At 64.0% G+C, this 57,671-nt stretch carries 59 protein-coding genes and 1 pseudogene (2 of these 60 cut by a window edge); 31 read left to right on the plus strand and 29 right to left on the minus strand.

What is annotated here, in order from left to right:
- Both RY1_RS16755 and RY1_RS16760 read right to left on the minus strand, forming a co-directional pair.
- Positions 1–85 carry the 5' portion of a hypothetical protein gene (locus RY1_RS16755; RefSeq protein ID WP_072805010.1) on the minus strand. Its footprint begins 455 nt before the window's first position, so the window shows 85 of its 540 coding nt (coding positions 1–85); it begins with the start codon at positions 83–85; its stop codon lies off the left edge, out of view.
- A 157-nt stretch (positions 86–242) separates the two neighbouring features.
- Positions 243–1,619 (minus strand): malate:quinone oxidoreductase, encoded by a 1,377-nt coding sequence (locus RY1_RS16760; RefSeq protein ID WP_245819707.1) that lies wholly within the window; start codon positions 1,617–1,619, stop codon positions 243–245.
- Positions 1,620–1,684: 65 nt separating this feature from the next.
- On the opposite strand from RY1_RS16760, the gene RY1_RS16765 reads away from it, so the two are divergent.
- Positions 1,685–2,575, plus strand: coding sequence for a LysR family transcriptional regulator (locus RY1_RS16765; RefSeq protein WP_072805014.1), 891 nt, complete (start codon positions 1,685–1,687; stop codon positions 2,573–2,575).
- A 77-nt stretch (positions 2,576–2,652) separates the two neighbouring features.
- The gene (locus RY1_RS16770) at positions 2,653–3,507 is read left to right on the plus strand and encodes an alpha/beta fold hydrolase (RefSeq protein WP_072805015.1); all 855 of its coding nucleotides are present in this window, start codon (positions 2,653–2,655) and stop codon (positions 3,505–3,507) included.
- Here RY1_RS16770 and RY1_RS16775 read toward each other — a convergent pair.
- The 5 genes from RY1_RS16775 to RY1_RS16795 all read right to left on the minus strand — a co-directional run bounded on the left by RY1_RS16775 (position 3,500) and on the right by RY1_RS16795 (position 7,253).
- A complete protein-coding gene (locus RY1_RS16775; protein ID WP_072805225.1) occupies positions 3,500–4,081 on the minus strand; it encodes a DUF6188 family protein in 582 nt (193 codons plus the stop codon). The genes RY1_RS16770 and RY1_RS16775 overlap by 8 nt on opposite strands.
- Positions 4,082–4,158: 77 nt before the next feature.
- A complete protein-coding gene (locus tag RY1_RS16780) occupies positions 4,159–4,908 on the minus strand; it encodes an ABC transporter permease (protein ID WP_072805227.1) in 750 nt (249 codons plus the stop codon).
- Between the two features lie 89 nt (positions 4,909–4,997).
- Positions 4,998–5,951, minus strand: a complete 954-nt coding sequence (locus RY1_RS16785) for an ABC transporter ATP-binding protein (protein ID WP_072805229.1) — start codon at positions 5,949–5,951, stop codon at positions 4,998–5,000.
- 111 nt (positions 5,952–6,062) lie between these two features.
- Positions 6,063–6,581: an EXLDI protein gene (locus RY1_RS16790; protein ID WP_072805017.1), complete on the minus strand. Its 519-nt coding sequence runs from the start codon at positions 6,579–6,581 to the stop codon at positions 6,063–6,065.
- Between the two features lie 96 nt (positions 6,582–6,677).
- Positions 6,678–7,253 carry a TetR/AcrR family transcriptional regulator gene (locus RY1_RS16795; RefSeq protein ID WP_072805019.1) on the minus strand — a complete coding sequence of 192 codons (576 nt, stop codon included), beginning with the start codon at positions 7,251–7,253 and terminating at the stop codon, positions 6,678–6,680.
- Positions 7,254–7,330: 77 nt separating this feature from the next.
- On the opposite strand from RY1_RS16795, the gene RY1_RS16800 reads away from it, so the two are divergent.
- Positions 7,331–7,963, plus strand: coding sequence for an NAD(P)H-dependent oxidoreductase (locus RY1_RS16800; protein ID WP_072805021.1), 633 nt, complete (start codon positions 7,331–7,333; stop codon positions 7,961–7,963).
- Here the strand turns inward: RY1_RS16800 and RY1_RS16805 are convergent.
- Positions 7,952–8,944, minus strand: a complete 993-nt coding sequence (locus tag RY1_RS16805) for a saccharopine dehydrogenase family protein (RefSeq protein WP_072805022.1) — start codon at positions 8,942–8,944, stop codon at positions 7,952–7,954. The genes RY1_RS16800 and RY1_RS16805 overlap by 12 nt on opposite strands.
- A gap of 37 nt (positions 8,945–8,981) precedes the next feature.
- Complete coding sequence (locus RY1_RS16810) at positions 8,982–9,725, minus strand: SDR family NAD(P)-dependent oxidoreductase (RefSeq protein ID WP_072805231.1); 744 nt, start codon at positions 9,723–9,725, stop codon at positions 8,982–8,984.
- A gap of 200 nt (positions 9,726–9,925) precedes the next feature.
- Between RY1_RS16810 and RY1_RS16815 the strand changes: the two genes are divergently transcribed.
- Positions 9,926–10,294: a nucleoside triphosphate pyrophosphohydrolase family protein gene (locus RY1_RS16815; protein WP_072805023.1), complete on the plus strand. Its 369-nt coding sequence runs from the start codon at positions 9,926–9,928 to the stop codon at positions 10,292–10,294.
- Between the two features lie 25 nt (positions 10,295–10,319).
- Positions 10,320–10,916 (plus strand): GyrI-like domain-containing protein, encoded by a 597-nt coding sequence (locus RY1_RS16820; protein ID WP_072805025.1) that lies wholly within the window; start codon positions 10,320–10,322, stop codon positions 10,914–10,916.
- Positions 10,917–10,961: 45 nt separating this feature from the next.
- On the opposite strand, the gene dnaB is transcribed toward RY1_RS16820, so the two are convergent.
- From dnaB to rpsF, 6 genes are all read right to left on the minus strand, one after another.
- The gene (gene dnaB, locus RY1_RS16825) at positions 10,962–13,331 is read right to left on the minus strand and encodes a replicative DNA helicase (RefSeq protein WP_072805027.1); all 2,370 of its coding nucleotides are present in this window, start codon (positions 13,329–13,331) and stop codon (positions 10,962–10,964) included.
- A 462-nt stretch (positions 13,332–13,793) separates the two neighbouring features.
- Positions 13,794–16,115 (minus strand): SulP family inorganic anion transporter, encoded by a 2,322-nt coding sequence (locus RY1_RS16830; protein WP_084727483.1) that lies wholly within the window; start codon positions 16,113–16,115, stop codon positions 13,794–13,796.
- Between the two features lie 243 nt (positions 16,116–16,358).
- Positions 16,359–16,814, minus strand: coding sequence for a 50S ribosomal protein L9 (gene rplI / locus RY1_RS16835; protein WP_072805028.1), 456 nt, complete (start codon positions 16,812–16,814; stop codon positions 16,359–16,361).
- Between the two features lie 15 nt (positions 16,815–16,829).
- Positions 16,830–17,072, minus strand: coding sequence for a 30S ribosomal protein S18 (gene rpsR / locus RY1_RS16840; RefSeq protein WP_072805029.1), 243 nt, complete (start codon positions 17,070–17,072; stop codon positions 16,830–16,832).
- 40 nt (positions 17,073–17,112) lie between these two features.
- Positions 17,113–17,658, minus strand: coding sequence for a single-stranded DNA-binding protein (locus tag RY1_RS16845; RefSeq protein WP_072805031.1), 546 nt, complete (start codon positions 17,656–17,658; stop codon positions 17,113–17,115).
- Positions 17,659–17,716: 58 nt separating this feature from the next.
- Complete coding sequence (gene rpsF / locus RY1_RS16850) at positions 17,717–18,004, minus strand: 30S ribosomal protein S6 (RefSeq protein WP_072805032.1); 288 nt, start codon at positions 18,002–18,004, stop codon at positions 17,717–17,719.
- A 162-nt stretch (positions 18,005–18,166) separates the two neighbouring features.
- On the opposite strand from rpsF, the gene RY1_RS16855 reads away from it, so the two are divergent.
- From RY1_RS16855 to RY1_RS16865, 3 genes are all read left to right on the plus strand, one after another.
- Positions 18,167–19,531 carry a glycosyltransferase family protein gene (locus RY1_RS16855; protein ID WP_072805034.1) on the plus strand — a complete coding sequence of 455 codons (1,365 nt, stop codon included), beginning with the start codon at positions 18,167–18,169 and terminating at the stop codon, positions 19,529–19,531.
- Positions 19,532–19,625: 94 nt separating this feature from the next.
- On the plus strand, positions 19,626–20,318 hold the full coding sequence (locus tag RY1_RS16860; RefSeq protein WP_072805036.1) for a response regulator transcription factor: 693 nt from the start codon (positions 19,626–19,628) through the stop codon (positions 20,316–20,318).
- Positions 20,319–20,490: 172 nt separating this feature from the next.
- On the plus strand, positions 20,491–20,862 hold the full coding sequence (locus RY1_RS16865) for a response regulator transcription factor (RefSeq protein WP_084727484.1): 372 nt from the start codon (positions 20,491–20,493) through the stop codon (positions 20,860–20,862).
- Positions 20,863–21,048: 186 nt separating this feature from the next.
- On the opposite strand, the gene RY1_RS16870 is transcribed toward RY1_RS16865, so the two are convergent.
- Both RY1_RS16870 and RY1_RS16875 read right to left on the minus strand, forming a co-directional pair.
- Positions 21,049–22,146 (minus strand): DUF475 domain-containing protein, encoded by a 1,098-nt coding sequence (locus RY1_RS16870; RefSeq protein WP_072805039.1) that lies wholly within the window; start codon positions 22,144–22,146, stop codon positions 21,049–21,051.
- Positions 22,147–22,267: 121 nt separating this feature from the next.
- Positions 22,268–22,843, minus strand: coding sequence for a TerD family protein (locus RY1_RS16875; RefSeq protein ID WP_072805040.1), 576 nt, complete (start codon positions 22,841–22,843; stop codon positions 22,268–22,270).
- A 237-nt stretch (positions 22,844–23,080) separates the two neighbouring features.
- On the opposite strand from RY1_RS16875, the gene RY1_RS16880 reads away from it, so the two are divergent.
- From RY1_RS16880 to RY1_RS16910, 7 genes are all read left to right on the plus strand, one after another.
- Positions 23,081–24,184 (plus strand): hypothetical protein, encoded by a 1,104-nt coding sequence (locus tag RY1_RS16880; protein WP_072805042.1) that lies wholly within the window; start codon positions 23,081–23,083, stop codon positions 24,182–24,184.
- 44 nt (positions 24,185–24,228) lie between these two features.
- Complete coding sequence (locus RY1_RS16885; protein ID WP_072805043.1) at positions 24,229–25,386, plus strand: HpcH/HpaI aldolase/citrate lyase family protein; 1,158 nt, start codon at positions 24,229–24,231, stop codon at positions 25,384–25,386.
- Complete coding sequence (locus RY1_RS16890) at positions 25,383–27,728, plus strand: phosphoribosyltransferase (RefSeq protein WP_072805045.1); 2,346 nt, start codon at positions 25,383–25,385, stop codon at positions 27,726–27,728. Before RY1_RS16885 ends, RY1_RS16890 begins: the two co-directional genes overlap by 4 nt.
- On the plus strand, positions 27,725–28,537 hold the full coding sequence (locus RY1_RS16895) for an HAD family hydrolase (protein ID WP_072805047.1): 813 nt from the start codon (positions 27,725–27,727) through the stop codon (positions 28,535–28,537). Before RY1_RS16890 ends, RY1_RS16895 begins: the two co-directional genes overlap by 4 nt.
- A 112-nt stretch (positions 28,538–28,649) precedes the next feature.
- Positions 28,650–30,101, plus strand: coding sequence for a PPE domain-containing protein (locus RY1_RS16900; RefSeq protein WP_072805048.1), 1,452 nt, complete (start codon positions 28,650–28,652; stop codon positions 30,099–30,101).
- Positions 30,098–30,844, plus strand: coding sequence for an ESX secretion-associated protein EspG (locus tag RY1_RS16905; protein ID WP_072805050.1), 747 nt, complete (start codon positions 30,098–30,100; stop codon positions 30,842–30,844). The genes RY1_RS16900 and RY1_RS16905 overlap by 4 nt, the downstream gene beginning before the upstream one ends.
- 129 nt (positions 30,845–30,973) lie before the next feature.
- Complete coding sequence (locus tag RY1_RS16910; protein ID WP_072805051.1) at positions 30,974–32,176, plus strand: TerD family protein; 1,203 nt, start codon at positions 30,974–30,976, stop codon at positions 32,174–32,176.
- Positions 32,177–32,242: 66 nt separating this feature from the next.
- Here the strand turns inward: RY1_RS16910 and RY1_RS16915 are convergent, their stop codons facing one another.
- Together RY1_RS16915 and RY1_RS16920 are read right to left on the minus strand one after the other, a co-directional pair.
- Positions 32,243–33,820, minus strand: coding sequence for a glycosyltransferase family 87 protein (locus RY1_RS16915; protein ID WP_245819708.1), 1,578 nt, complete (start codon positions 33,818–33,820; stop codon positions 32,243–32,245).
- A gap of 11 nt (positions 33,821–33,831) precedes the next feature.
- Positions 33,832–35,931, minus strand: a complete 2,100-nt coding sequence (locus RY1_RS16920) for a transglycosylase domain-containing protein (protein ID WP_072805234.1) — start codon at positions 35,929–35,931, stop codon at positions 33,832–33,834.
- Here RY1_RS16920 and RY1_RS31110 point away from each other — a divergent pair.
- The gene (locus RY1_RS31110; protein WP_139279883.1) at positions 35,888–36,511 is read left to right on the plus strand and encodes a hypothetical protein; all 624 of its coding nucleotides are present in this window, start codon (positions 35,888–35,890) and stop codon (positions 36,509–36,511) included. The genes RY1_RS16920 and RY1_RS31110 overlap by 44 nt on opposite strands.
- A gap of 81 nt (positions 36,512–36,592) precedes the next feature.
- Here the strand turns inward: RY1_RS31110 and RY1_RS16930 are convergent, their stop codons facing one another.
- A complete protein-coding gene (locus RY1_RS16930) occupies positions 36,593–37,054 on the minus strand; it encodes a DUF5318 domain-containing protein (protein WP_072805054.1) in 462 nt (153 codons plus the stop codon).
- Between the two features lie 57 nt (positions 37,055–37,111).
- Here RY1_RS16930 and RY1_RS16935 point away from each other — a divergent pair, with 57 nt between their 5' ends.
- From RY1_RS16935 to RY1_RS16950, 4 genes are all read left to right on the plus strand, one after another.
- Positions 37,112–37,927, plus strand: coding sequence for a DUF1707 SHOCT-like domain-containing protein (locus tag RY1_RS16935; protein ID WP_072805056.1), 816 nt, complete (start codon positions 37,112–37,114; stop codon positions 37,925–37,927).
- Positions 37,924–38,781, plus strand: a complete 858-nt coding sequence (locus RY1_RS16940) for a DUF1707 SHOCT-like domain-containing protein (protein ID WP_245819709.1) — start codon at positions 37,924–37,926, stop codon at positions 38,779–38,781. Before RY1_RS16935 ends, RY1_RS16940 begins: the two co-directional genes overlap by 4 nt.
- Positions 38,782–38,901: 120 nt before the next feature.
- Positions 38,902–39,483, plus strand: coding sequence for a PadR family transcriptional regulator (locus tag RY1_RS16945; RefSeq protein WP_072805057.1), 582 nt, complete (start codon positions 38,902–38,904; stop codon positions 39,481–39,483).
- Complete coding sequence (locus RY1_RS16950; protein WP_072805059.1) at positions 39,476–40,552, plus strand: inositol-3-phosphate synthase; 1,077 nt, start codon at positions 39,476–39,478, stop codon at positions 40,550–40,552. Before RY1_RS16945 ends, RY1_RS16950 begins: the two co-directional genes overlap by 8 nt.
- A gap of 81 nt (positions 40,553–40,633) precedes the next feature.
- On the opposite strand, the gene RY1_RS16955 is transcribed toward RY1_RS16950, so the two are convergent.
- The 3 genes from RY1_RS16955 to RY1_RS16965 are packed head-to-tail and all read right to left on the minus strand — an operon-like array spanning position 40,634 to position 43,456.
- Complete coding sequence (locus RY1_RS16955; protein ID WP_072805061.1) at positions 40,634–41,689, minus strand: PDR/VanB family oxidoreductase; 1,056 nt, start codon at positions 41,687–41,689, stop codon at positions 40,634–40,636.
- Positions 41,686–42,564: a metal-dependent hydrolase gene (locus RY1_RS16960; protein WP_072805063.1), complete on the minus strand. Its 879-nt coding sequence runs from the start codon at positions 42,562–42,564 to the stop codon at positions 41,686–41,688. Before RY1_RS16960 ends, RY1_RS16955 begins: the two co-directional genes overlap by 4 nt.
- Complete coding sequence (locus RY1_RS16965; protein WP_072805065.1) at positions 42,551–43,456, minus strand: alpha/beta fold hydrolase; 906 nt, start codon at positions 43,454–43,456, stop codon at positions 42,551–42,553. The genes RY1_RS16960 and RY1_RS16965 overlap by 14 nt, the downstream gene beginning before the upstream one ends.
- 134 nt (positions 43,457–43,590) lie before the next feature.
- On the opposite strand from RY1_RS16965, the gene RY1_RS16970 reads away from it, so the two are divergent.
- Positions 43,591–44,259, plus strand: a complete 669-nt coding sequence (locus RY1_RS16970; RefSeq protein ID WP_072805067.1) for a TetR/AcrR family transcriptional regulator — start codon at positions 43,591–43,593, stop codon at positions 44,257–44,259.
- 203 nt (positions 44,260–44,462) lie between these two features.
- Complete coding sequence (locus tag RY1_RS16975; protein ID WP_072805068.1) at positions 44,463–44,882, plus strand: GNAT family N-acetyltransferase; 420 nt, start codon at positions 44,463–44,465, stop codon at positions 44,880–44,882.
- 261 nt (positions 44,883–45,143) lie between these two features.
- On the opposite strand, the gene RY1_RS30155 is transcribed toward RY1_RS16975, so the two are convergent.
- From RY1_RS30155 to RY1_RS16990, 4 genes are read right to left on the minus strand one after another with little or no spacing between them, the layout of a single operon-like run.
- Complete coding sequence (locus tag RY1_RS30155) at positions 45,144–45,320, minus strand: hypothetical protein (RefSeq protein ID WP_169914736.1); 177 nt, start codon at positions 45,318–45,320, stop codon at positions 45,144–45,146.
- A 45-nt stretch (positions 45,321–45,365) separates the two neighbouring features.
- Positions 45,366–46,187: a carbohydrate ABC transporter permease gene (locus RY1_RS16980; protein WP_072805070.1), complete on the minus strand. Its 822-nt coding sequence runs from the start codon at positions 46,185–46,187 to the stop codon at positions 45,366–45,368.
- Positions 46,184–47,233 carry a carbohydrate ABC transporter permease gene (locus RY1_RS16985; RefSeq protein WP_174565405.1) on the minus strand — a complete coding sequence of 350 codons (1,050 nt, stop codon included), beginning with the start codon at positions 47,231–47,233 and terminating at the stop codon, positions 46,184–46,186. The genes RY1_RS16980 and RY1_RS16985 overlap by 4 nt, the downstream gene beginning before the upstream one ends.
- 32 nt (positions 47,234–47,265) lie before the next feature.
- On the minus strand, positions 47,266–48,537 hold the full coding sequence (locus RY1_RS16990; protein ID WP_072805071.1) for an ABC transporter substrate-binding protein: 1,272 nt from the start codon (positions 48,535–48,537) through the stop codon (positions 47,266–47,268).
- Between the two features lie 187 nt (positions 48,538–48,724).
- On the opposite strand from RY1_RS16990, the gene RY1_RS16995 reads away from it, so the two are divergent.
- From RY1_RS16995 to RY1_RS17015, 5 genes are all read left to right on the plus strand, one after another.
- A complete protein-coding gene (locus RY1_RS16995; protein ID WP_072805073.1) occupies positions 48,725–49,543 on the plus strand; it encodes a DUF2786 domain-containing protein in 819 nt (272 codons plus the stop codon).
- A 77-nt stretch (positions 49,544–49,620) separates the two neighbouring features.
- Positions 49,621–50,802 (plus strand): sensor histidine kinase, encoded by a 1,182-nt coding sequence (locus RY1_RS17000; protein ID WP_072805074.1) that lies wholly within the window; start codon positions 49,621–49,623, stop codon positions 50,800–50,802.
- The gene (locus RY1_RS17005; RefSeq protein ID WP_245819711.1) at positions 50,799–51,806 is read left to right on the plus strand and encodes a DUF8320 family protein; all 1,008 of its coding nucleotides are present in this window, start codon (positions 50,799–50,801) and stop codon (positions 51,804–51,806) included. Before RY1_RS17000 ends, RY1_RS17005 begins: the two co-directional genes overlap by 4 nt.
- A gap of 7 nt (positions 51,807–51,813) precedes the next feature.
- Positions 51,814–52,308, plus strand: coding sequence for a TfoX/Sxy family protein (locus RY1_RS17010; RefSeq protein ID WP_245819713.1), 495 nt, complete (start codon positions 51,814–51,816; stop codon positions 52,306–52,308).
- A 39-nt stretch (positions 52,309–52,347) separates the two neighbouring features.
- Complete coding sequence (locus RY1_RS17015; RefSeq protein WP_072805075.1) at positions 52,348–52,998, plus strand: O-methyltransferase; 651 nt, start codon at positions 52,348–52,350, stop codon at positions 52,996–52,998.
- Between the two features lies 1 nt (position 52,999).
- On the opposite strand, the gene RY1_RS17020 is transcribed toward RY1_RS17015, so the two are convergent.
- The gene (locus RY1_RS17020; protein ID WP_072805077.1) at positions 53,000–53,626 is read right to left on the minus strand and encodes a VOC family protein; all 627 of its coding nucleotides are present in this window, start codon (positions 53,624–53,626) and stop codon (positions 53,000–53,002) included.
- Position 53,627: 1 nt separating this feature from the next.
- Positions 53,628–54,038 carry a VOC family protein gene (locus tag RY1_RS17025; RefSeq protein WP_072805078.1) on the minus strand — a complete coding sequence of 137 codons (411 nt, stop codon included), beginning with the start codon at positions 54,036–54,038 and terminating at the stop codon, positions 53,628–53,630.
- A 119-nt stretch (positions 54,039–54,157) separates the two neighbouring features.
- Here RY1_RS17025 and RY1_RS17030 point away from each other — a divergent pair, with 119 nt between their 5' ends.
- From RY1_RS17030 to RY1_RS17050, 4 genes and pseudogenes are all read left to right on the plus strand, one after another.
- Positions 54,158–54,697 carry a TIGR04338 family metallohydrolase gene (locus tag RY1_RS17030; RefSeq protein ID WP_072805080.1) on the plus strand — a complete coding sequence of 180 codons (540 nt, stop codon included), beginning with the start codon at positions 54,158–54,160 and terminating at the stop codon, positions 54,695–54,697.
- 16 nt (positions 54,698–54,713) lie between these two features.
- Complete coding sequence (locus tag RY1_RS17035; protein WP_072805082.1) at positions 54,714–55,478, plus strand: LLM class F420-dependent oxidoreductase; 765 nt, start codon at positions 54,714–54,716, stop codon at positions 55,476–55,478.
- Between the two features lie 154 nt (positions 55,479–55,632).
- A pseudogene (locus tag RY1_RS30665) lies at positions 55,633–57,336 on the plus strand (ABC transporter substrate-binding protein/permease).
- 3 nt (positions 57,337–57,339) lie between these two features.
- Positions 57,340–57,671: the start of an amino acid ABC transporter ATP-binding protein gene (locus RY1_RS17050; protein WP_072805086.1), read on the plus strand. It continues 397 nt past the right edge of the window; only the first 332 of its 729 coding nucleotides appear in the window; it begins with the start codon at positions 57,340–57,342; the stop codon falls past the right edge of the window.

Below are 57,671 nucleotides of genomic sequence, written 5' to 3' on the forward strand. Positions count from 1 at the left end.
CATCACAGGCAACAAGCGGCAGTGCAGCACCCGACGCCAACACGATCGTCGCGACGACCCTCGCACCTCTCGCGCCAGCAACCACCCTTGCATCCCGTCGTCGAAGCGCGGCGTCGTGAAGACCGCCATCGACTCAAACCATACCTTTCGGACCGTTTGATCAGCGGCAAGTGCGCACCCCGGCAATCTCGCGTCGAGCGGGTCCCGGGGCCGACGCACATTCAGTACTGCACCGGTGCTAGTTATTCGTCGCCGAACATCGCTGCCGTCTCTGCTGCCGGAAAGCACTTCGCCAGTAGCTCGATCATGATTGCCGGAGCTACGGACGCACCGGGCGACGCGCCGAGCAGTCCAGCGATGGTCCCGCTTTCGTTGACGACCAGCTCGGTCCCGAACATCAGCTCGCCGATCTTCCGCGGATGCGGTTTGACCAATTGCGCTCGCTGGCCTGCTTGAACCGAGTACCACTGCGCTGGGTCCACTTCGGGGTAGTACCGTCGCAACTGCCTGAACTTGACGCGCCTCGACGAGACCAACTGGCCGAGCAGATAGCGAATCAGTGTTGCATTCTGCATACAGGCCGCGATCAGGACAGGGAGGTTTCTCATCCGTATCGTCTTGAACAGGTCACTGAGTCTGCCGTTCCTCGACAGCTTGGTGCTGAATGTCGCGTAGGGGCCGAACATCAATGACGACCGATCCTCGACCACACGAGTGTCGAGGTGGGGAAGTGACATCGGCGGAGCGCCGAGCTCGGGTTTCCCGTACACCTTTGCCTGGTGTCTCTCGACGATCGTCGGCTCGTCCGTGCGGAGAAATTCGGCTCCGAAAGGAAGCACTCCGTATCCGCGCACTTCTGGAATACGCGACTTCTGAAGGAGACCGAGCGCATCCCCTCCAGCTCCGACGAAGACGAACGTGCTCCGAACTCGAAAGGGGCGATTCGACACCCGGTCTCGACCGATCACCGTCCATGTGCCGTCCCGCCCTTCGGAAAGCTGGGACACCTCGTGCGACGTCCGAATCTCCGCCCCGTTACGCACCATCGAGTCGGCGAGAGCACAGGTGAGCGCGCCGAAGTCGATATCGGTGCCGCCCGCGACGAAAGTCGCAGCAACCGGCTCGTCGCCAGATCTTCCGTCCATCACCAGAGGCGCCCATGCACGTATGACCTCCGGATCCTCGCTGTATTTCATGGACGCGAATTCGGGAGACAATTGCATGGTGGCGAATCGTCGTCGAAGATAGTCCACATCTGCATGGCCGAAGACAATGTCCATGTGCGGCAGGACGGTACGGAACACGGGTGACAACTCTCGGAGTCGAATCAGCCAGTTCCAGAACTGAAGCGAGGATTCGAACTGTCTCGCAATCGTTTCCGCCTTCGACGCGTCCACCGGATCCGGCATGTAATTCAGTTCGCAATACCCGGAATGGCCGGTCCCCGCGTTGTTCCACGACCCGGAACTCTCACCCGCCAGAACTGGCAGACGTTCCAACAACACAACTCGCAGATCGGGCAGCAGCTGCGCGAGCATCGCACCGAGGGTGGCCGACATGATGCCACCACCCACCAGGACCACATCCACGTCATCGGGTCGCACTCGCGTATCAGTCACACGCTCATCGTGACGCTCCCATATTGATCCGTCCAATGATGATTTGTTTCCAATACCATCCGGGAATGGATGAATCGATTCTTCGGTATGCCGATGCAGTGGCACCCCTCCTCGGGGCGTTCGACTCAGTAGCAACGGAAGGGCACGTCACACGAGCTGCCGAGTTGCTCGGGGTTCCTCAGTCATCGGTCAGCCGACGAGTGAAGGCTCTGGAGGCGGCAGTCGGTCTCGCCTTGTTTCAACCTGCAGGCCGCGGAGTTGCACTGACCGTTTCGGGCCGCGAACTGTACGACCTCATTCATCCCATCGTGCAGGCGTTGGACGATGCGGTGGCGGTAGTTCGAGACAATGCCGACCCATCACGAGGGCTCGTACGATTCGGATGTCCGCTGACCATGGATGCGGTCCGTATTGCACAGGTGCTCGCGAACTTCCATACTGCGGCGCCGGACGTCCGGGTACATCTGATCCAGGCGCACGGTGAGGCGATCGCGGGCATGATCAGAGACGGCCGACTCGATCTTGCCTTGATGATTCCGCCGGTCGACGATCTGCCGAATATTCCGATCGGCACACAGCGCATCGATCTGCACGTCTCCACGTCGCACCCGCTTGCCGGCCGCGAAGAGGTGCACCTCGGGGAACTGCAGGATTGCGCCTTCATTGCGAGCCCGCGAACCTTCCACCTTCGCACACTTCTCGACTCATGGTGTAAAGAAGAAGGTTTCGTTCCTCGCGTTCACTTCGAGATCAACGAAATCGATACCATCAGAGTATTGGTCGCCCGAGGCCTCGGCGTTGCCCTGCTGCCGCCAGGACCCGCCGCCGACGACGGCACCATCTCGGTCCCATTGGCCGGGCACCGTCGACGTCGGATCGGACTTGCAAGCGGAAATCATCGTCCGACCGCAGCCGTCCACCGTTTCCGCGAGCACGTCGTTCGAAGCTTCCGTTGAGATTCATATAGTTCCTCATACTTCCCCATCTACGGTATATAAGGTAGTTTGCAGTCTACCGATCGAGAGGAAGACCCGTGGCCGAGATCTACAAATCCCGAGCTGGCGCCGAGAAGATCCGTTCGCGCTATCGCGAGGTCCTCGGCAGCTGGCCGGTCCCGTCCGAGCACATACGGATCCCGACGCGCGAAGGCGAGACCTTCGTCGTCGCCTCGGGCCCGGCCGACGGCCCACCACTGGTCCTGCTGCACGGATCCGGCGCCAATGCGAGCACCTGGCGCGGCGATATCGAAACGTGGACAACGCGATTCAGGGTATACGCCGTCGACATGCCCGGTGAACCCGGTGGCAGCACGCCGTCGCGGCCCGACCTCGCCACCGATGCCGTCGCCTCCTGGTTCGACGACGTCCTCGACGGACTCTCGCTGCAGTCGACATCGCTGATCGGGATGTCGCTCGGCGGATGGGTGGCCCTCGACTACACGATCCGGCGACCGGCCAGAGTCGATCGGATTTCCCTGCTGTGCCCCGGCGGAATCGGACGTCAGAAAGTGGGGTGGCTACCCATGGCATTTCTCCTCGGCGCCCTGGGGACTCGCGGGAAGCGTCGCACCGCACGCATGGTCACGGGACTCGACACCCCGTCGATGGCGTCGGCCCTCGACGACGTCACACTGACCTTCGCCCATTTCAAGCCACGAACCGAACGGCTGCCAGTCTTCCCCGATTCCGCATTGCGACAGGTGCAGGCCCCGGTCCAGGTCATCGTCGGCGACCGCGACGTCATGATGGACTCGTCGGAGACGGCCCGTCGCGTACGCCTGTGCATCCCCACCGCGTCGGTGACCGTGCTGGGCGACACCGGTCACGCCATCGTCGGGCACGCCGACACGATCCTGCACTTTCTGGCCGGCCGAACAGATCTCAACTGATCCCGAACACGTACCCCGACGCCAACTTCACACCGGCCTCATCGACGGCAACGACGCTTTCTCGCAGAACCAGATATGCCTCGTCCAAGGACACCTCGGTGGCCAGTGCGCTGCCATCCGAGAACTCCACCGCGGCACCCGTTCCCACCGATATCCGCACCACCGTGGATTCGAGGGACGGAAATCGTGCTGGCGATCGGGTTTCACGCCGCGATCCAGGCGCCGCCGGGGGCCAGGTTTCGACGACACCGCCGGCCAGGCACACCGACGTCGCGCCGTCCGGGTCGGTGTACTCCCAGGACTCCACCTCGGCCCTCGGCTCCGCGACCACCACTGCTCCGCCTTCGAATTCGATTTGTACCGTGCCGTTTTCGTCGATCTCGGCACTCACACACGCCGTACCGATCAACGCGGACAACAATCGAAGGCCCTCGAACTGATTGTCCTCGTCGACCAATTCGCCGTCGACGGTGAGCTCACTGAACGCCACCGTCGACCCGTCGGAGAACTCCAGGGTCAAGTCGAAGTCGAGAAGCACACGGACGAGTGCGTGGGTGCGAAGTTCGAGGTTCATCGACACCGACTCTAGTACCGGCGTGTGAGTCGACGGAGTATTCGACGGCTACGGCAGCGCAACACCAGTGATGCACGTCAGCGAGTCCGTTCACGGCGCATCAGCGACCTGGCCCAGCCGTAGCCGGCCGCCGTGATCAGGGCACACCACCCCAGAGCGAGGGCGACGGTGCCTGCGTGCGCATCACTGGCAAGCAGGCCACGCACGGTCTCGATGATCGGCGTGAACGGCTGATACTCGGCGAACCAGCGCAGGGCCGTCGGCATCGAATCCGTCGGCACGAATCCGCTTCCGAGAAACGGCAGGATGATCAAGAACATCGGCAGGTTGCTCGCCGTCTCGATGCTGTCCGAGACCAGACCCAGCGCCACCGACAACCACGTCAACGCCAACGCAACGAATGCGAGCACACCGAACAGAGCGAGCCATTCCATGGCAGCCGCGTCGGGACGAAATCCCAGCGCAATGGACACGAGAAGCACTGTGCCCATTGCCAACAGGCCCTGCACGACGCTCGCGAGTACGTGGCCTGCCAGCACCGATCCCGGTGAAATCGCCATGGTGCGGAATCGCGCGATGATGCCCTCGGTCATGTCGGTGGCGACCGAGATCGCGGTACCCTGCGCCGCAGACGCGGCCGCCATGATCACGATTGCCGGGGTGACGTACGCGAGATACGCCGCTCGGCCGCCGGCACCGGGGAGACCGGCACCGAGGGTGCCGCCGAACACGTAGACGAACAGCAGCAAGAAGACGACGGGCATTCCGACGAGAATCGCAGTCATACTCGGATACCGGCGTAAGTGAATCAGATTGCGACGGAACATGACCGTCGAATCGGAGAGTGCGGTCGATCGAAACAGTGTGGCCGATCGAAACAGTGTGGCCGATGGGGCCGAGACTTTCGAAACACTGCTCACTGTACTGCCTTTCGTGTATCGGAATCGGTGAGTGCGAAGAACACATCGTCGAGATCGGGAGTTCTGACCTCGAGATGCTCGGGATTCACGCGTGCACTGTCCAGACGATCGAGGATCGACCGGAGGCCCTCGACGTCGGTGCCGCCGGGTATCGTCACAGTGCAGGTGTCCGAGTCGACTGTGCCTGCCGGAAATGCCTGTGCCGCAGAGCCGAGCGCACGATCATCGGCCAGATGCACTGTGACGCTTCCTCCTCGGACCCGTCGTTTCAGTTCGGCCGGGGTACCTTCCGCGACGATGTGACCGCCGTCGAGCACGGCAACGGTGTCCGCGAGTTGATCCGCCTCGTCGAGGTACTGAGTGGTGAGCACGATCGTCACTCCCTCGTCCACCAGCTCGTGGACGATGTCCCACAGCACCCGGCGTCCCCGAGGGTCCAGTCCGGTGGTCGGCTCGTCGAGGAAGACGACGTTCGGCCTGCCCACCAACGTCATCGCGAGGTCGAGCTTGCGGCGCATCCCGCCGGAACACGCAGCGGCCGGCTTGGTTGCGGCGTCCGCGAGTTCGAAGCGAGCAAGCAGTGCGCCGATTCGCTTCGTTCCTTCGCGGCGTCCGAGTCGATGTAGATCTGCCATCAACCGCAGGTTCTCCTCCACCGTCAACAACTTGTCGACGGCCGAGAACTGACCGGTGACACCGATGGCGCGGCGGACGGATTCGGGCTCTCGCCGCAGGTCGTGTCCCGCGACGACCACCTCGCCTGCATCGGGACGCACGAGTGTGGACAGTATGTTCACCGCCGTGGTCTTACCCGCCCCGTTGGGACCGAGGAGAGCGAAAACCGTCCCCGCGGGGACGTCGAGGTCGATTCCGTCGAGAACCGCGTGGTCCCCGTAGGACTTGCGGAGTCCGCGCACATGTACAGCGGACGATCTGGTGGACAGGGTCATGATGTGATCTCCTGCGTTGTGCGACCCGAGATTTCGGGCAGAGTTGTTCCACCGCGTCACCTGTACGGCGGCGGTCGAATGAGAGTGCGCGAGAAACCTCGCGCCGTCGGATCAGATGTCGAGATCTTCGACGGCAGGTTCAGCGGCTGCGGCCGCGACCAGCTCGTACAGTTCGCTCGGTACGAGGCCGCGGAGGGCGTCCAGGTCGTCGGCGATCTCGACCGTGGCGGTGGCGGCCGTGGTGCTCCACTGTTGATCGCTGCTGACGTACTTGCGCCAACCGCGGGTAGCGCCGTCCGCGCCTGCGGACCAGGCCGTTTCCGGGGACCGCTCGGTGTGAACGACGAATTTCCCGGTACGGCCGCGGTATATGCGGAACCGCTCGACGCGGTCCTTGCTCGAGCGTCCCCACTCGACGAGGAGCACTCCGACGAACCTCTGCCTGCGCCCCTCACCGGGGCCGACGCGGACCGTGACCTCCTCGAAGCCTTCGATCTTTCCTTCTTCGACGTCGACGAGTCGACGGAGTGCCTGCACGATCGTGGCCGAGAGATTTCCGCCGGTGAGTTCTTGTGCGCGCTGAAAAAGTGGCAGGTCACCGTCGGACACGTAGATCGTTTTGTTCGGCACGCCCCCATCCTAGACCCGGCTACAGTTATACGCATACCTATACGTATAGACCCTCGCATGCGAGATTGCAACAGCTCACTCGACGCGAAGAACGTTCTACGCGCGGTCGACGACCGCCACGATCAATGCCGCGAGCTCACTCCTCGCCTGTTCGGGTGTCAGCGCCGACGCTGCAGCAGCATGCGACAGCGACTCCGCGGCACCGAATATCGCCGTCAAAGACGCAGTCGACACTCCCTCGGAGCCGACGAAGGGCGCCAGGACGGCACGACACTTCTCGGCGTAGGCGTGCTCGGATTCGCGCTTGACGCGTTCCAGTTCTGGCGAGCCCTCCAACGCCGCGAGGACTCCGGTCAGTTCGCGCCCCTGCGCCAGGACGCACCCGACATAGGAGTCCGCGATGGCTCCCGCCCTGCCGGCGAGTGTCCGCTCGGCCGCGTTCAGATACTCCTCGAGCATGACCGTCTGACGGCCGTCGAACTCACGAAACAGGGCCGCGAGAAGCTCGGCACGAGAGGGAAAGTGGCTGTACACAACTGGTTTCGCGACCCCGGCGTGCTCGGCCAACCGGCCGAGCGTCAACGCATCCGCGCCTTCCCGACGGACCAGCCCCCACGACACTTCGATCAACTGGTCGTACCTGTCGGCTCTCGACAATCTCGTCCGCGTCATCCAACACCTCCTTGCACTATGTACCAATAGTAACCTACTCTTGGTACATACCCAGACTACCGCCGGAAGGTGCATTCATGAACAGTCTCGTCGTTGCCTCCCATTCCGATTCGAACTCTCTGACACACCACATCGCACGTGCGACTGTCGACGCATTGCGCGCCGCAGGCGGCACCGTCGAATTCGCGGACCTCGCAGCCGAACAGTTCGATCCACGATTCTCCGAGGGTGATCTGCATCTGTACCGCGGATCGGGTCGTACCCCGAACGAGGTTGTCGCCGAGCAGAACCGGATCGACCGAGCCGAACACCTGATCTTGGTGTTCCCGGTCTACTGGTGGTCGTTTCCAGCTCTACTGAAGGGGTGGATCGACCGAGTGTTCGTGAACGGATGGGCATATCACTACACCCCGGGAGGTGCCTTCGAGAAGAAGCTGGGCCGGCTGACGGTGCACCTGGTCCCGGTTGCGGGCGACGACGCAGCCAGCTTCGCCCGGCACGGCATCGACAGTGCGTTTCGCAGCCAGATCGAACGCGGAATCATCGAATACTGCGGCGCAACAGTCGGAGCCACCCGAATCCTCCACGAATCGGAGACGAAGTCAGCGGAGGACCTCGGCGTCGACGTGCGCGAGTTGGTAGCAGATCTCGTCGCACGGGTCGGCGACGCCGAGGGCGCACTGCCGCGGTCCAGTGGGTCAGTTCGATAGGTCCGTGATCCGGGTGTCCGCGATGGTCTCGGCAAACTGATATCCGAAAAGTTCTGCAGGCGTGTGGAATCCGGGACGTACCTCGCCGCCGAGAACTCGGCGCGCCGCTTCGGTGGCCGCCAGTGGCGTGAAGGAGTATCCGTTGACGGTGTCGAGAACCGCTCGGACGACCTTACCGTCGGCCCCGGTCAACTCCACCGACGCCTGATAGCGATTGGCCTCACGTTCCTCCGTGGTGGGCCCGTCCGGCAGGGACGCGAGATCCCCTTCCGGAAACGCGCTTCCCGAGGCATGCACGTAGGTCTCGATATCGGGCGCGTCCGTGCTCCGCCAGAGCGCAACCAGATCGGGCATGGTGATCGGGTGCGAGACCGTCGGGCCGCTGCCGAAGTCGAAGTCCCGCGACTGCTGCGGGTCCTGATCGACGAGCCTGCCGCCGAGGCGTCGCAGTGTGCGAACCGTCAGATTCTCGGCAGCGCTGATCGCTGACCCGCGAGACATCGACCCGGCGACGTGCAGAGCGATCCTGATGCTCTCGACGTCACCGTCGATGCGCCGCGCGGCATGCGCTGCAAGCGAACCCAACATGGCCACGCTTCCACCGCTACCGGGTAGCAGCAGCACTCCGGCGTCGATCGCACTCCGATCGAGCTTTTCCGCCAGGTGATAGCTGTCGAGCTCGGCTGCGATGTCGAGATAGTGCGTGCCCGTGCGAATCGCAGCGGTCATGAGCGGTTCGGCAGTGCGCGCGAACGGACCGGCGCAGTTGAGCAGCACAGCGACGTCGAACAAGGCATTGTCGAGTGCGGCCGGCTCGTCCACCCCGACGACGCGGTAGTCGAGATCGAGCTTCGCCGCCAGTGCGGCGAGCGGGCCGGCGCTGCGGCCGGCAAGTATCGGGTCGAGCCCAGCTGCGGCCGCATGCTGTGCGGCCATGGTTCCGGTGTATCCGGTCGCTCCGTAAATCATGAATCTAGTCATTGTGATGTCCTCTCGATCTGAATTGAATAGCTGCCGACTAGATCTGGTAGCCGCCGGAGATTTCGATCGACTGCCCGTTGACCCAACGGCTGTCCTCGGAGAGCAGGCCTGCGATCGCTACGGCAACATCGATGGGCTCGCCGACACGTCCCAGCGCAGTCTGAGAGGTGAGGAGTGCCTCGAACTCGTCGTTCAATCCTCCGCCCAGTTCGGTGCGAATTGCGCCGGGCGCCACCGAATTCGCCCTGATTCGACGTTCCCCGAGCTCCTTCGCCAGGTATCGCGTCAGAACCGCGAGCCCGCCCTTGAAGCTTGCGTAGGGGGAGACGCCCGCTGTGGCGACACGCGATGTGGCACTGACCATGTTGACGATGTGGCCGCCGTCGGCGATCACCGGCAGCAGTGTCTGGGTGAGGAAGAACGGCCCTCGCAGATGCACTTTGAACAGGTCGTCGAACTCCTGCTCGGTAACGGTCTCGAATGGGTGATAGGCGCCGTAACCGGCATTGTTGACCAGGTAGTCGAACGAGTCCCGGTTCCATGTCGTGGTCAGCGCCTGCACGACGTCGTCACGGAAGGCTGCGAACGACGCACTGTCTGCGACATCGAGTTTCAACGCAACGGCGCTGCCGCCGGCCGCGGTGATCTCGTCGACGACACCGTTCGCCGCAGTCGGGTTGTTGTTGTAGGTGAGAACCACACCCATTCCGCGGCGGGCGCATTCGAGTGCTGTTGCCGCTCCGATGCCGCGGCTACCTCCGGTGATGAGAACAATGTTCACGTGAACTCCTTCGAAATCGGTGTGCGAGTCGGCCGAAAAGCCTTCGCATTCTTGCTGGCTCCTACGAGTCAACAGCGTGTGCACCGACTCAGGAAGGGTGCGACGAGGGGGGTGTGCGGCACCCTGGTTGGCCACTGGCGACAGCGGTAGCGTCGAGCACTGGACGCACACGAGAAACTATTTTCCGAGAGTGGAGTGACATGACCGACATCTCTGACGGACCGATCGACCTCGACAAGGCCCGCGACCGCGCACTGGAGGTCCGCGCGCTGTACGAGATTCTCGAACAGCGCTTCAACGGCAAGGTGTGGTCCTTGCACGAGATCTTGCTGGGATTGACCAATGACGTCGGCACCATCGGCCGTCTCGTGCTCGCACACGACGGCACCTGGGGTATCGACGGTGACGTGGACGCACAGCTGAAGCACAAGCTGTCCGAGTCCCTGTGGTGGATCTTCGTCGTCGCCGATCGACTCGACATCGACATGAGCGACGCCTTCACCACCACCATGGATCGCATTCAGGCCAACTTGGCAAACACGGTCGAGCAGACCGAACCAGAACGCTAGCACTCACTACCCGAACAGAGGCAGCATGACCGAATACCGAAAGACCGAGCACCACACTGCATCCGACGACCCAGAGATCGTTCTGTCACCGCGAGCGGTCTTCGTCTCCGTCGAGGGAGCAGGCGCACCCGCGACCAGCGAGTGGCACCGGAAGAAGTTGCTCGTCACCGACATCGCCCGTCAGCTCGCCGCGGTGGGTCTCGCCCCCGCCGGAGTGCCTGCCGAGCACCTCTACTACCAGTATCCGGACACTCTTCCGGACCCGGGCATCGCTGACTTCTACAGCGTCAATCCGCTGACCGAACTCGAGTACCGGGTGATGGCCCAGATCTCCGACGACGCGACACCCGGCGACATCGCCGACGCCCGCCGCGCAGCGGCGAGTGCGTCCGACGACGGCGACGTGCTCGGCATCTTCACGATCCCCGAGCAGCTGGTGGCGCAGGTGATGCACCACGGCTTCTTCTCGAACGAGTTGGCGACACTCGCTCGCCTCGGCGCCGAGGCCGATGCGCACGGCCTGACACGCAGTGGGCCGCACCAGGAGATCCACCTGGACCCCTTCACCCTCGACACCCCTCAGGACACGCTCCGAACGATCATCAGGGATCCTGTCGCCTGACGCTGCAGCGCCGCCCCGCGAGATATGTCAGCCCCGCGAGATATGTCAGCCGCGCGCCATGTCGACGAACCTCGACAGGTGCAGCTGGTGCGCCACGGTGATCGTCGCAGTCGGGCCGTTACGGTGCTTGCCGAGGATGAGGTCGGCTTCACCGCCGCGCGGGTCGTCTCGCTCGATCGCGTCGGGGCGGTGCAGCAGGATCACCATGTCGGCGTCCTGCTCCAACGATCCCGACTCGCGGAGGTCGGACACCATCGGCTTCTTGTCGGTGCGTTGCTCGGGACCACGGTTGAGCTGGCACACCGCGACCACCGGGCATTCGAGTTCCTTGGCGAGCAGCTTGAGCTGACGGGAGAAGTCCGAGACCTCCTGCTGCCGTGACTCGACCTTCTTGCCCGAGGACATCAGCTGGAGGTAGTCGACCACGATCAGTTTCAATCCGTTGCGCTGCTTGAGTCGACGCGCCTTGGCCCTGATCTCCATCATCGTCAGGTTGGGGGAGTCGTCGACGAACAGCGGTGCTTCGCTGATCTCGCTCATACGACGCGCGAGCCGTGTCCAGTCGTCGTCGGTCATCTTTCCCGAACGCATGTCACCGAGCTTGATCTTCGCTTCCGCGGACAGCAGACGCATCACGATCTCGGTGCGGCTCATTTCCAGCGAGAAGATGACGCTGGGCATGCCGTGCTTGATGGAGCACGAACGCATGAAGTCCATCGACAGCGTGGAGTTGTGGGTCGGAATCATCGACTCGCTTGCCAGGTACAGATGCTCGGCGTTGTCGACCTCGACGCACCGCACCGGTACCGACTCGACCGCGCGGACATCCACGATGAGCCGTGAACCGGATGGGACCGTCGAACTCGCAGCACGACGCTCCTTGTGCAGCATCTGCTTTCGGTGCAGCCCGAACACGACGTCGTCGGTATCGAAGGACACCGTATGAACGGTCGAGGCCCGCTCGGTGAGCAACTGCACGTGGTAGCCCAGGCTGACGACCAGTTCGCGGACATCGGCGGCGAGGCGCTCGCCGGAGACGCCCAGCCGAGCAGATCCTCCGCCGGTGACCGTTCCAACGGCATCCAGTAGTCCGGCGAGAAGCGCTCGACGTTGAGCCACCGATCCACGCAGATAGTCGATCGGGATGCGCTGGTCGCCCACCAGGTCGATGGAGGGAATCGCCATCTCATGGTCTTCGGACGAGCCCTCCGTCGCCCAGCCTTCGCCCTCGATACGCGCGGCGATCTCGGGATCGGTACTCGTGATACCCGCCCGCGCTGAGGATCCACCGCCGATCCACACACCGAAAGCATAAGGCGGAACCGGTAATTCACGTTCGGGAAGGACAACAGCGGCAGCATCGATCACCGAGTGTTCGATGCGCGCGTCCTGCGTGTTGCGCCGCATCGTCCGTGCGATCTGCTCGGTCGTGACGACCTGCGCCGACCCACGGTGTGCGGTCGCCCACTGCGTTTCGGTCGCCCACTGGGTTTCGGTCGCCCACTGATGTTCGGCGTCGGCAACGATGACCGTTCCGTCGGAGAACTCGACCTCGTAGCACGGACGATCGAGCATGACATCGGTCGCGGCGATGACCCGTGTTGGCCTGCCGTGCGCGTCGATCAGGTGATCGCCCACGGCGACCTCGCCCATCGTGACCCAGCCGTCCGGCGTCGGCAGCGCTGTGTCGAGCGCCAGCGCCTTACCCACACCAGGTCTCGCCGCGACGATGATCATCTGGCCCGGGTGCAGACCGTTGGTGATTTCGTCGAGTTCGGCGAATCCCGTTGGTACACCGAGAGATATACCGCCGCGGCTGGCGATGGAGTCGATTTCGTCCATCGTCGGCTGCAGCAGTTCCTCGAGAGGAAGGAAGTCCTCGGAGGTACGGCGTTCGGTGACCTCGTACACCTCGGCCTGCGCGCGGTCGACGACCTCGGCCACATCCTGGCCGTCCGCACCGGCGTAACCGAACTGCACGATCCGGGTGCCTGCTTGCACGAGCCTGCGCAGAATGGATTTCTCCGCGACGATCTCGGCGTAGTAACCCGCATTCGCAGCCGTCGGAACGGTCTGCGTGAGAGTGATCAGATACGGCGGGCCACCGATACGTTTGAGATCGCCGCGTCGATCGAGTTCCGCGGACACCGTCACCGGGTCGGCAGGCTCACCGCGGCTGTAGAGGTCCAGGATGGCGTCGTACACGCTCTGGTGAGCCGGACGGTAGAAATCTCCCGGACGAAGCACCTCCAAAACGTCGGCGATGGCGTCCTTGCTCAGCAGCATGCCCCCGAGAACCGATTGTTCTGCGGCCATGTCCTGTGGTGGCTGTCGACCGAAATCTTCACCGGGTGCCTCACTGGGAGGCGGTTCGGAGGAGTAATCCTGCTGTCCTCGATCGTCCACAACTGCCACGCGAACTCGACCGTCCTTCCCGTCGGAAAATGCCACCCGCTACCACTCGGCGGCGCGCTTGAAACAAGTTGTACGCCCAACCTCCGACACCCCCGTCGATGCCGTGGCATCGCCGCGACCGAAACCCCTTCAGCGCCGCGAAGACACGCTCGAGGGACGTTAGGTGGTCTCGTCTCCAGTCACAACACGGCTTGTGGATGAATCTGTGCATGAATTGTGGATAGTGTTGAACAACCGTGTTGACCACCTGGGGATAACCTGGGTATAACTTCGTGACAATGTGCCGTATCGCCAGGGTAGAGGGTGTTCATAAAGTTTCTGTCCTGTGCATGGATGAACGTTCGGCGTGTCGGCCTAGTTTGACAACTCGGGCGTGTTGAGTAAATGGCAAGTGAACAGCAGAGTGAATTCTGTCACAGTGACTGGGAACACTCACAAAAGCGGGTTTGAAGTTTGATTCGGTTACCTATCAGTAGATCCAGACCGGTTGGTCTTCCGATTTTCGGATTCTCGGACACTGTTTCGTGAGGTGTCGCGATGCTCTCGGCAGTCCAGCACAGTGATGTCCTTGGTACCGATCTGAAGGACCCTGGCGCTCGGGATGTCGAAGAACAATCCGGTGACGCGTAGCCGACCTTCGGCGGCGGCGCGCCCGACGACACGGTGCCTGGTCAGTGTCTGCAACTGAACGGCCACATTGACCATCGCGAGCTGATCGGCCTCGTCGAAGCCGAGGTCGGCGGCGGCCCGGCCCACCGCATGGCCGCTGCGGTACGCGTCGAGGCTGGGCAGCCCGTGTTCGAGCCATTCGACGACGCTGGCGTCCTCGGCATTACCCGGGCCCGCCAGTACCGCCTTCATGGCACCGCATCCCGAGTGCCCGCACACCACCACCGACGGTGTGCCCAGTACGTCGACGCCGTAGGCGAGAGCGGCCTCCACGGACGTGTCCTGCCCCTGTGCGGGCACCATGTTGCCCATGTTGCGCACCGTGAAGAGGTCACCGGGTCCGCTGCTGGTGATCGTGTTGGGCATGACCCTCGAATCGACGCAGCAGAGAAAGAACGTGTCGGGGTTCTGACTGTTGTGCAGACCCTCGAGGTGCGGCCCGAGTGCGTCGGCGTGTGTGCGGTGGTATTCAGCGACTCCGCTGAGAACCGGCCGCAGCGACGGCGGCTGCACGGCATCGAACGAATCACCCTTGAGCTGGCGAGTCGACCACGGCGCGAGTGATCCACGCACAGCTGCCAATCCACGTTTCGGCGGGCCCTCCGCCGCTGCGGCAAGCGAAGCGGATCCGTTCTCCTCGATGCGGACGGTTCCGCCGCCTGCCTCGTGCTGACGGACCCACTCGTGCACGTGATCGTGCACGGCATGATCCAGAAAGTCCACGGCCAGTTCGAGATCGACGTTCGCCCCGCTGGGGACGGTGGACAACACGTGTGTCAGTCGCGGTAGCGACAGGAAACTCAACGAACCCTGCATGTGCACACGCCACGTGCCGTTCACGGTCTCGTCGGCGTGCACGTGCGCCCACACCACGCGGCGCAGTACCAGGAAGATCGCCAGCGCCAAACCGAGGAGCACACCTTCGAGCAAGTTGAGCGCCACGACGCCGACGACGGTGACCCCGTACACGGCGATGTCGCCGGTCTTGCGCGCAATCTCGATGTCCGCCAACTTGATCAGCTGAACACCGATCATCACGAGGAGACCGGCGAGCGCCGCGAACGGCACGAGTTCGACGACGGAGATGAACAATACCGAGAAGATCAGAATCCACACACCGTGCAGGACCGCCGACGCACGGGACTTCGCTCCGGCTTTGACGTTGGTGGCGCTGCGAACGATGACACCGGTGATCGGAAGACCTCCCAGAGCGCCGGAGGCCATGTTGGCTGCGCCTTGGCCCATCAGTTCTCGGTCGAAGTTGGTTCGCGGACCGGAGTGCATCTTGTCGATCGCGACGGCCGACAACAGGCTCTCCACACTCGCGATCAACGCGATCGTCAGCACGCCGGTAGCGACGCCGGCCCACTGACCGTCAGGAATGCCGGGCAGGCTCAGGGCGTCGATGAGGTTGCCGGGGAGGTCGATTCGCCTCACATCGAGATCCATGAGCACCGAGACGGCTGTCGCGGTCACGATGGCCACCAACGCGGCAGGAATCTTCGAGGCTGCGGACGGAAGCCTCGGCCACACGAGCATCAGGGCTACGACGATTCCTCCGACCAGAATCGACGGCCACTGACCGGCCGCAACGGACGTCGGAATGGCCAGTAGATTCGCCACCGCCGAGCTCTCGGATTCTCCGCCGAGCAGCACGTGGATCTGTTGCAGCGCAATAGTGACACCGATGCCGGCGAGCATGGCGTGTACGACGACCGGTGAAATCGCGAGTGCCTGACGCGCAATTCTACTGAGCCCCAGTGCAACTTGCACTGCTCCAGCGCACAGGGTGATGAGACACGTTACGGCCCAACCGAATTGATTGACCAGTTCGGCGACGACGACGGTCAGGCCCGCGGCAGGTCCGCTGACCTGTAGCGGTGAGCCACCGAGCGCGCCTGCGAGTATTCCACCGACCACTGCCGCAATGAGTCCTGCCATCACCGGCGCACCGGATGCGACGGCTATTCCGATCGAAAGTGGTACTGCTACAAGGAAAACAACCAGCGAGGCCGGTATGTCGAACTTCAGGGTTCGCCGGAACCGAGACCTCGGCTCGGCTGTGCCGGTCGATGATTCTTCGTCTGTCGTGTCTTTCTCGACTGTCGTTGTCACGGCAGGTCCTCCGGGCGTCTAGGCGTCTGGTCGGTCGTCTCGCGTGTCGTTGTCGCTCATGTCTGCGGATGTCGCCCCTGAGGTAAAGGGTACGCAAACAGAACTTCATGTGCGCGCGGTGAGACTTCCTTCACACATGGAAGTCATTGTGACACTTGAAGAATTGTGACAAGACATGAAAAAAGCCCTACGAAACAGTGTTTCGTAGGGCTTTTCTCGGCCTGACCGGGCCGGGAGCCGAAATCAGCTTCCGACAACCTCCAGCTTGAACTTCGCTGTCACATCGGGGTGCAGGTTCACGACGACGTCGTGCTTACCCGTGCTCTTGATGTGCGCCTTCGGAAGATCGATGCTGCGCTTGTCGACGACGGGGCCGCCTGCTGCCTTGAGGGCAGAAGCAACGTCCGAGGACGTGACAGAGCCGAACAGCTTGCCCGAGTCTCCGGCGGTCTTGACCGCGAGAGAAACGGACTCGAGTCCTTCGATGGCCTGCTTGAGCTCGTTGGCATGCTCTAGACCGCGAACGGCACGAGCTTCCTGAGCGCGGCGGATGCCTTCGACCTGCTTCTGTGCGCCGCGGGTGGCCGTGATGGCCAATCCGCGAGGCAGCAGGAAGTTACGGCCGTATCCATCTTTGACCTCAACGGTGTCGCCGGGCGCACCGAGGTTGTCCACATCAGCGGTGAGGATCAGCTTCATGAGTGATCTCCCTTTCTATCGAGCCGTCGCGGCGTAAGGAAGCAGAGCTACCTCACGCGAGTTCTTCACGGCAACGGCCACGTCACGCTGATGCTGGACGCAGTTGCCGGTGACCCGACGCGCGCGGATCTTGCCGCGGTCGCTGACGTACTTACGCAGCAGCGTCGTGTCCTTGTAATCGATCTGCGCGTTCTTTTCCTTGCAGAAGGAACACGCTTTCTTCTTGAGCACCTTGTCGCGCAATGGCGGTTTGGGCATGGTCTTTCTCCGTTACTTCTGGTTCTCGATCGCCAAGGATCTAGAACGGAGGCTCGTCGTCCCCGCCGCGCGATCCGCCACCGAAGGAACCCGAAGCCTGAGGCGCACTGCCCCAAGGATCGTCTCCGCCGGAACTGGATCCCGCATTCGAGTTGGAACGTCCACCGCTCGATCCGCCTGAGGAACCACCGAAGTTGCCTCCGCCTCCGCCTCCGCCGCCACGATTGGCCTTGTTGACCTTGGCGGTTGCGTAGCGCAGGGATGGCCCGATCTCGTCGACCTCGAGTTCGACGACAGTCCTCTTCTCGCCTTCACGCGTTTCGTACGAACGCTGCCTGAGCCTGCCGGTCACGACTACTCGTGCCCCGCGGGTCAGACTCTCGGCCACATTCTCCGCAGCTTCACGCCAGATGTTGCAGCGCATGAAGAGTGCGTCTCCGTCTTTCCATTCGTTGGACTGACGATCGAACGTGCGGGGAGTGGACGCAACGGTGAAGTTGGCCACGGCCGCGCCGGCCGGGGTGAAGCGAAGTTCTGGATCAGCCGTCAAGTTCCCGACGACGGTGATGACGGTCTCGCCTGCCATGGTTCCTCTTTCAGTAGTAAGTCTTTGTTGATGCCAGCCTAGAGGCGAGCAACGACAATTACTTGCCCTGTCGCAGGACCTTCGTACGCAGCACGGACTCGTTGAGTCCGAGCTGACGATCGAGCTCGCTGACAGTGGCAGGCTCGGCGTTGATGTTCACAACGGCGTAGATGCCCTCGGCATGCTTGGCGATCTCGTAGGCCAGACGACGCTTGCCCCAGACGTCGACCTTGTCGACGCTGCCGCCGTCCTTGCGAACGACGTTGAGGAACGTATCGAGAGACGGAGCGACAGTGCGCTCGTCCAGGCTGGGGTCGAGAATGACCATCAATTCGTAATGACGCATAAGACCTCATCACCTCCTGTGGACTAGTGAAAACGGCCACGGACTATCCGTGGCAGGAGGGTCGTTGCGTCAGCAACCCTTGGAGGGTACACGAGCCGCCCCTGACCTGCGAAATCAGATGACGGTGACGGTCGGCGGTCCGCGGCGACATAGGCTTCGTCCATGGAGAAAGGGGTACGCACCTCACCAGCGACGATGATCGCCGTGGTGACGCTGTGCGCGTTCACCTTGATCCTCGGGTACTTGAACAAGGCGCGTTGCGCACTGGCGCCGTTCGACGACAACGGCCGCAGCACGGTGTTCGACACCATCAAGGACAGCTCGGTCTGCTATTCCGACATCCAGTTCCTCTGGCTGGGACGCGATATCAACCACCACATCTTCCCGTATCTCGACGGCGCCATCACTTCCAGCGGTGCACTGACCGGTGGCACTGTCGAGTATCCGGTCCTCAGTGGTGTGCTCATGTGGCTCGGCGCGATTCCGGCCGACACCGATGCCGAGTTCCTTCTCTACTCGGCGCTGCTGCTCGCACCGTTCGGTCTGCTGACCGCATGGATGCTCGGACGCCTGGCAGGCAAGGCAGCGCTGCTGTGGTCGGTCGGCCCACCCCTGGTCCTCTATGCATTCCACAACTGGGAGCTGCCCGTCGTCGCGACAGCGGTGGGCGCGGTGTTCGTGATGACGACGCGGCTGCCGCTACGCACTCGTGCAGTACTCGCGTCGATCCTGCTCGCGATCGGATTCTGTCTCAAACTCTATCCAGGTGCATTCGTGCTGCCGCTCGCGGCATACGTGATGTACGAGCGAGACCGGGGCCGATTGGACGTCCGCGGCGGGCTCGCGGTGCTCGGCGCAGCCGCAGCGACCGTCGTCGCGGTCAACCTGCCCTTCGCGCTCGGAGGCTACGAGGGATGGCGCGCCTCGTTCGCGTTCCAGTCTCTCCGGCAGGCGGATATCACCACCAACTCCATCTGGTACTGGGGACTGCGCCACTTCTACATCACCGATTCGATGACGGCAGAGGACTACACCGAGGCGGAGTCGAGATTCCAGAACACGGTCGACATCGCCTCGCCTGCACTGGTCTTCGCTGCCTTCGCCCTGGCGATCTGGCTCGGGGTAAGGCGGGCGAGGGTCGACGGGGTGTATCCATGGATCGCGGTCAGTGGCTCGATGCTGTGCGGCTTCCTTCTCCTGCACAAGGTGCACTCGCCGCAGTACACCCTGTGGCTCGTGCCGTTCTTCGTTCTTCTTCGTGTGCCGTGGGGTCTCGTCGTCGCGTATCTGCTCGCCGATCTGTCCATGGGAATCGGCGTGTTCAAGTACTTCGCGGCGCTCGCTGCAGGAGCAGATTCCTCGACCGAGCAGTTCTTCGTCGAGGTGGGTGTGTGGGGCCGCGCCGCCCTGCTCGTAGTTCTGTTCTTCGTCTTCGCACGGGCACGAACGAGGCTCGATCCCCTCGCCCTCGCACCGCCGCCGGACGCTCCCGAGATCCGGACAAGTCCGGCGTCGGCCACGTCGTGAAAAATTTTTCCGAACACCCGTAACGAACAGACCCACCGGTCCGACAATCGGTCAGGCGGAGGAGAATTCTGCCCATCGGGAACAGGGGCAGGGCATGACGCAGAGCACGGGGGAGTCGGTGTCGTACGAACACACCGCGCTCCGCAGGATCGGTTTGGTCGAGGATCACGAGTCCGTCGCGATGGGTCTACGGGCCATCCTCGCCGACGAGACCGATCTCGATCTCGTCGCCGTCGCCGCCACCGTCGACGAACTGTTCGTCCAGACCCGCACTCTCGACCTCGTCGTGCTCGATCTTCGCCTCGGCGACGGATCCTCGCCGCGAGCGAACGTCGAGAAGTTACATGCCGCCGGACTTCAGGTGCTGGTCTACACCAGCGCCGAGAATCCGTTCCTCGTCCGTTCCGCAGCACGCGCCGGTGTTCTCGGCGTGGTGCGCAAGTCCGAGCCCGCCGCCGCGATCGTCTCGGCGATCCGGCAGGCAGCGGGCGGTGAGCAGGTCGTCACGACGGACTGGGCCGCGGCCATCGACGGTGACCCACAACTGCCCGACGTCGGGCTGAGCCCGCGCCAGCGCGAGGTGCTCGCACTGTATGCCTCGGGTGAGAAGGCCGGTCGCGTCGCACGATTGGCAGGATTGTCGGAACAGACCGTCAACGACTATCTGGTCCGTATCAGAAACAAGTACGCCGAAGCCGGTCGTCCTGCTCCGACCAAAACCGACCTGTACAAGCGGGCGGTGGAGGACGGCTGGTTGCCCATGCCGGAGGTACCGCCCCAGAACTGACAAGTTCAGGGGTACGCGCGGGTGCTTCGGTTCTGCTTACGCGTGACCGAAAAAATGGTTGTCGGTTCAATGCCCCTAGTTTTCAGGGCAGACAACCTGACAGTTTCCTGTGAAGATCAGATAGTCGACTGGTTGTGGTCTGCCACAGCCGAAGAAATCCGGGGAGAATTTCATGTCAGCTGGCTTCGATACTGCAACGGCACGTCCGGCACCGATGGTGGGGCCTGTCGTCACACTTCCGACCCGACGAACCATGAGCCTCGTTCCCCCGCCGGTTCAGCTGCCCCCGTCCAGCCAGCCGACCGGGCCGTTTCTCCCGAAGCCCATCCTGACCGAGCGGGAGATCCAGGTGCTCACCGGTTGGATCCGGTGCGATTCCAAGACCGTGGTCGCCAAGTCGCTCTTCCTGTCGCTGGGGACGGTCAACACACACCTGACCCGCATCAGGGCCAAGTACGCCGCTGTCGGTCGTCCGGCGTCCACCAAGGCATCCCTCGTCGCGCGCGCACTGCAGGACGGGCTCATCGACATCGCGGAGCTCTAGACCGCGCAGAGCCTGAGACCGCAGAAACCGGCGGCGCTCCAGGCTCGCCGAAAGTACCGGACGGTCGGGATCTGTGATGTCCCACAGATCCCTGCCCCATCGGACGAGCGGCCCTGCATACACGAAGGCCGCCCTGCAGCGCGTGCGCGCGACAGGGCGGCCTCAGGCAATTCGGCGGCCGGTGACTCAGACGTTGACGTGTGTGTCCTCGCCCTTGGACTCGAGCTTGCGGTTGCGCATGACGGAACTGATGAACGCTGCGCCGATGAAGAAGACGCCGACGAGGCCGGTGATGATCTCGTTGATGTGCACGCCGATGGACACCAGCAGGATCACCGAGAGGGCGCCGATGGCCCAGTGCGCGCCGTGCTCGAGGTACACGTAGTCCGACAGTGTGCCCTTGCGCACGAGGAACACGGTGATCGACCGGACGAACATGGCACCGATGAAGCCGAGTCCGAGGGCGATGATGATCGGGTCCGCGGTGATCGCGAACGCGCCGATGACACCGTCGAACGAGAACGACGCGTCGAGCACCTCGAGGTAGAGGAACAGGAAGAAGCCTGCCTTACCGGTCGCCTTCGCCAGCTGCGACGGGCCACCGGTGGATTCCTCGCCCTCTTCCTCGATGTGGAAGAGCTCGCCGAGTCCGTTGACTGCGATGTAGGTGATCATGCCGAGGACACCGGCGACCATGACGGTGGAGATCTTGTCGTCGTCGGCCAGGAACTCGGCGCTCAGGACCAGCAGCAGACCCGCGACGACGACCGAGAGCTGATCGAGACGGCCGATGCGAGCGAGTGGCTTCTCCAGCCAGCTGAGCCAGGTGATCTCGCGGTCCTCGAAGATGAAGCCGAGGAACAGCATCAGCAGGAACATTCCGCCGAACGCCGCAATCTGCGGATGCGCGTCGGTCAGTAGTGTTTCGTAGCTGGGTGAACCGTCGGCGAAGTACGCCGCGTCGTCCGGTGGCGGGTTGAGGGCCAGGTCGATCGCTTCGACGGGCCCCTTGCCCGACGCGGCCCAGACGATGACGAGCGGGAAGAGCAGACGCATACCGAACACGGCGATGACGATGCCGATGGTCAGGAAGATCTTCTGCCAGAACTCGCTCATACGTCGCAGCACGGTGGCGTTGATGACCGCGTTGTCGAACGACAGCGACACCTCGAGGATGCCCAGGATCAGGACGAGGAACAGTGCCTGCCAGCCTCCATACAGGAAAGCCACGATCATCGACACGATCGTGACCCCGATGGACCAACCGAATATCCGTAGAACCACGGCGCGTGGCCTTTCTGTTGCCGGCAGAGTGTGAAACTTGCAGGGATGGGACGAAACGGGAAAACCCCGCCTCATCATGAATGACGAAGCGGGGTTAGCCCCAATCTTGGGAAAGCCTTTACTAGACGTTTACTCCGAAATCGCGGGCGATTCCGGCGAGGCCCGAGGCGTAACCCTGGCCCACTGCGCGGAACTTCCACTCGGCGCCGTTGCGATACAGCTCACCGAAGACCATGGCCGTCTCGGTCGACGCATCCTCACTGAGGTCGTAGCGCGCGAGTTCGGTGTTGTCGGCCTGATTGACGACGCGAATGAACGCGTTGCGGACCTGACCGAACGACTGCGAACGGGCGTCGGCGTCGTAGATCGAGACGGGGAAGGTGATGGAGTCGACGTTCGGCGGAACGGCCGCGAGATCGACCTTGATCGCCTCGTCGTCGCCTTCGCCTTCACCGGTGGTGTTGTCGCCGGTGTGCTCGATCGATCCGTCGGGGGACTTCAGGTTGTTGAAGAAAACGAAGTGCCCGTCGCTGAGAGCCTTCTTCTCCGTGCTGAGCGCGATTGCGCTCGCATCGAGGTCGAAATCCGTCCCAGTCGTCGTACGAATGTCCCAACCCAGGCCGACTGTGACCGCGGTCAGGTTCGGAGCTGCCTTGGTGAGAGAGACATTTCCACCCTTGCTGAGGCTGACGCCCATGAGGAGTCCTTTCGCTGTGGTTACACGCCTACGGCTCTTCACCGTAGTGGTGTCGTGCCCGATTAGTGAGTGTTGGCCCACCGTCGTACTGAGCCAACGCACGCGGCACGCCGGGAAGTTCCCGTCAGTACTATCGGGCGGGTGACAAGTCGCTGGCCTGGTTCCTCCCGCCGCGGAGGGGGAGCGGAATCCGCTGCGCGTGCGTCCCAGGATGCGGCCGTCTCGGCGTTCCTCGACATGGACAAGCGGCAGTCGATCGCGTCCGGCGGAGTCGACGCGATCCGCGCTCTCACCCCGGACCGTGACATCACCACCGCGTGGTCGTCGGTCGAGAAGAAGTGCTTCGACGCCGGAGCTGCCTACCTCGCCGCGATGGAACGATTCGACGGCGATCGGACTCCCGCGGCACAGCGAGCGTTCGACGACGCCACCCGCGCGCTCGGTGACGCGAGCCGAGCCCTCGATTCCTTCTACGAGGCCCACCGCACCGAACTCGAGCAGGCCCGCGCGATGCTCGCCGCCACACCGAGACTGGCGCAGGACGCGAAGGCGCTCGCCGAGAAGGCGCAGTTGGCCGTCGCGTCCGCTCCCGAGGAATTCACCGGATACCCGTCGATCCGCACTGCATGGCGAACGCTCGATTCGGCTGTTGCAGCACTGGACGCGAGAATGGGCGCGCGCGACGCACTCGGTGCACGCTCCGCGGCCGCGGAGGTTCGCGGCGCCGCGGAGACGTTGGAATCCGCCGTGGCCGCAGCTCCCGCCAAGGACAAAGAGGCGCGGTCCGCGCTTGCGTCGGTGAAAACTCGAACGGAAGCGGTGCGCACGCGATCCGGTCGCCTCGCTCCCGCGTTCTCCACTCTGCTGCGTGAGTTCAACGCGGCCAGCTCGGCAGACCTGTCCGGAAACGAGAAGTCCTCCGATCGGCACATAGATCAGGCCACCGAGGATCTGTCGGCGGCAAGGGCCGCGGCGGGGTCGGGCAATCCCGAACAGGCACTGGAGTACATCGCGCAGGCCAGGGCTCATCTCGCGGATGCGGAAGCCCTCGTCGACGCCGTCACCGATCGCGTCGAACTGCTGCGCGCGGTGAAATCCAACCCACGGGAGAAAGAACAGGCGGTGCGTTTCACGCTACGAGACGCCCAACAATTGGCCGTCAACCGCGGACTGGTTGCCGAGTGGGGCAGCGTGTTGGATGCTCAGCTGGCTCGAATCGAGCGGGCACGCAACGCATTGACGGGTACACACCCGGACTACTGGTCATACCTGCAAGATCTGGATAGCATTTCCCACTTCATCGCAGGGGTGATCGACCGAATGCGCGGCTCGGCTCGCTGAACACCTGGCTCGGCAGGGCTCGCTCTCGAACATTAAGGACCTCGGTGCAACACTTTCGACACCTCGATGCAGCAGTGCACACCGCGCTGTTCTTCGCAGCCCCCGAACCGATCGACCCGTCCGGTGACATCACCAGTGTCGCAACAGCACTCGGAGCGACGCTGTACATGCCTGCCACCAGAGCCGACCTGACGGACACACTCGTCAAACGCAGCTCCGAGGGCGTCTGTTCGCTCGTCATCGACCTCGAGGACGCCGTCGCCGACGCCAATCTGGAAGAGGCGATCGCGAACACCGTCACCACGCTCGACGAACTTCGACTCGGCGGCGTATCGGGGTCCCTCGTCTTCGTCAGAGCACGCACACCACAACAGATCCGGCGAATCAGCGAGTCGATCGGCCACGGCGCGGGGGCATTGGCGGGGTTCGTCATCCCCAAGTTCACCGCGGCGCGTGGGGCCGAGTTCCTCGACGAGATCGTCGCCGCATCGGCCACGCACGGCAAACGCCTGTTCGCGATGCCGGTGCTGGAATCGACCGAGGTCGTCTTCCGTGAAACCCGCGACGCCGAACTCGTCGCCATCCGTGAGCTTCTGCTGGAACACCGCGATCGTGTACTCGCCGTACGCATCGGCGCGACCGACATGTGCGGCACGTTCGGCATCCGCCGAGACCGCGATCTGACGATCTACGACGTACGCGTCGTAGCCGACGTCATCAGCGCCATCGTCAACCATCTCGGCCGCAACAACGGCACCGGATTCGTCATCACCGGACCGGTGTGGGAATACTTCGCCGACCACGAGCGCATGTTCCGGCCCATGCTCAGGCAGACGCCGTTCGTCGAGCACGAGGCAGTGCGGTTCCGTCAACAGCTCGTCAGCAGTGATCTCGATGCGCTGCTCCGCGAGGTTGCGCTGGACCGCGCCAACGGAATTCAGGGCAAGACCGTCATACACCCGTCCCATGTCCCTGCCGTGCACGCGCTGTCGGCAGTCACCCACGAGGAATACCACGATGCGCTCGACATTCTCGAATCCGATTCGGGCGGCGTCCGCGCATCGGGATACGGAAACAAGATGAACGAGCTCGGCCCACACCGGAATTGGGCGAAACAGACCATGTTGCGCGCCGCCGCGTTCGGTGTCACCAACGAAGGAATCACCTTCGTCGACCTGTTGACCGCATTGGCCGATCGATGACCGAACCGGACCGAGGCACCAACCCTGCGGCAGGAGTCGTCGTCACGGGTACCGGAACGTCCTCCGAATGGTCCGTCGAGCAACTCGTACGGCCCGGGTTGCGCCGCAACCCGCGGCGAGCGCACCTGCTCGTATCCGAGGTTCTCGGCAAACACATTCCGGTCGACCCCGAGCTGGTCGTCGAGGCCGCCGATCGGCTCGGCACACTCGTGCTCGACGCAGTCGGCGGATCGGATGTCGTCGTCCTCGGCTTCGCCGAGACCGCAACCGGTCTCGGCCATGGCGTCGCAGCACGGCTGAACGCGCACTGCTACCTGCACTCGACGCGTCGAGACGTACCTGGGCTCGAGGTGTACGGCGAGTTCCAGGAGGGCCACTCGCACGCCACCGACCATCGCCTGCTGCCCACATCGGCCGACGTCGTCACGGTCCCACTACCGCTGGTACTCGTCGACGACGAGATATCCACCGGCACGACGGCGCTCGAAGCCATCCGATCCGTTCATGCCGTGACACCGAGAACCCAGTACGTCATCGCCTCTCTCGTCGACATGCGCACGGCCGAGCATCGCGCGCAGGCCGACGGCCTTGCAGCCGAACTCGGCGTCGGCATCAGCAGTGTGAGCCTCGCTCAGGGCAGCGTCGAACTGGCCGCAGGGCTGGTCGACGACGTGGGCGCACTGCCCGATCCGAGTTTCAACCCGGTCGCCGACATCGCGGGAACGGTGACCCGGCTCGACGCCGACTGGCCCGAGGCAGTTCCCGACGGCGGCAGGCACGGCTTTCTCTCGTTCGACACACCCGCGTTCGAGAACGCGATCACGCACGTCGCGGCGGTCGTCGACGCCGCGTTGCCTCCCGGCAGGGCCGTCGTCGTCCTCGGCCACGAGGAGCTGATGTACCTGCCACTGCGGCTCGCCTCGATTCTGCGGGCGGGCGGGCATCCGGCACTGTTCCAAACCACTACTCGCTCACCGGCATACGTCCTCGATCGACCGGACTATCCGTTGCGCCGCGGCTTCCAGTTCGTCGCCCCGGAGGAAGGCGAGTCCGAGGCCCGGTACGTCTACAACGCGTCGGGCCCACAGGATGCACTTCTCGTGCTCGTCGTCGACGACCCAGCCGATACCGAACGACTCTTCGGCGACGACGGCGCCGCCCGGACACTCGCCGCATCCGGCTCCGACGTCCTCGTGGTCGTGGTCTCCGGCGCGGATCCCATCGCCCTGGCCGCGTCGAGGCGAGCGATACCACTGTCGGGACCTTCGTTCGGTTCGTACGCACCCCACGAGGTCACCTGGCTTCTGAAGGATCTCTCCGACGCCGATCTCGAGGCAGGAATCACCGAGCGCGAGAAGAAGATACAGGCGGGGACCGCGCACTACGCGGAATCGTTGCCGATCGAGTACCAGCCCGACATCGCCTACCGCGAACTGTTCGAGCGGGTTCTGCACGAGAGTGCGGCTCGCCTCGCTACCGCCGTCGGCACCGTCACCGAACTGGTACTGGCCGAACGTGGGCACGACATCGTGCTCGCGTCGCTGGCGCGTGCGGGCACACCGGTAGGAATTCTCATGCGCCGCTGGGCACACGAGATGCACGGACTCGAACTACCGCACTACGCGGTCTCGATCGTGCGTGATCGCGGCATCGACCGAGTGGCACTGAGATACCTTGCCGAGCATCATGATTCGAAGAACGTCGTGTTCGTCGACGGGTGGACCGGAAAGGGCGCCATCGCACGCGAGCTCGCCGAGGCACTCGCCGCATACGAGGACGCGGAGTTCGATCCGGACCTCGCCGTACTGGCCGACCCGGGGCATTGCGCGCGCACCTACGGCACCCGCGACGATTTCCTCGTCGCGTCGGCATGCCTGAACTCGACTGTGTCCGGCCTCGTTTCACGCACCGTGCTCAACCGTGAGCTGATTCGCGACGGCGACTTCCACGGCGCGAAGTTCTATTCCGAGCTCGCACCCGAGGACGTGTCCAACCATCTGCTCGATACCGTCTCGGCCCAGTTCGGGGCCGTCCGAGACGACGTCGTCGACGCGGTTGCGCAGATCTCCGCATCGGACCGCACACCGACGTGGACCGGCTGGGCGTCGGTGGAGAAGGTGCGCGAGGAATTCGGGATCTCGCACGTCAACTTCGTCAAACCCGGAGTGGGCGAGACGACGCGGGTTCTTCTGCGCCGCGTCCCATGGCGAGTACTGGTCCGCGACGCGCAGGCGCCCGAGCACGAACACATCCGAATGTTGGCCGCCGACAGAGGCGTTCCCGTCGTCGAAGTGCCGGACCTGGCATACGCCTGCATGGGATTGATTCGAGACCTCTCGTGACGGGTGCGCTCGTCTCCGTCGACCTCGACCGTACGATGATCTACTCGAGTTCCGCATTGGGCTTTGCCGTCGACACGACGGTGCGATGCGTCGAGATGTACCAGGGGGCGCCGCTGTCCTACATGACCGACGTCGCCGCCGACTCCCTGGAGCGGCTCGCACACGCGGCCGTCGTGGTACCGACGACGACCCGCACCGTCGAACAGTACGAACGCATCTCGCTTCCCGGCGCCCCGTGGCGCTACGCGATCACGAGCAACGGTGGCAACATTCTGATCGACGGCAAGCCGGATCTCGAATGGAGAGACCAGTTCTCCGAGGTCGATCTGGCCGGTGTCCGCACCGAACTGGCCATTCGCGCCGACGGCGACTGGGTGCACAAACTCCGCACCGCGGACGAACTGTTCTGCTACCTGGTGGTGGAGCCGTCCATGGTGCCCCCCGACTTCATCGCGGACTGGTCCGCATGGTGCGCGGCGCGCGGATGGAACGTCTCGCAGCAAGGCCGCAAGATCTACACGATGCCCGACGTCGTCTGCAAGAGTCGAGCTGTGGCCGAGGTACTGGGCAGGTGCGTCGACGACGGCCTGCTCGACGCGTCGGCTCTCACCCTCGCCGCCGGAGACGGAGCGCTGGACGCCGAGATGCTCGTCGCTGCGCAGCTGTCGATTCGGCCGCGTCACGGTGAGCTCGAAGCCATCGGTTTTCGGCACGATCGACTGTCGGTGACCGAGGCCGTAGGGGGACGGGCAGGAGAAGAAATCCTGGCGTGGCTTCACGAGAAAGTCGAGCGATCGGTGGAACCGTAGCCGCGACCTGTGCGTCCAACTATGCAAGGGGTTGGCTCACACGGGGGGTAGGCGGAATGGTCGCGGGAACACGGGCACGGCTGGCAACGATCACGCGTTCGGAGGACGGACGATGAGCCCGCCTCCTGAGGACAACCCCACGGAAGTCGCGGGAGACTTGGGCGAATTGCATGCTGTGCTGCCTGCAGTGCTGACGCCTGGGCGGTTCGTGCCTGCGGCGCTTGCGATGGCATTCGAGAACTCGGTCGCCGCCATCGCCGAGCGTGCGGGTTACTCCGTACAGTACGACCCGAGCGGCGTCGCAGCCGAGGACGTGTTCGACGGGATGACACACGAAGAGATCTACCTCAAAGTGTCGAATTTCGATCCGTCCAATCTGGTTCGAACCGCCGACAACTGGAGAAATCTCGGCGCCGCCGCGGCAACGGACGTCGATCGATTCGCAACGTCGATCGCCGGCGTCATCGGTGACGGATGGCAGGGCGCTGCAGCGGACGCCGCCTGTGCAGGCGTGAAGCGATACTCGGTGTCGGCGATCAACCTGATGATCGCCTCCCACCAATTCGCCAGCAAGTTCGCGAGCGCCGATACCGGGCTCGAACGCACCAAGAGCACCATTGCGGCCCCCGAGCCGATCACCAAGGGCGACAAATTGATCGACATCGTCGCCTCGGTCGGCAATCTGGTCGCGCCCGGTTCGATGAAGACCGCGCAGTTCGTGCGGGACGAGGCGGAGGAGCAAGCACGCACGGTCATGAGGACCGTGTATCGACCGGCGATTCACGAGGCAGGTACCCAGATACCGGTTCTGCCGCGAGCGGTCGATCCGACGAGTGGATCCGACGGTCTTCCCGGAACGGGGGGTGCCTCCGGCTCGTCGGGCCGAAGCGGGTTCTCGCCGTACGGTCCGTCCTCCTCGTCCGCGCCCTACGGGCCGGTCGGGAGCGGTGGCTCCGAACTCGGTTCACCTCCGTCGACGCAGACATCGCCAGGATCGGGCACGGCAGTGCCTGCGGATGCGCTGTCTGCGCAGGACACGGCGACCACGGCGTCGAGCTGGGCGCCCACCGAATCCGGCCTCGGCTCGTCGCCTGGCACCTCCGCCGCTGCGGCCACCCAGTCGCCGTCGAGTGGCACGGGTACCCCGGGCGGCGCAGGCACCTCGGGCGGTTCGATGATCGGTGGCCCGGTGAACGGCTCACCGGATTCCAGGAGTCGCGGATTCGGCAACCGCGGTGGTGGGGCCGGCTCGGGATTCGGCGGCGCAGGGGGTTCAGGGCTTACAGGCGCACCGCTCGGGGGTTCAGGGCTCGGGGGTTCACCGCTCGGGGGTCCACAGCTCGGGGGTGCGGGCGGCGCCACGTCCTCCGGTCTCGGCGCCTCGGCGGCGCAGGGCCGACCGGGCGCACCGGGCATGGGGGCGATGGGGCCAGGTGCAGGCCGAGGAGGACCCGGGGGCGGCGACGATGTCCACAAGACACCCGGCTATCTCATCGACGCGGTCAACGGAGACGAACTGATCGGCACGCTGCCACTCGTCGCACCCCCGGTGCTCGGAGAATGAGCGAGCGCGAATGGACTCTCGCCGGCCTCGAGTTTCGAATTCTGATGGAGAGGTCCGGCCGGGACCGCCTTCCGTTTCCTCTGCAGTTCCGACCTAACGTCGATTCCGCGGCCGACTATCACCGTCAGCGGCACCAAGCGAACACCAGAGCCACCGATATTTCCGACGCCGATCTGCGAACTGCATTTCACGTCATCGTCGAACCCGACTATCGCATCGAGATGGTCGGGCACACCAGGACCGGATCCGGTTACACGAAGCTGCGAGCACATGCTGCGGTTCGCCACGACCTCGGCGTGGTTCTGCTCCAACAGCCTGGAGTCGACGACGCGACGGGCGGGGACGTCGCCGTGCGGCTCGTCGAGTATCACCGGGCGCCCGGTCTGGTGCTTGCGTCGTTGCCTGCGTGCGGTGCCGGCCGCCAGCGACGTCTCGATGTTCGACGGCCCGTGGGTGATTCACAGAATCGTCTGTTGCGCACCGCAACACGGACCACCGATGAAGAGCAGTTCGAGCTGCTGCTCGGCCGGGAAAGATCGAGCGCAGGAGAGATCCTCGTGTGCCCTGGGTCCTCGGTCGACGGTAGGCCCGACGACACGACGATCGGCTTTCAGTGGGTGGACGTGGCAGGCGACGGCAGGTACATCGTTCTGCACGGTTCGACCGTGAGCATTGTCCCGGCCGCCGTCGACGAACTGGTGTCCGAGGTGAGACGCGCGATCGACGCAGCCGGCGTGACGTAGTGCGCCTACTGCCCACCGGGGAACTCGAGACCGTCAACCGGACAAAACGACCCAGTACATTGGTGAGAGACATCAGCTTTCCCCTCTCGAACCGAAGGACACACATTGTCTGCTCCCGCCGGTCAACCCTTGGTGAAGGGCCAGAACGGTCCGATCACTGCCGACGACGTGATTGTCGCCGTCCAGCTCACCGCACCCGCGGACCTGTCAGCACTCCTGGTGGGCGCGGACGGCAAAGTACGCACCGACGCCGACTTCGTGTTCTTCAATCAGCCGACCGGGCCAGGTGTTCGTCTGGTCCCCGGTTCATCGGGGCAGCCCTCGCAGCTGTCCATCTCGCTCGCGCAGATTCCCGCAGACATCGAGCAGATCCGTGCGGTCATCACCCTCGAGGACGCGTCGAGCAGTTTCGGCCGGTCCGCGCCGCCGAGTGCGTTCGTCACCGATGCCCGAGGAAACGCGCTCTATCACTACTCGGTCGACGGTCTGAGCAGTGAATCGATAGTGATCGCGCTCGAGGTGTATAGACGTGCAGGCGGATGGAAGGTTCGTGCGGTCGGCCAGGGCTACTCGGGCGGGTTCGCAGCGCTTGTCACCGATCACGGTGTGTCCGTGGACGATGCACCTGCAGCGCAACCGGCGGCAGCACCGACACCCCCACCGCCTGCACCTGCCCCGACTCCCGCTCCGACCCCCGCACCCGCGGCCACGACGGGACCGCCCGAGGTCAGTCTGACCAAGGCGCGGCCCGTCAGCCTCACCAAAGGCCAGAAGGTCACCCTCCGCAAGGACGGCGGTGTGGCGTTGACGATCATCCGAATGGGCCTCGGCTGGGATCCGATGCCCTCGCCGAAGAAATCGAGCTTCTTCGGCGGCGGCGGAAAGGGCGGCAACATCGACCTCGACGCTTCGGCGATCATGTTCGCGGGCCGGAACGTCGCCGATGTCGTCTACTACGGGCAGTTGAAGGCGAAGGACGGTTCGATCCTGCATCAGGGTGACAACCTGACCGGCGAGGGCGAAGGCGACGACGAAGTGGTCAACGTCGACCTGACTCGGGTGCCGCCGAACGTGACGGCAATCGTGTTCACCGTGACGTCGTACCGCGGCCAGACGTTCGAGCAGATCCAGAACGCGTTCTGCCGACTCGTCGACGACACCAACAACGTCGAGTTGGCGCGTTTCACCCTGCAGGGCGGCATGCCCTTCACCGGACTAGTCATGGCCAAGGTCTACCGAGACGGCGCCAACTGGAAGCTGCAGGCGATCGGTGACGGCATCAACGCCAAGCATGCGGGCGAGGCCGTACCGCACCTCGGCAAGTACATCTGACGGTCACACCCGTACATCTGACGGTCACACCAGTACATCTGACGGTCACACCAGTACATCTGACGGTCACACCGTGGGCACAGGGGCCTTCGAACGATGGGGCATCGGTGTTCCGCGGTGGACGTCGGGTGCCCCGTCCAGTACCCCGCCCACGGGATCGTCGACGCCGCCGCGCCGAACGAGGTCCTCCGACGGTCGGTAGATCTGCCGAACCACCAGCGCGCACAACCCGATCACCGCCAGGTCACGCACGACGACGGCCGAGGTGAACCACTGCTCGGGTACACCCTTGTCGGCGACACCGAGGTAGTAGTACATCCGCGGAAACCACACAGCGGCATCGATGGCCATCCACGCCAGCAACAGTCGTCGATGCGGTAACGCGAGCACCGCAAGCGGAACCAGCCAGAGCGAGTACTGCGGACTCCACACCTTGTTGGTCAACAGAAACCCTGCCACGACGAGAAACCCCAACTGCGCCAACCGCGGACGCGTCGGCGCATTCATGGTGACGTAGGCGATCGCCACGCACACCACCACGAACAGTACGAGCGTGATCGCGTTGAGGAACAGCGGTTTGTCGCCGGGATACAGCGTGCCGTCGAATCCTTTCCATCCGGTGAAGGAGGTCACCACGTTGTAGATCGAGTCGGGATCGGCGCCTCTGGCCGAGTTCAGCCGGAAGAACTCGTACCAACCGCTCGGATAGAGAAGTGCGATGGGCAGATTGACGGCGAGCCATGCCGCGAGAGTTGCACACGCCGTGGTGCCCCACTCTCGCATTTTCCCTGCGCGCCAGCACAATACGAGCAACGGACCGAGCAGGAGCAGCGGATACAGCTTGGTCGCACCACCGAGCCCCAGCAGCACTCCGGCGAGCACCGGACGCTTCCGTCCCCACGCGAGAATCCCGCACGCGGCGAAAGCCGTTGCCAGAGCGTCGAAGTTGGTGAATCCGTGCACTATCACCAACGGCGACCCGGCGACGAGCGCCGCATCCCAGATCCGCCTGCCCGCGGAGATGGCCGTCGCCCACACCGTGACCAGCCACGCCAGCGCCAATCCGATCACCACGACGTCGAAATAGATCACGACCGGCAGGGCCTGCGGCAACCACGGCGCCGAGTTCCACATCTTGGCCACGACCATCGATCCGTACTGGTACAGACCTGAGAGCACCGGATACTCCATGTACCGGACCTGGACCGCGCCGTCGGTGGCTACTTCCTCCCACGACTTCTTGTACGGGAACGCACCCTCGTCGAGGCGCTCCGCACCGTAGAGGGGGACGGTATCGGAGTAGCACATCGCGACGTACTGCCTGCTGCCACTCCAGTCGAGCCCGAGTGCGCCGTCAGGACCGTTGGGCGCCTGCTGAATACATCCCGCTTTGGCGAACCAGCCGAAACTCAGGAACACCACCGCAAGGAGCAGAAGCACACGCAACGGCGTCATGAACCGTTGACGGCCGATCAGCGCGTGCGCACCCGCAGAACCACCGATGACCGCAGATACTTCTGCGATCATCGGATCGTTGCCTGCCGGCAGATCGCGGAGTCCGTCGGACGAGCGATCCTGTGCCAGCGGGGCGGGGCTCGCTGGAATTCTGCCCGCACCCGGCCGGGAGGATCTGTCGTCGCTCACGGAAGTGAAGGCTACCGGGCCGGTTCCGGCTCGATCTCCTCCCCGGGAGGCTGCGGAGTGACCGGCGCTGCGGGCGTCGGCGCAGGCGCAAGGCCGGGCAGTGGAATCGTCACACCGGGAAGGATCTCGACCTGCCGCGGCGTGATCACCACCGGCGGCGAGATCTCCGTCGGAATCGGCAGTGTGATCGGAGGAATGGTGGTGGTGGGCGCCACCGTCGTCGTCGGAGCAGGTGCGCTGTACTGCGGCACACCTGCCTGCCCGGCAATCGGTTCCGGCGTCGGGAACGTCTCGTTCGACGTCCCGTCCAACGCCCCGTCCATGGTGTCCTTCCAGATGTCCGAGGGAATACCCGATCCGTAGATCGGCCCGCCGTAGCTGTTCTGGAGCGGGAGGCCCTGCTCGGTGCCGACCCACACCGCGGTGGACAGCGACGGCGTGTAGCCGACCATCCATGCGTCCTTGTTGTCCCCGGTGTCACCGAGCTGCGCGGTGCCGGTCTTGGCCGCGGACTGCCTGCCGTCAGCGAGGTTGTGACTGTTGGAGTACCCGGCGATCGGACGCATCGCTGCGGTGACATTGTCGGCGACCGCAGCGGAGGTGACCTGCTCGCCCGCCTCGGTGCCGCGGTCGAGCAGCACCGTGCCGTCGGCCGTCACGACGCGCTGCACGAAGTGCGGAGTGTGGTGAACACCCGATGCCGCAAGAGTGGCGTACGCCGATGCCATGTCGATGACGCGCGACTGGTACTGGCCGAGCACGATTCCGTTGTTCGGGCCGACTCCACCTGCTTCGGTGAGCGTCGGACCGACACCGGGAAGCTCCTCCGCGACGCCCAGCTTGTGGGCCATGTCGGCGATCGCCTGCGGGCCGTTGTCCATCTCCAGCTGCATGCGGTAGAAGCTCGTGTTGAGCGACCGCTTGAGTGCTTCGGCGATGGTGCAGGTGCCGCAGGACTCGCCTTCGACGTTGCCGATCGAGATCCCGTTGACGGTCAACGGGGAGCTGTCGTACATCTGTGACAGCGGAATGCCCTGGTCGAGCGCAGCGGCAAGCCCGAAGACCTTGAACGAGGACCCGGTCTGGAGACCGGACTGCGCGAAATCGTAACCGCGGCCGTCCGCCCCGCCGTAGTACGACTTGACCGCACCGGTACGTGGATCGATCGAGACCGAGGCCGTGCGCAGCTCGGACGGCTCGTCCTCGAGATTGGAGTTGACCGCATCGATCGCCGCAGCCTGGGCTACCGGATCGATGGTGGTGGTGATCTGCAGACCCTCGGTGTTGAGGTCCTGCTCACTGACCCCTGCATCGGACAACTCGCGCAACACCTGAGCCTTGATGAGCCCGTTCGGACCGCTGTCGGTGTCGTCGTTGGACGCGAGAGCACTCGGCACCCACTGCGGATACAGCATCGCAGCACGCTGCGCCTGCTCCAGATTTCCCTGGGACACCATGCCGTCGAGCACATAGTCCCAGCGGGACTGCGCACCCTCCGGATTGAATTCCGGGTCGAGTCCGGACGGCTGCTGAATGGTCGCCGCGAGTACGGCACCCTCCTCGATCGACAACTGCTCGACCGGCTTGCCGAAGTACGCCGTCGACGCAGCCGCGATGCCGTACGCGCCACGCCCGAAGTAGATGGTGTTGAGATACGCCGCGAGAATGTCGTCCTTGGACCACTGCCGCGCCATCTTCGAAGAGATGACGAGTTCGCGCATCTTGCGCGTCAGTGTCCGCTCGGACCCGACGAGCGCGTTCTTGACGTACTGCTGTGTGATGGTCGATCCGCCGCCCGCGCTGTCGCGACCGAGAACGTTGTCACGAAGTGCACGTCCGAATCCGGTGATGGAGAACCCGGGGTTGGAGTAGAAATCGCGGTCCTCGGCGGACAGCACTGCATTGCGTACGTGCAACGGAATCTGGTCGATCGTCACATCGGTGCGATTGCCCTCGGGCGGTACTACCTTGCCGAGCACGCTCGTGCCGTCCGACGCGAGGATCGTCGCCACCTGATTGGTCTTGATGTCGCCTGGGCGAGGCACGTCCTCGACCGTGTACGCGACCATGAACGTCAGAATCGGGATGATCAAGCCCAACGCGACAAGCACGTACAACGTTCGACGAACTGTGCGCCATCGGGACTTCTTCTTCGTTTTCGCGGCAGAACCTCTCTCGGGCGGCTCGGGCGGTTCGCTGCCCGAAGAGCGTACGGATGGATCGTCCGGTGGCCCCGGTGGTTGCGCAGGCGGAATTCCGCCCGCGGCCCGGGACGTCGGAAGTGCGGAATCGGCGCCGCGTCCTGGCACCGGCGGTCGTCCGGGCGGCGGACCTACCGGCCGTCGGCCAGGAGGCGGCCCACCGGCTGCAGGACCGCCGGCTGCAGGACCACCGCGCTGCGGCGGGCCGAGCGGTCTTCCTTGGGCATCGCGCCGCATCGGCGGCGGGCCGAGCGGCCTGCCCTGTGCATCACGACGGATGGGCGGCGGGCCTGCCGGGCGCGGCGGACCCGAAGGCGGCTGGCCGGTGGGGCGCGGCGGCGTCGGGCGTCCGCTCGGGGGCGGGCCCGCGGGCGGCGGACCGGATGGAGAACCTGATGGTGGCGGGCCCGCGGGACGCCTGCCGGGAGGCGGGTCGGAGGGTCGCCTGGGATCAGGATCTCCGGAACGACCGCCCGGCTGGTTGTCGTAGGGGTAACTCACGTACAGGTCTCCAGTGTTTGCGGCAGGCACTTGTCGTATGCCGACCGGATTGATCAGCGAAGCGATTGTGTCATTCGCTCGCTGTTCGACGGTTCGGTTGGCGAGATCCCGTACGCGAGCGCCTGGGCTGCTTCGGGGCAGGTACCGCGCCCAGCACGTAGGACTGGACCAGGTGATTCCAGCTGCAGGACCGGCACACTTCCACGACGTGCACGGAGAACTCCTCCTGCGTCGCCGCCAGCCTGACCAACTCGTCGGACGTTCGAGCCGAACCGGACAGCGCACCGAGCTTTTCCCCGAAGACCCAGGACACGTGTGTGAGCTGTTCCTTACGGCAGATAGGGCACACCACGTCGCTGCCACGCCCATGGAACTTGGCTGCTCGCAGCAGGTACGGATCGGCGTCGCACACGGCACTGACCCCGGTCCTGCCCGAATAGACCTCGGCCAGCAGCGACCGTCGCTGAAGGGCGTAGTCCACCACCTGTCGCTGAAGTCGCACGAGGACCAGAGTACGTGCGGCCGCGGACATGCGGGCCGGCCGCCATGTCCGGTGTCCGTTCCCGACGGCGGAAACTATGCTCCACCTGTGCCGACGCGACTTCCTCCTTCCACCCGAGCGCGAGACAAGGACCGCACCGACACCTGTGCGACGCTCGACGAAGCCCTCGCCGACGGTCAGCTGTCGAACGGTGAGCACGCGGCCCGGATCGACCTCGCGATGGAGGCGGGCACGCTGTCCGATCTCCACGCTCTGATCGAAGACCTGCAGAACGAGTCCGCATTGGCGCCGATGTCGGAGTCGATCGAACTGGCACATCCCCTGTCCACGGCCAGGTCGTCGAAACTCGGGTTCTTCGCGGTGACCGTTCCGCTGGTCGCTGCGCTGATCGCCCTGACGTTCGGCATCAGGTCCTGTTCCGCCGACGACGACGATCCGGTGTCGCGATACGGCGAGTCCGGTTACCTCAACCCTGCTGCACTCTCCGAGATCTTCGATGCGTTCCGAGCGCAGACGGGCAGCTCGATGGTGGACCGTGTGGTCGTCTATCCGAACAACGTGAGTGTCGACGTTCCCGCTGCCGGAGCACCGCAGAAGCAGATCAGCTTCGATTACCGCGACGGCGAGTTCGCGGAGCGGGACTGGTCGACCTCGCGCACCGCAGGCATCGTCCAGGTGGACCTCGGTGCGATCGACCTGCAGAAGGTGGGCGGGATCGTGGCAGGTGCGCCCACGAGTCTGAACGTGGACCCGGTCGAGACCCTCTACCTGAGCATCGACGCCGACGAGAACGGTACGTCCATCTCGATGTATGCGAGCAACGACGATCAGGAGAGCGGCTACCTGACGTTCGACGCCGACGGCGAGTTCCTGTCCGCCAGCCCGTTCTCGTTCGAGGAATGAAGGGAAAGAACACGGTGGTGACCCGACCGGACATGCGCGCACGTGACATCGATCGCGCCAGAACGGCCTCTGCACTCGACGAGGCGTACGCGGACGGGCAGTTGTCCTTCGACGAGCACCGGCTGCGGAACGACCGTGCGCGTGGCGCCGTCACGCTGGCCGAACTGCGCGCGCTCGTCACCGACCTCCAGTTGAATGTGGATCTACCCGATCCCGAGCCGCGCAGTGCACGTCCGAAACCACGGGTCGTGCTCGCCCTCGGTTCGGTCGTGATCATCGCCGCAGGACTCGCCGTGTTCTTCGCCATGAACAGCCATTCCGAGGATCTGCCGACACCGGCGCCCACGCCGTCGGCCTCGGTCCCGACGGCCGCAGCCCCCCTGCTCGACGACGTCGTTCCCATCGTCGCCCGGCCGTTCGATTTCGGCACCGCCGAAGGCCTCGACGACTTCCGCAACCGGTATATCGAACGATTCGGCGACGCCGACGTCATCGAGATCGACCTACAGCCTGCAGATCAGCGGGCATCCATCTACCGGCTCGACGACGACGGCCGCGTGCAGCGCGTCATGGTCAGCGGCGGGTTCGAGCCGCAATCCGACACCGACGTGCTCGACGAGGACAAGCGTGTCTTCGATTGGACGCTGCTCGATTCCACCGTCGTGGCAGGGGTCGTCGCAGGCGCACCGCAGAGCATCGGTGCCTCCGACGGCGTCTCGAAATACGTGACGATCGACGACGACGCCGGCGAGCAGCGAATCTCCATTTCGGTGTACGTCGACGACTCGAACGGCGGATACGTCGAGACCGACTTCGCCGGGAATCCGATCACGGTGAACGCCTACACGCCCTGACCTATCGCCCCCGAGGTGACAAAGGTACAACTTTGTCTGTACATATATCGGGCCGATACATTTTGCGTATATGCTCGGTTATCGCATCAAGTAGTGCGGTTCGGACGTCGGGAGGTGTGCATGCTCGAGCTCGCGATTCTCGGCCTGCTGCTGGAAGCCCCGATGCACGGGTACGAACTCCGTAAGCGTCTGACCGGGCTCCTCGGAGCCTTTCGGGCGTTCTCCTACGGCTCGCTGTATCCAGCCCTTCGCCGTCTACAGACGGACGGGCTGATCGCCGAGGACGCAGGACCCGACACGCTCGTCAAACGGCGGGCACGCCGGGTGTATCAGCTGACTCCGCTCGGTAAACAACGTTTCGCCGAGCTGGTCGCAGACACCGGGCCGCAGAACTACACCGACGACGGATTCGGCGTACACCTCGCCTTCTTCAGTCGCACACCGGCAGAAGCACGGATGCGAATCCTCGAAGGCAGGAGACGTCAGGTCGAGGAGCGCCGCGAGGGGCTCCGCGAAGCCGTGGATCGAGCGAGCGGGACGCTCGACCGCTACACCCGTCAGCTACACCAACTCGGCCTCGAATCCAGCGAACGAGAAGTGCGCTGGCTCAACGAAGTGATCGCTGCCGAGCAGGCGGGCCCGCCCGTCACCCCCAACCCGACAAGCGTTTCGAAGACAGAAGGAGAACCCGACCATGGGTGAGAACAGTATCCGCGTAGCCATTGTGGGTGTGGGCAACTGCGCCTCGTCCCTGGTCCAGGGAGTCGAGTACTACAAGGACGCCGACGAGAACGCCACCGTTCCCGGGCTCATGCACGTCAAGTTCGGTAAGTACCACGTCCGCGACGTCGAGTTCGTCGCCGCGTTCGACGTCGATGCCAAGAAAGTCGGATTCGACCTCTCCGACGCGATCTTCTCGAGCGAGAACAACACCATCAAGATCGCCGACGTCGCCCCCAAGGGTGTCCAGGTCCTGCGCGGACCCACACTCGACGGACTCGGAAAGTACTACCGCGAGACCATCACCGAAGCCGACGGCGACTCCGTGGACGTAGCCCAGGCACTGCGCGACGCCAAGGTCGACGTCCTCGTCTCCTACCTGCCCGTCGGATCCGAAGAGGCCGACAAGTTCTACGCACAGGCTTCCATCGATGCAGGCGTCGCGTTCGTCAACGCGCTGCCCGTCTTCATCGCCAGCGACCCGGTGTGGGCCAAGAAGTTCACCGACGCAGGCGTTCCCATCGTCGGCGACGACATCAAGAGCCAGGTCGGTGCCACCATCACGCACCGCGTCATGGCAAAGCTGTTCGAGGACCGCGGAGTTCAGCTCGACCGCACCATGCAGCTCAACGTCGGCGGAAACATGGACTTCCTCAACATGCTCGAGCGCACCCGTCTCGAGTCGAAGAAGATCTCCAAGACCCAGGCCGTGACGTCGAACCTCCAGAAGGAGTTCAACGCCAAGGACGTTCACATCGGACCGTCCGATCACGTCGGCTGGCTCGATGACCGCAAGTGGGCCTACGTCCGCCTCGAAGGCCGCGCCTTCGGCGACGTACCACTGAACCTCGAGTACAAGCTCGAGGTCTGGGACTCGCCCAACTCCGCGGGCGTCATCATCGATGCCGTCCGTGCAGCGAAGATCGCACAGGACCGCGGCATCGGCGGACCCGTCGTGCCTGCGTCGGCGTACCTGATGAAGAGCCCGCCCAAGCAGCTCCCCGACGATGTCGCCCGTACGCAGCTCGAAGCGTTCATCATCGACGCGTAAGTAGCTACGCCGCCCGTGACGCTCCTATCGGCGTCGCGGGCGGAAAGGCGGCTTCAGTGTGTCATGGGCGGCACGGCCGCTTCAGAGGTCCAGGGTGACCTTCTCGCCGCCGGATCGCTCGGTGCACAGCAGCATGCCGTCCGATTTTCCCTCGGCGCGCACACGGCAGGTACCGCAGAATCCCTGACGGCACGAGTAGGCGAGGTCGGGACGAAAAGGCATGACCGCGTCCAGGATCGAGATGTCCGGCGGAACGGTGACAATCTCACCGGTGCGCGTGAGTTCTACCTCGAATTCCACTCCGTTCACGATCGGAGGGGCCGAGAACCGCTCGAAATGGAACTCGGAACCGGGATGGACTCCCTGGTTCAGTGCCCCGATCATCGGCATCGGACCGCATGCGTAGATCGCGGACTTCTCACTCGATCCACGGAGAAGTGTTGCGGCGGAGGGAAGTCCGTCGACAGTGTCGGTCACGACTGTGACGCGGTCGCCGAACTCACCGAGTTCATCCAAGAACGGCAACGAGTCTCGGCTACGGCCGGTGTAGACCATCGACCAGTCCAGGTTCAAGCGATGAGCCAGCCGCATCATCGGCAGAATCGGAGTGATTCCGATGCCGCCGGCAACGAAGTGCAGATGGTCGGCATTCGAGCCGTGCCCGGGTACCGCGAACGCGAACGCATTGCGCGGCCCTCGAATCGTCAGCCTGGTCCCGACGGGCAGCTCGTGCATCTCGACCGATCCTCCACCGCCACCGGGGATGCGCCGCACTGCAATTCGATATCGCGACGACAGTGCAGGATCTCCGCACAGCGAGTACTGACGGAGACGGCCTGACGGCATCTCCACATCGATGTGCGCCCCTGCTCGCCAGGACGGCAGCTCGCTGCCGTCCGGTGCGCAGAGGAAGAAACTCACGACATTCTCGTCGTACGCCTCGATCCTGCGTCCGACGATCACTACCGGGAAGCGGCGATCGTTCGCCTCACCGACGACGTCCTTTCGGTGCAGGATCCGCAGAGAGTGCATGTGCGCGTTCATCAAACGTTCGAGAACACGCAGCAGCGGATCCCGCTCGCGGCGGCCGTAGAGATCGCCGGGAAATGCGTCGGGAACGGGGAACGCGACATTCATCGCAGCGCAGCCCGTGCCGCGGGGGACTTCGCGAGATAGGCGACGGCCTGCGCGGTGCTCCCTTCGTTCTCGGGGGAGTACGACGGTTTCAGATACCGTGCAACGCCTTTCGTCATGCGTGCGAGGGAAGGAAGGGCTCCCCGACGCGTCGCGGCCATCCACTGGAACCACAGCGCGAGATATCCACGGTCCTTCAGACTCGGGTCCTGGCTCACGATGAACCGGGTACCACGCAACAGCAGCACGATGAATCCGAGAAAGGCGATGAGCATCGAGAGATTTCGCCGGAAGTAGCCGACGCCGAAGTACACCGCGACATCGTGAGCAACGTTGCGGTGCTCCACTTCCTCGGCGCCGTGCCAACGATAGAGGTCGATCATGTTCGCATCACCGCCGAGCTCGTCCCACCTGGAGTTCAGCGCGTAGTCACCGAGGAACGCCGTCAAGTGCTCGATCGCCCCGATCAGCGCAATCCGTTCCACCAGTTGCTGTTTCTGCCCCCTGGGCGACATCGCGGGACGTGGGCCGAGCACCTTGCGCATGAGATATTCCGCGTGCGCCGTAAACGGCCGCGGGTCGACGCCGTGTGCATCGAGGTAGTCGTGGAGCACCACATCGTGAGTCTCGGCGTGCATCGACTCCTGGCCGATGAATCCGAGAACGTCCTCGCGCAGTTTGGCGTCGGCGATCAACGGAAGAGCCTCGGTGTAGGTCGCGCAGAACCACCGTTCACCCTCCGGCAGAAGCAAATTCAGCGCGCTGACGGTGTGCGACGCGATCGGCTCCTCCGGCATCCAGTGCAGCGGCGTATGTGTCCAGTCGAACTTCACGTTGCGAGCCTGTAGTGAGACCTCGCCGGGATCATGCTCGAACACGTTCGATCCTTCCGATGAATTCAGTGGTGGCAGCGGCAACGAGGTGCGGATCCTTCAGCGGTAGCCAGTGCCCCGATCGCACGTCGGTACGGCTGACTACGGGCGCCCAGCGCTCGATACCGTCGAACGACGCGGGCCGGATCGCCGGATCGCGTCGTGTCACCAGAAGATGCACCGGGACATCGGTGTAGCGCTCCTGCGGCCGGAAGACCTTCTGCACGATGTTCGCCCGATAGATTCGAAGACCGCCGATCATGTCCTGCCGGAGAGTGGGCGCGAAGTGCAGATTCCGCTTGTCCACCCGTTCGACGATGCGCAGGCTCAGCGCCCAGATCCACCGGCGTCCGAAGACCCGAAAGAACAGTCGCGGCAACGGCCCCGCCATGAAGAACAGTGTGTACGCGCCCGAGAGAAGCTGAGTGACGAGCTGCCACACACCTTTCGGAGTTCGAGGTGCGCGGCGCATCCACATCCCCATGTGATCGAGACTCGGCCCCGAGATGGACGTGAAGGACGTGATGCGCGTCTCCGCACCCGGCTCGCAGATCGCTTCCCACACCTGCACCGAGCCCCAATCGTGAGCAAGGACGTGCACAGGCGTCGAGCCCGCCACTGCGTCGACGACGGCCATGAAGTCGGAGGCGAGTTGCTCGAGCTTCATCTCCGAGGTTGTTCCCCGCCCGGTCGACTCGCCGTGCCCGCGTGTGTCGTAGGTGATGATGCGGAAGTTCGGGGCCAGAAGCGGCAGCACACCGTCCCACAGATGGTGAGTGTCGGGCCATCCGTGCACGAGCACGAGAATCGGTCCGTCGGGATTTCCCTGCTCGAACACTGCCAGCTCGGCGCCGTCGACGGACACCGACGTGCCGCGGCGTGTCTTGTCGATCGTCATACCCTCTCCCACTCCATGTAACCGGCGGTACGAAAAACGTTACCCTCGGTACGCCTGTAGCCAAGAGTCACGGATCTGTGCCGCCATGTCAAGGCTCACGGCCATCTACCAGCGGTAACGAATACACTGTTCCAATGCCGACGCCACGAGATCCGGAAGCCCGAAGAACTCGCGCCAGGGAAGAATTCGTCGACGCGGCATTTCGGGTCATCGATACACACGGCCCCGCCCCGAGCATGAACGACATCGCCCACGAAGCCGGCGCCACCAAGCCGAGGCTGTACCGACAGTTCGCCGACAAGGCCGATCTCTACAGCGCAGTCGCCCAGCGAATGGCCGACGAGGTCTACGAGCTGGCCGTCTCGGACTTCAACTTCCTGCTCGACGCTCCGGTCTCCGCCCTTCGCCACGCACTGACCGGGTACGCCGACGTCGTCTCGCGCCACCCCAACGTCTTCCGATTCCTCGCCCAGTCCCGCTCGGCGTCGGAGGATCCGACGGTCGCACCCCCACTCGACATCGGGCGCGACATCGCGACCCGGTTCTCCTCTGTCGCCGAGACGATCCTGAAATCGGTCGACGCCGACACTGCGGGAATCGACTACGCCTGCCGCGCAGCCGTCGGCGCGGTCCTGGCCTCGACGGATCTGTGGCTCGACGACCCCTCACTGGACGCCGCAGACTTCGTCGACCAGCTCACCGATCTGGTCTGGGGGTTGCTCGACGCCTTCCTGCGACGCAAGAAAATCGACCTCGACGGTGACGAGCCGATCTTCATGACACTGGCGCGGTTGAAGGGCTGACGGGCTGACGGGCTGAGTGCGCTGAAGGACGGTAACGGTGACGCAGCGCTCCCCCTCGCAAACGCATATGCATTTGCTTGGGAACAGGGGAAACTCCCAGCACAATCCGCAAACGCACGTGCATTTGCGAGGGAACAAGGGAAACTCCCAGCACAATCCGCAAACGCACGTGCGTTTGCGAAGGCGGAGGAGGGTTGAACGATATGGTCGAGTACCGCAGACTCGGACCGAATGACGCCGACGCCGTACTCGCGGCACCGCACCTGTTCGACTCGCCGCCGACACGTGAGTGGACCGAGCGCTTCCTCACCGCGGGCGGGCACCATCTGATCTTTGCTCTCGACGGCAATACTGCTGTCGGCTTCGTCTCGGGCGTCGAGATGGTGCACCCCGACAAAGGTACGGAGATGTTCCTGTACGAACTGGGCGTCGACGACGCGGTCCGCGGGCGCGGCATCGGACGGGGCCTGGCGTCCGCGCTCCTCGACGTCGCAAGGGAATTGGGGTGCTACGGCGCGTGGACCGCGACCGAAGACGACAACACTCCGGCCCTCCGGACGTATAGGAGTGCGGGCGCGTCGGCAGAACCGGGTTCGACCGTTCTCGTCTGGGAGTTGCCCTAGGCCGCCAGGCTGCCCCCCGACCCCCGACCCCTGCGCAAACGCACGTGCGTTTGCGCGGGAGCAGGGTGAACCCCCAGCACGGTCCGCAAACGCACGTGCGTTTGCGTGAGGGCAGGGTAATTCTCCAGCAAAGTCCGCCCCCAGTCCGCAAATGCATATGCATTTGCGCATGAGCAGCAGCAACCCCCAGCCGGACCCGCAAATGCATATGCATTTGCGTGGTGTGGTGTGGCGTGGCGTGGTGTGGCGAGGGAGGTGTGGTCAGGCCCTGATCTTGCGGACCACGAAGGCCAGGGCACCGAGCAGGGCCAACAGAACAACAGACGCCCAGACGCTCGGATCCCCGCCGATGATCCCGGCGACCGCGGCGATGAATGCCATGAGCGCGAAGAACCCCAGGATCCCCGCGAGCAACTGGAGGTGATCCTGCGCCGTCACAACAACACCCCCGTCACAACAACACCCCGGTCACAAGAACCCCGGTCATGATTTCACTCCGCCGGCGGTGAGGCCGGAGATGATGCGGCGCTGGAAGATCAGCACCATGATGACCAACGGAATCGCGACGATGGTGCCCGCTGCCATGATCGCCGCGTACGGCACCACGTGTGGGTCGTTGCCGGAGAAGCGGGCGATCGCAACCGTCACGGGTTCGGTCTTGTCGCTCGAGAGCTGACTGGCCAGAAGGTATTCGTTGACCGCGGCGATGAACGCGAGGATCGCGGTCGTGAACAGGGCAGGCGCGGCAAGCGGCAACATGACCAGACGGAAGGCCTGGAACCGTCCGGCACCGTCGATGCGCGCGGCTTCTTCGAGCTCCCAGGGCAATTCGGCGAAGAATGCGGCCAGGGTGTAGATCGTGAGCGGCAGCACGAACGAGATGTTCGGGATGATCATTGCCTGGTAGGTGCCGATCCAGCCGATGTCGGTGAAGAACTGGAACAGCGGTGTCACCAGGGCGACGACGGGGAACATCGAGGCGCCCAGCACGATGCCGACGACGATGTACTTGAATCGAAAGTCGATACGCGACAATGCGTATGCGCAGAAGATGCCGATCACCAGGGCGATGAGCGTTGTGGCGCCGCCGATGATCAGGCTGTTGACCACCGCTCGAACGAAGTTGTTGCCGTTGCTCGTCGAGAGTGCGTTGGAGAAGTTCTCGAATGTCACGTGCGTCGGCCACGGCGTCGTGTCGAACGTGTAGCGCGGGTCACGGAACGCCGTCACTACCATCCAGTAGAACGGCGCGAGCCCCCACACGAGGATGATCGCGACACCGAGATATATGCGAGCCGTCTTCATCGGACCACACCCCTACGCTGATTCTCCTGCGTCGCAACAGCATTTGCGCCGAGGAACTTCACCAGGATGAACGCGACGACGAAGATGAAGATGAACGAAATGGTGGACAACGCGGCAGCGCTGTTGAACCCTTGCCGAATCTGATCGACGACGAGGATCGAGATGGTGCGTGTCGCCGGATTGCCCTCGGTGAGGATGGCGGGAAGGTCGTACATGCGCAGGGCGTCCATCGTCCTGAACAGGATCGCGACCATCAATGCCGGCTTGACCAGAGGCAACGTGATCCTGGTGAAACGCTGCCACGCGGATGCGCCGTCGACGCGGGCGGCCTCGTACACATCGGCCGGAATCATCTGCAGGCCTGCGAGAACCAACAGCGCCATGAACGGTGTGGTCTTCCAGACGTCGGCGATGATGACGGCGAACCGTGCAGGCCAGGCGTCGCCGGTCCAGAGGATCTGGGTTCCCAATAGTTTGTTGGCGATGCCGTCGTACGCGAAGATGAAGTACCAGAGCTTCGCGGTGACGGCCGTCGGAATGGCCCACGGGATCAGAATCGCAGCGCGCAGCAGCGCACGGCCCGCGAAGGTCTTGCCCATGATGACGGCCATGGCGAATCCGATGACCACTTCGATGGACACGGTCACCACGGTGAAGAAGGCCGTGTTTCCGACCGCTCCCCAGAACTGGGAGCCGAGAGTGCCTGGCGGACAGGGGACCAACGTTCCGGACGCCGATGTGCACTGCTGCAGTATCCAGTGCGTGTAGTTGGAGAAGCCGGCGCTGCCGCCCTTGACGAACATGCCGGTCGCCGGGTCGAGACCAGCGTCCTTCTGGAAGGACATGATCACGGCGCGCACGACGGGATAGGCGATGACGACGGCGAGTATCACCAGCGTCGGTGCGATGAGCAGCCACGCTCTTCCGGAACTGAGCCCGAAGCGCTTCTTCTTGTCGGTGCGTCGATGCTCACCGCGGCCGGGGGCAGTGCCCCCGGCCGCGGTTGCAACAACAACCCCACTGGTGCCACCAGTAGGTAGAGCCATGTATTTCCTCCTCGAGGACCGAACGCGGACCTCTAGTTGGAGCTTGCCGACTCGATTCCGGCCTGGATGTCCGCGATCGCCTGGTCGACGGTCTTCTCACCCTTGATGGCAGCGAAGGTGTTGTCCTGCACAGCCTTCGACACGGCGGGGTAGAACGGAGTCACCGGGCGCGGAACAGCATTCTCGATCGAGGCCTTCAAAGCCGGGAGGTACGGCATCTCGGCGATGAGGGCCGGGTCGTCGTACAGCGATCCAAGCACGGGAGGCAGTGCGCCCTCGGCGATGATGCGCTGAGCCTGCTCGCCCTGCAGGAATCGCAGGAAGTCCGCAGCGGTCGCCTTGTTCTCGGAGTACGCGCTGATCGCTGCGTTGTAGCCGCCGAGCGTCGAGGTGCCGACACCGGTGACGCCGGGCAGCGGTGCAACCGCGTACTTGCCAGCGACGGCAGAACCTTCCTTGGCAGCGGTGCCGTAGACGTACGGCCAGTTACGCAGGAAGAGCGCCTTGCCGTCCTCGAATGCCTGCTGGCTCTCCGGCTCCTTGAACGTGGTGTCCTGTGCCGGGATGACGCCCGACTCGAACGCGGTCACCAGCGCCTGCAGTCCTGCCTTGGCCTCGGGGCTGTCGACGGTGGGCGTCTTTCCGTCCGGACCGACGAACGATCCGCCGTGTGCGTTGATGATCTCCGACGCGTTGACGGTCAGGCCCTCGTAGGAGGCGAACTGTCCGGCATAACAATCGATGTCGTTCGCCTCCGCGATCGCGCAGTTGGCGTTGAGCTCGGTCCACGTGGTGGGAGCCGTCGGCACCAGGTCGCTGCGGTAGAACAGCAGGCCGCCGTTGGTGTTCTTCGGGGCGGCGTACTGAGTGCCGTTGTAGGTGGCGCTCTCCACCGTCGAGGGAAGGATGCCTGCATTGTCGAGTGCGAACTCGCCTTCGAGCGGAACGAGCCAGCCCTTGGCCGCGAACTCGGCGGTCCAGATGACGTCGAGGGCCATCACGTCGTAGTCGCTCTGCTCTGCCTGCAGATGCTGGACCAGGTCGTCGTGAGCCTGATCGGCATCGTTCGACTGTTCCTTGAACGTGACCTGCTCGTCGGGGTGAGCGGCATTCCACTCGTCGACGATCTGCTTGACGACCCCGGTTTCGGTGGTGTCCTTGCCCTCTACATAGGTGATGGGGCCGCGACCATCGGTGTTCTCGGATGCGGAATCGCCCGAACCGCTGTCGCTGGAACACGCGGTGAGCGTCAGCAGCGTTGCGGCTGTCGCCAGCACCGCAGCCTTCGAGATCAAAGACGCCATTTGTTGTCTCTCCACTTGCTCGTGCACGGTGTATGCGTGGGGATACTCACAGCGGAATACCGAGTGTGCTGCCCCCGACGCACATGTCGATACGCACTGTGACACACAAATCACCCACACGAGGTGATTCCGGGCCAGCTGAATCGGTCAACCGCGGTTGTCGGTGCCGGGTTGTAGCCTCTGCCGGGTGAGTTCCGAGAAGATGCTGACCCGTATCGGCGGACTGTTGCGACAGGCGGAGTCGACCGACAATCCACACGAAGCCGAAGCGTTCATGGAAGCCGCCCAGCGACTGGCGACGGCAACGTCCATCGACCTCGCCGTCGCGCGCTCGCACAGTGCGTCGCGGGAGAAGCAGACGGCCCCGGTCCAACGGGTCGTCAAGATCGGCGAGCCGGGCAAGCGTGGCCTCAAGACCTATGTGCACCTGTTCGTCGCGATTGCCTTCGCCAACGACGTCAAGTGCGATGTCGCAGCGTCGTCGACGCAGGTGTTCGCGTACGGCTTCGAATCCGACATCGATACGTGCGAGGCGCTGTACTCGAGCCTGCTCATCCAGATGGTGCGTGCCTCGGATGCCTACATCAAGTCGGGCGCCTACAAGAACGAAACTGCGGTTCGGACGGTCACGGAAGTCATCGGTCGACGACGGTACAAACGACAGGAGACCGTCGTCGTTGCTCCCGTCACCGCGCGGTTGAACTTCCAGACCGCGTTCGCCGAACGCATCGGCAAACGCCTGGATTCGGTGAAGAAGGAGGCCGAGGCCACGGCCATCACCGAGGAGAGGCCCGAGACAGGCACGGCACTGGTATTACGCAACAAGGAGATCGAGCTACGCGACTACTACTCGACCACCTCCACCGCGCGCGGGACGTGGCGTCGGCAGTCGGCCAACGCGGGTTACTCCCGCGGCGCCCGCAGCGCGGGTGACCGTGCCGGACGGGCAGCGCGGCTCGGAGGTGAGGCCGAGATCAGCGGGGCGAGGGGGCAACTGGAACGATGACCGTCGCGGTCGATGCCGGACGTGCAGGTAGCGTTGCCGAGCGTGTGTAAAGAAAGCTCGATGCGGCGGCGAAAGCCGTGAGCGACGCACTGGTGGACGAGACCAGGCCCGGCGATCGCATTCGAGTTCTCATCGCGCGTCTGCTCGGCGTGGGTTTCATCGCGTATCTGCTCGTGTCCTTGTCCGGCATTGCCGAAGGTGCGCAGATTCTGGCCTGGTGGTGGACGCCACTCGCGGTCGCGCTCGTGTTCGTACCCGGCATCGGCCTGTTCGTCGCCACGCTTGCGGCCCCGTCGTGCATTCCCATGGCAGCAATCGCCTCCGCGGCCGGTATTCCGCTGGCAGCTGCTCTGTGGCTGGTCGCATGGGACGGAGACACGCTCGACGGTGCTGTACGGGGTACCTGGTTGTCGGCCCTCGGCGGTCTCGCAGGCCTGTGCGCCGCGCTCGTGTGGCGGCCGCTGGTGACTCTCACCGTGCAGTTCGTTGCAGCCATTTCGGTGGCGACCATCGATCAACTGGGAATGTTCGGACGCGACGCATCGCTCGCCGACCTCTTCTACGCCGGTGTCTGGGCGTTCGGATTCACCGCGCTCCTCGCGGGAGCAGTGATCATGGCGTTGCGCACGGGAACCGTCCTGGACGCCAACCGGCAGCTGCTGGAGCGCTCCGCCGCCGAAACTGCCGCGGCGCAGGCGCGGGAACACGAACGCTCACGGTTCGATGCGTTGATTCACGATCGGGTACTCACCACGCTCCTCGCCACCACACACCCCGATCACGATGGTCGACTCGCAGGTGAAGCCCTGACCACGATCGCCGAACTCGATCTCGCAGCACAGGACTCCGAACGCGGCGGCGACATTCTTGCGCCCAGGCTCGTCGAACAGCTCTCGACCATCGTCGACGATCTCGGCGAGACCGTGTCGGTGACCGTCGAGGAAGCCGCATCCGCGTATCCCGCTGCCGTGGCCTCGGCAGTCGGCGGTGCGATGGCCGAGGCATTGCGTAACAGCATTCAGCATGCAGGTCCTCGACATGGACGACGCGTCGCGCTGGATCTGTATCGCGACTCCGTTCGTGTGATCGTCTCCGATACCGGACGTGGGTTCGATTCGGCGGCAGTCGGTCCCGGAAGACTCGGTATCGACGTCAGTATCGTGCGTCGAATGACGACCCTCGACGGCGGCAGGTCCGAGATCGACAGTCGGCCCGGTGCAGGAACGACGATCGTGCTCGAGTGGTCGAGGCCCTCGTGAGAGAACATCGCGGGCAGGCGCGGCTGCGGAACGACGCGTCGACCATCATCGGAATGCAGTCCAGGGGCGCGTACGCCGTCACCGGATTGTTCGTCGCCGCGGCAGCGGTCGCCATGTTCGGGCCCGCAGGCGGCACAGCCGCCGAAGCGATCATCGTCGCACTTCTCGCCTTCGGTGCGATTCTGCTGATCGCCGTGCCGGGCGATCCGTTGCCGAGGTGGTGGGCGCTGTTGATAGCCGCGCTGCCTGCCATCCAGGTGGCGGTGTTGCTGACAGTCGTCGACACCAGCGCAACGCAATCTCAGGCGGTGACCACCACCGTCGGCAGCGGGGCAGCGCTGTGCGCGTTCCTGTGCGTCCGCGGCAGGGTGGTCCCGGGCTGGGCGGGCGAAGTCGGCGCGTTTGCCGTGTACTGGGCTGCGTCGCCCGATTTCTCCGGGGCGGCGTCGACATTCGTGACCTGTATGGGTGTCATGGTGTCGGCGACCTTCTTCGCGCACGTCGTCAGGCCTGCGGCAGCTTCTGTCTATGCACTCCGCGAGGAGCGAGCGCGCAATGTCGCGGACAAGGCCGCAGCCGACGCCGCGCAGGATGAACGTGGGCGGCAGCTTCGTCGGCTCGACGCACTCGCGCGACCCGTGCTCGGACGCATCGCCGAATCGACCGTGCTCGACGACGCCGCCAGGTGCGAGGCGCTGCTGGTCGAGGCCACTCTGCGAGACAGCATTCGTGCACGATCGCTCGACGTCCCCGACATCGCCGCGGCCGCACGGGCCGCGCGGACACGAGGCGTCACCGTCACACTGCTCGACGACGGTGGACTCGACCAGTTCGGCTCCGACGTCGCGGACCGGATCCGCAGTGCCGTGGTTCACCGACTCGACTCTGCAACATCGGGTTCCATCACCGCGCGCGTACATCCACCAGGCCGGTCGACCCTGGCGACCGTCGTCGTAGCCGAGGACGATCACGTGGAGAGGTACGAGTTCGAGGCTCCGATCTAGTCGGAACGTGAACACAGGCCGCCCGATCTCGGTGCGCCGCAGTACCGAATACGATGTCGGCGCCGAGATCTCGGGCAGTCCTGTACACATTTGCAATGTCGTCGTCGAATTCGACGACGACGGACTGTTCACCGGTCTACCGATACGTCCGTCACGGCGGGCGCATAATGGCTGTGCCATGGCCTACGACGTCGAACTCGCCGATCGAATTCGTGCTGCACTCACCGAACAGCCGTCGGTCGTGGAGAAGAAGATGTTCGGTGGCCTGCAGTTCATGGTCGCCGGCAAGCTCACCGTCGGTGCGACCGTCGACGGCGAGCTGTTGATCAAATGCGATCCCGCACGGACCGAAGAACTCGAGACACGGCCGGGCGCTCAGCGCGCTGCCATGCGCGGGCGAACGATGAGCAACGGCTGGATCACGGTCACCTCCGACGGCTGTGCCGGTGACGATCTAACTTTCTGGATCGGCGTCGCATTGGATTTCCGCCGGCAGAAATAGAACACCGAACTGCCAGGGAAGTTGTCTACCCTTGCCACCATGACGACGACTTTGGATTCCGATCCGCTGGCAAGCACACTCCGGCAGCTGTACGCCGCCGCCGACGCACAGCGGCGAGGACCTCGGCGCCGACGCGAGAGCGACAAATCTCGCTCTGCCCAGCAGCGCGCCGACGACGCCAGCGAGGTCTACATGCCCATCGATCCCGATGCCGGACGGCTGCTGTACTCGCTGGTCCGCGCTACACAACCGACCGTCGTCGTCGAATTCGGTATGTCGTTCGGCATCTCGACTCTGCACCTCGCCGCTGCTGTTCGCGACAACGGTTCGGGCAGAGTCGTGACGACCGAGCTCAGTGCCGACAAGGTCGCGGCGGCACAGGCGACATTCGATCGCGTCGGTGTGTCCGACGTCATCGAGGTTCGCGTCGGCGATGCTCTCGACACTCTCCAAAACATCGATTCCCCAGTGGGTTTCGTACTTCTCGACGGCTGGAAGGAGATGTACCTGCCGGTGCTGAACTTGCTGGAGGACCGCCTCCCGAGCGGCACACTCGTAGCTGCCGACAACGCAGGTCACGCCGAGACCGGCGCGTATCTCGACCACGTACGTGACCCTGCTCATGGTTACGTCAGTTTCAACTTCCCCTCCAAGCAAGGAGACAGCATGGAGCTGAGCCTGAAAGCCTGAGCTACACAGGCGGCGTGACGGTCTGGTCGGCCTCCCAGGTGAATCCGTCGGGGTCGGTGAACTTTCCGGCGACGCCACTGATCGCGATGCGGTGAGATCCCGTACCACTCGGATCGAGACCCGCATCCTTCGCGAGAGCAGCACGACCGTACAACGCGAGCTTGACTGTTTTCGGCCGGCTCGCGAACTCGACGTACTTGCGCCCGTAGCTCTTGGAGACTTCGAGTCCGCGGTCGAGGTAGAACTGCTTGCTCGCCTTGACGTCCTCGACACCGAGCAACAAAACGAGGTCGTCGAACTGCCGGGTGGACGGCCCGGTGTTCTTCTTCGATGATGTCGCGACCTTCCAGATCGCACCGTCTGGGGCCTGTACAACGCCGCCGTAACCCCAGAACCCCTTCTTCACCGGTTTCAGGACGGTGGCGCCGGCGTCGACGGCGGCGCCGATGTAGGCGTCGACGATGTTCGGCGCAGACACCACGAGCGAGAGTGTGTAGCTGCGGAATCCGGTGGTCGGCGCGTCCGTGGCTCGGACGTCCACGTGCTCGCCCACACCGAGGGCGCCGTAGAAGGCTTCGGCGGCTGCGGGATCGGATACTTCGAGTGTCACGGTTTCGATCGAGTTCATTTCAGCGCACCTCGTTGATTCGAATCAGGTTTCCTGCGGGATCGCGCACCGCACAGTCCCGAATGCCGTACGGCTGGTCGATGGGCTCCTGGACGATGTCGACTCCGCTCGCCTCCAACTTCGCGAATGTGGCGTCGAGGTCGGGGGTGGCGAGGGTCAGAATGGCGTAGGTTCCCTTGGCCATCATCTCTGCGATGGTGCGCCTCTCGTCGTCGGTGACACCTGGATCTGCTGCAGGCGGGTGCAGAACCAGTGATGCACCCGGTCGATCCGGATGGCCGACGGTGATCCAGTACATGCCGTCGTAGCCGACTTCGTTGAGGACCTCGAAACCCAGCGTGTCACGGTAGAACGCCAGAGATTCCTTGTGGTCGTGATGTGGCAGGAACGCCGAGTGAATGGTGATGTTCATGTCGATGACGTTAGTTGTCTGGTCAGGATCGGTGCTTCTCGATTCCTGATCGATCGCACATCCCCGTGCGATCGCACGCCGCCCGAGTCGATCGATCTTTCGGGCGACAATCCCAGCGAATGCGATCACGCACTACGCTCGCGGCGGTGAAGAACAGGGATTCACAGCGATCGAAGGTGTACGAGGCCGAATCGTTGGTCCGCACCATCTTCGACCGCGCCGACGAACGGGATCTGCGCACCGTGGACATTCTCGGATCCACGGTGACTCTGCCGATCGAACGGAAATTCGCCTCGCTCGACTCGGTGCAGAGGTACGTCGACGCGGTGTCCCGGCTCGAATGGATCCGGGAGACGTGGCCGCAGGCCGACACCGTCGTACACGTCCGCGAGCGTTCGGGAACCGGTGCGTCGCACTACGAGCGGGACACACAGACCATCGCTGTGCCGTTGCACCGACGGAACGAGGCGTGGGCCCTGCGTGAACTCGTCGTACTGCACGAGCTGGCCCACCACTACGAGCCCCCCGACTCCGAAGTGCCCTCGCACGGAGGCGAGTTCGTCGACCGTTTCGTCCGTTTGGTCACCGAGATCGTCGGCCACGAAGCTGGATTTCTGCTCCGCGCGACGATGCTCGAGTCCGGCGTCGCCATCGGATGATGCGCATACTGGACGCATGACCTTGAAAATCGGTGTTCAACTTCAGCCCCAGCACGCCCCCGACTACCAGCTCATCCGCGACGCGGTCCTGCGCTCGGAAGATGCAGGCGTCGACATCGTCTTCAACTGGGACCATTTCTATCCTCTCTACGGTGACCTCGACGGCGCGCACTTCGAGTGCTGGACGATGCTGGGCGCCTGGGCCGAGCAGACGTCCAACGTGGAGATCGGTGCCCTCGTCACCGGTGGCGGTTACCGCAACCCGGATCTACTCGCCGACATGGCTCGCACCGTCGACCACATCAGCGGCGGGCGGTTGATCCTCGGAATCGGCGGCGGCTGGAACGAGAAGGACTACGACAACTTCGGTTACGAGTTCGGCACCGCCGGATCACGCCTGAAACTGTTGAACGAGAACCTCGCTCGTATCAAGCATCGCCTCGAGGTCGGCAACCCGGCGCCGACGCGTGCGATCCCGATTCTGATCGGCGGTGGCGGCGAGAAGAAGACACTCAAGATGGTCGCCGAATACGCGCACATCTGGCACAGCTTCGCCGACCTCGACGAACTGAAACGCAAGTCCGGCATCCTGGCCGAGCACGGCGAAACCGTCGGACGCGACGTCTCGGGCATCACGCGTTCGGTGTCGTGGCCCGGTGCGGACAAGGCCCAGGATTTCGTCGACGCCGGAGCAACCCTGTTCACCGTCGGGACCGGCGGCCCCGATTACGACCTGACGGAACTGAAGGCCGCGATCGCCTGGCGTAACTCTCGGAGCTGACGTGCACGGGCGTGCCGGAGGAGGTTCGATTTCGAGAAACAGGGAATGCGGTGCCGTGAGAGTTGGTTAACACATCCGCAATCTGATTCCCTGACTTCGGTGCGCCCGCGATAGCCTCAGGGGTCTTTCGATCCACATACCGAGGAGATCCGCTGTGACCAGTCGACGTATACGGGGCCGTGCGATCGCAGCTATCGCTGCATCGCTCGCACTCACGCTCGGGGCGGTCGCCTGCTCGAGCGACAACAGCTCCGGCGGCACAGGCGAGAACGCCCTTGCCGGCGCTGACCAGGCGTCCACCGACAAGTACACGACGGCCGACGTCACCCCGCTCGACCAGATCGACACCGCGAACATCGGCCTGATCAAGCCGGGGACGCTGTACGTCGGCACGCTGTCCGACGCACCGCCGAACATCTTCATCGACGCAGCAGGCAACTTCACGGGCTTCGACAACGAGCTGCTCAAGGCCATCGCAGCCAAGTTGGATCTGACGGTCGAGTTCTCGGCCACCGAGTTCTCGAGCTTGCTCGCCGCGGTGAACAACAAGGTCTACGACGCAGGCTCCTCGTCGATCTCGACGACCGACGCACGTCGCCAGACGGTGGGCTTCACCAACGGTTACGACTTCGGTGAAATGGCTCTCGTCGCGAAGAACGACTACGCCATCAAGACGATCACCGAGCTCGACGACCAGCAGCGCATCGGCGTCGTCCAGGGCACCGTCCAGGACGACTACGTCACCAACACCCTCGGCATCGAGCCGGTCCGTTTCCCGGACTACAACACGGCGTACGCCAATGTGAAGTCCGGCCAGATCGACGCATGGGTTGCCCCGTCCCAGCAGGCTTCGGGCCAGGTCAAGGCCGAGGACGGCGTCGCCATCCTCGAGAAGACGATCAACACGACCAACTTCACGGCGTTCGCTGTGAACAAGGACAACCAGCCGTTGATCGACGCGCTGAACTCCGGCCTGGACGCCGTGGTCGCCGACGGCACCTGGAACACCCTGGAGAAGGAGTGGTACCCGGACCGCGAGGTGCCCTCCGATTGGAAGCCGGGCAGCAAGGCCTCCACCCCTCCCGCCTCGTAACCGATGAGCACACTGTCGAATCTGTACGACACGTTCTTCGATTGGGAACTCATCTGGGAGACCGTTCCCAAGCTGATCACCGTCGGATTGCCGAACACCCTGATTCTGGCTGCATCGTCCGGGGTGATCGGTACGGTGATCGGTCTCGGGCTGGCGGTGGCGGGCATGTCCCGCTCCCGCTGGCTCCGGTGGCCCGCGCGGGTGTACACGGACATCTTCCGTGGACTCCCGGCCGCAGTGGTCATTCTGCTCATCGGGCTCGGCTTCGGCCCGACGCTGACCCAGCTGACCGGTAGCCGCAGCCCGTTCCCACTCGGGATCGCGGCGCTGTCGCTGATGGCCGCCGCGTACTTCGGTGAGATCTTCCGCTCCGGCATACAGAGCGTGGACTCCGGCCAGCTGGAGGCCTCCCGTGCGCTCGGGTTCAGCTATCGCCGGTCGATGACTCTGGTCGTCGTTCCCCAGGGAATTCGACGCGTCCTGCCGGCGATCGTCAATCAGTTCATCTCGCTGATCAAGGACAGTTCGCTGATCTACTTCCTCGGCCTGCTCGCGTCGCAACGCGAGTTGTTCCGAGTCGGTCAGGACACCGCAGCGCAGACCGGCAACCTGTCGCCGCTTCTCGCCGCGGGCGTCTTCTATCTCATTCTGACGGTCCCGCTGACGCACCTGGTCAACTACATCGACAAGCGCTTGCGTTCCGGTAAGGCCGACACCTCGGGAACGCTCGATCCGGTCGAGGTATCACTAGTGGTGGAGAGGTAGAGAATGAGCTCAGTGTCCTTGACAGGGACCGATATTCATCTCGCGTTCGGCACCAACAAGGTGCTGCGCGGGGTCAACGTCCACGTCGACGCAGGCAAGACCACGACGGTCATCGGGCCGTCGGGCTCCGGTAAGTCCACGCTTCTGCGTGCGCTCAACCGGCTGCACGAACCCGATCAGGGCGACATCCTCCTCGGCGGCAAGTCCGTGTTGAAGGACAACCCCGACGAGCTTCGGCAGCGAATCGGAATGGTGTTCCAGCACTTCAACCTGTTCCCGCACAAGACCGTTGCCGACAACATCACTCTCGGGCTGCGCAAGCTCAGGGGCTTGTC

Source organism: Rhodococcus yunnanensis NBRC 103083 (genome assembly GCF_001895005.1).
GTDB lineage: Bacteria > Actinomycetota > Actinomycetes > Mycobacteriales > Mycobacteriaceae > Rhodococcoides > Rhodococcoides yunnanense.

Coding starts and splice junctions, on each gene's coding strand:
- RY1_RS16845 (WP_072805031.1), bottom strand. CDS start 17,658: ATGGCAGGCGAGACCGTCATCACCGTCGTCGGGAACTTGACGGCTGAT.
- RY1_RS16965 (WP_072805065.1), bottom strand. CDS start 43,456: ATGACGATCGACAAGACACGCCGCGGCACGTCGGTGTCCGTCGACGGC.
- RY1_RS17015 (WP_072805075.1), top strand. CDS start 52,348: ATGACGACGACTTTGGATTCCGATCCGCTGGCAAGCACACTCCGGCAG.
- RY1_RS16930 (WP_072805054.1), bottom strand. CDS start 37,054: ATGTCCGCGGCCGCACGTACTCTGGTCCTCGTGCGACTTCAGCGACAG.
- RY1_RS16905 (WP_072805050.1), top strand. CDS start 30,098: ATGAGCGAGCGCGAATGGACTCTCGCCGGCCTCGAGTTTCGAATTCTG.
- RY1_RS17030 (WP_072805080.1), top strand. CDS start 54,158: ATGCGATCACGCACTACGCTCGCGGCGGTGAAGAACAGGGATTCACAG.
- RY1_RS16855 (WP_072805034.1), top strand. CDS start 18,167: ATGGAGAAAGGGGTACGCACCTCACCAGCGACGATGATCGCCGTGGTG.
- RY1_RS16875 (WP_072805040.1), bottom strand. CDS start 22,843: ATGGGCGTCAGCCTCAGCAAGGGTGGAAATGTCTCTCTCACCAAGGCA.
- RY1_RS16990 (WP_072805071.1), bottom strand. CDS start 48,537: ATGGCGTCTTTGATCTCGAAGGCTGCGGTGCTGGCGACAGCCGCAACG.
- RY1_RS16880 (WP_072805042.1), top strand. CDS start 23,081: ATGGACAAGCGGCAGTCGATCGCGTCCGGCGGAGTCGACGCGATCCGC.
- rpsR (WP_072805029.1), bottom strand. CDS start 17,072: ATGCCCAAACCGCCATTGCGCGACAAGGTGCTCAAGAAGAAAGCGTGT.
- RY1_RS17020 (WP_072805077.1), bottom strand. CDS start 53,626: ATGAACTCGATCGAAACCGTGACACTCGAAGTATCCGATCCCGCAGCC.
- RY1_RS16860 (WP_072805036.1), top strand. CDS start 19,626: ATGACGCAGAGCACGGGGGAGTCGGTGTCGTACGAACACACCGCGCTC.
- RY1_RS16820 (WP_072805025.1), top strand. CDS start 10,320: ATGACCGAATACCGAAAGACCGAGCACCACACTGCATCCGACGACCCA.
- RY1_RS16945 (WP_072805057.1), top strand. CDS start 38,902: ATGCTCGAGCTCGCGATTCTCGGCCTGCTGCTGGAAGCCCCGATGCAC.
- RY1_RS16780 (WP_072805227.1), bottom strand. CDS start 4,908: ATGTTCCGTCGCAATCTGATTCACTTACGCCGGTATCCGAGTATGACT.
- RY1_RS16890 (WP_072805045.1), top strand. CDS start 25,383: ATGACCGAACCGGACCGAGGCACCAACCCTGCGGCAGGAGTCGTCGTC.
- RY1_RS16815 (WP_072805023.1), top strand. CDS start 9,926: ATGACCGACATCTCTGACGGACCGATCGACCTCGACAAGGCCCGCGAC.
- RY1_RS16765 (WP_072805014.1), top strand. CDS start 1,685: ATGGATGAATCGATTCTTCGGTATGCCGATGCAGTGGCACCCCTCCTC.
- RY1_RS16785 (WP_072805229.1), bottom strand. CDS start 5,951: ATGACCCTGTCCACCAGATCGTCCGCTGTACATGTGCGCGGACTCCGC.
- RY1_RS17035 (WP_072805082.1), top strand. CDS start 54,714: ATGACCTTGAAAATCGGTGTTCAACTTCAGCCCCAGCACGCCCCCGAC.
- RY1_RS16970 (WP_072805067.1), top strand. CDS start 43,591: ATGCCGACGCCACGAGATCCGGAAGCCCGAAGAACTCGCGCCAGGGAA.
- RY1_RS16795 (WP_072805019.1), bottom strand. CDS start 7,253: ATGACGCGGACGAGATTGTCGAGAGCCGACAGGTACGACCAGTTGATC.
- RY1_RS16940 (WP_245819709.1), top strand. CDS start 37,924: ATGAAGGGAAAGAACACGGTGGTGACCCGACCGGACATGCGCGCACGT.
- rpsF (WP_072805032.1), bottom strand. CDS start 18,004: ATGCGTCATTACGAATTGATGGTCATTCTCGACCCCAGCCTGGACGAG.
- RY1_RS16955 (WP_072805061.1), bottom strand. CDS start 41,689: ATGAATGTCGCGTTCCCCGTTCCCGACGCATTTCCCGGCGATCTCTAC.
- RY1_RS16865 (WP_084727484.1), top strand. CDS start 20,491: ATGTCAGCTGGCTTCGATACTGCAACGGCACGTCCGGCACCGATGGTG.
- RY1_RS16775 (WP_072805225.1), bottom strand. CDS start 4,081: ATGAACCTCGAACTTCGCACCCACGCACTCGTCCGTGTGCTTCTCGAC.
- RY1_RS16805 (WP_072805022.1), bottom strand. CDS start 8,944: ATGACTAGATTCATGATTTACGGAGCGACCGGATACACCGGAACCATG.
- RY1_RS16985 (WP_174565405.1), bottom strand. CDS start 47,233: ATGGCTCTACCTACTGGTGGCACCAGTGGGGTTGTTGTTGCAACCGCG.
- RY1_RS16900 (WP_072805048.1), top strand. CDS start 28,650: ATGAGCCCGCCTCCTGAGGACAACCCCACGGAAGTCGCGGGAGACTTG.
- RY1_RS16800 (WP_072805021.1), top strand. CDS start 7,331: ATGAACAGTCTCGTCGTTGCCTCCCATTCCGATTCGAACTCTCTGACA.
- RY1_RS16975 (WP_072805068.1), top strand. CDS start 44,463: ATGGTCGAGTACCGCAGACTCGGACCGAATGACGCCGACGCCGTACTC.
- RY1_RS17025 (WP_072805078.1), bottom strand. CDS start 54,038: ATGAACATCACCATTCACTCGGCGTTCCTGCCACATCACGACCACAAG.
- rplI (WP_072805028.1), bottom strand. CDS start 16,814: ATGAAGCTGATCCTCACCGCTGATGTGGACAACCTCGGTGCGCCCGGC.
- RY1_RS16950 (WP_072805059.1), top strand. CDS start 39,476: ATGGGTGAGAACAGTATCCGCGTAGCCATTGTGGGTGTGGGCAACTGC.
- RY1_RS16980 (WP_072805070.1), bottom strand. CDS start 46,187: ATGAAGACGGCTCGCATATATCTCGGTGTCGCGATCATCCTCGTGTGG.
- RY1_RS31110 (WP_139279883.1), top strand. CDS start 35,888: ATGAACGTCAGAATCGGGATGATCAAGCCCAACGCGACAAGCACGTAC.